44 protein-coding genes and 2 pseudogenes (1 of these 46 only partly in view) are annotated in these 45,710 nt (G+C 53.3%); 26 read left to right on the top strand and 20 right to left on the bottom strand.

The features are described from left to right. Positions 1-768: 768 nt before the first annotated feature. Positions 769-1,767 carry a hypothetical protein gene (locus HP566_RS20800; RefSeq protein WP_249979210.1) on the top strand — a complete coding sequence of 333 codons (999 nt, stop codon included), beginning with the start codon at positions 769-771 and terminating at the stop codon, positions 1,765-1,767. Between the two features lie 131 nt (positions 1,768-1,898). Continuing rightward, positions 1,899-2,171, top strand: a pseudogene (locus tag HP566_RS20795) (hypothetical protein); the annotation flags it as partial. Between the two features lie 15 nt (positions 2,172-2,186). On the opposite strand, the gene cml reads toward HP566_RS20795, so the two are convergent. Further along, entirely contained in the window at positions 2,187-3,380 is a 1,194-nt protein-coding gene (gene cml / locus HP566_RS20790) for a CmlA/FloR family chloramphenicol efflux MFS transporter (RefSeq protein WP_249979212.1), read from the bottom strand. Between the two features lie 414 nt (positions 3,381-3,794). Next, positions 3,795-4,385: a superoxide dismutase gene (locus tag HP566_RS20785; RefSeq protein ID WP_249979209.1), complete on the bottom strand. Its 591-nt coding sequence runs from the start codon at positions 4,383-4,385 to the stop codon at positions 3,795-3,797. Positions 4,386-4,610: 225 nt separating this feature from the next. On the opposite strand from HP566_RS20785, the gene HP566_RS20780 reads away from it, so the two are divergent. Continuing rightward, a complete protein-coding gene (locus tag HP566_RS20780) occupies positions 4,611-5,138 on the top strand; it encodes a hypothetical protein (protein WP_249979208.1) in 528 nt (175 codons plus the stop codon). A 123-nt stretch (positions 5,139-5,261) separates the two neighbouring features. Here the strand turns inward: HP566_RS20780 and HP566_RS20775 are convergent, their stop codons facing one another. Beyond that, positions 5,262-5,558 (bottom strand): DUF1330 domain-containing protein, encoded by a 297-nt coding sequence (locus tag HP566_RS20775; RefSeq protein WP_249979207.1) that lies wholly within the window; start codon positions 5,556-5,558, stop codon positions 5,262-5,264. A 384-nt stretch (positions 5,559-5,942) separates the two neighbouring features. Between HP566_RS20775 and HP566_RS20770 the strand changes: the two genes are divergently transcribed. Together HP566_RS20770 and HP566_RS20765 are read left to right on the top strand one after the other, a co-directional pair. Continuing rightward, on the top strand, positions 5,943-6,119 hold the full coding sequence (locus tag HP566_RS20770; RefSeq protein ID WP_249979206.1) for a hypothetical protein: 177 nt from the start codon (positions 5,943-5,945) through the stop codon (positions 6,117-6,119). Between the two features lie 204 nt (positions 6,120-6,323). Then, positions 6,324-6,764, top strand: coding sequence for an Rrf2 family transcriptional regulator (locus tag HP566_RS20765; protein ID WP_249979205.1), 441 nt, complete (start codon positions 6,324-6,326; stop codon positions 6,762-6,764). 28 nt (positions 6,765-6,792) lie between these two features. On the opposite strand, the gene HP566_RS20760 is transcribed toward HP566_RS20765, so the two are convergent. Both HP566_RS20760 and HP566_RS20755 read right to left on the bottom strand, forming a co-directional pair. After that, the gene (locus HP566_RS20760) at positions 6,793-7,494 is read right to left on the bottom strand and encodes a class I SAM-dependent methyltransferase (RefSeq protein WP_249979204.1); all 702 of its coding nucleotides are present in this window, start codon (positions 7,492-7,494) and stop codon (positions 6,793-6,795) included. Between the two features lie 108 nt (positions 7,495-7,602). Further along, a complete protein-coding gene (locus HP566_RS20755; protein ID WP_249979203.1) occupies positions 7,603-8,496 on the bottom strand; it encodes a LysR family transcriptional regulator in 894 nt (297 codons plus the stop codon). A 105-nt stretch (positions 8,497-8,601) separates the two neighbouring features. Here HP566_RS20755 and HP566_RS20750 point away from each other — a divergent pair, with 105 nt between their 5' ends. Then, on the top strand, positions 8,602-9,702 hold the full coding sequence (locus HP566_RS20750; protein WP_249979202.1) for an aldo/keto reductase: 1,101 nt from the start codon (positions 8,602-8,604) through the stop codon (positions 9,700-9,702). Between the two features lie 105 nt (positions 9,703-9,807). On the opposite strand, the gene HP566_RS20745 is transcribed toward HP566_RS20750, so the two are convergent. Then, the gene (locus HP566_RS20745) at positions 9,808-10,749 is read right to left on the bottom strand and encodes an alpha/beta fold hydrolase (RefSeq protein WP_249979201.1); all 942 of its coding nucleotides are present in this window, start codon (positions 10,747-10,749) and stop codon (positions 9,808-9,810) included. 37 nt (positions 10,750-10,786) lie between these two features. Then, positions 10,787-11,215: an organic hydroperoxide resistance protein gene (locus tag HP566_RS20740; RefSeq protein WP_249979200.1), complete on the bottom strand. Its 429-nt coding sequence runs from the start codon at positions 11,213-11,215 to the stop codon at positions 10,787-10,789. 122 nt (positions 11,216-11,337) lie between these two features. Between HP566_RS20740 and HP566_RS20735 the strand changes: the two genes are divergently transcribed. The 3 genes and pseudogenes from HP566_RS20735 to HP566_RS20725 all read left to right on the top strand — a co-directional run bounded on the left by HP566_RS20735 (position 11,338) and on the right by HP566_RS20725 (position 12,719). Then, a complete protein-coding gene (locus HP566_RS20735; protein WP_249979199.1) occupies positions 11,338-12,165 on the top strand; it encodes an AraC family transcriptional regulator in 828 nt (275 codons plus the stop codon). Positions 12,166-12,212: 47 nt separating this feature from the next. After that, positions 12,213-12,428, top strand: a pseudogene (locus tag HP566_RS20730) (Rid family hydrolase); the annotation flags it as partial. 33 nt (positions 12,429-12,461) lie between these two features. After that, complete coding sequence (locus tag HP566_RS20725) at positions 12,462-12,719, top strand: hypothetical protein (protein ID WP_249979197.1); 258 nt, start codon at positions 12,462-12,464, stop codon at positions 12,717-12,719. 503 nt (positions 12,720-13,222) lie between these two features. On the opposite strand, the gene HP566_RS20720 is transcribed toward HP566_RS20725, so the two are convergent. Next, positions 13,223-14,257: an aldo/keto reductase gene (locus tag HP566_RS20720; RefSeq protein ID WP_249979196.1), complete on the bottom strand. Its 1,035-nt coding sequence runs from the start codon at positions 14,255-14,257 to the stop codon at positions 13,223-13,225. A 162-nt stretch (positions 14,258-14,419) separates the two neighbouring features. On the opposite strand from HP566_RS20720, the gene HP566_RS20715 reads away from it, so the two are divergent. After that, positions 14,420-15,376, top strand: a complete 957-nt coding sequence (locus HP566_RS20715) for an AraC family transcriptional regulator (RefSeq protein ID WP_249979195.1) — start codon at positions 14,420-14,422, stop codon at positions 15,374-15,376. A gap of 116 nt (positions 15,377-15,492) precedes the next feature. On the opposite strand, the gene HP566_RS20710 is transcribed toward HP566_RS20715, so the two are convergent. The 4 genes from HP566_RS20710 to HP566_RS20695 are packed head-to-tail and all read right to left on the bottom strand — an operon-like array spanning position 15,493 to position 19,989. Continuing rightward, positions 15,493-16,515 carry an XdhC family protein gene (locus tag HP566_RS20710; RefSeq protein WP_249979194.1) on the bottom strand — a complete coding sequence of 341 codons (1,023 nt, stop codon included), beginning with the start codon at positions 16,513-16,515 and terminating at the stop codon, positions 15,493-15,495. Between the two features lie 22 nt (positions 16,516-16,537). After that, on the bottom strand, positions 16,538-18,703 hold the full coding sequence (locus HP566_RS20705) for a xanthine dehydrogenase family protein molybdopterin-binding subunit (protein WP_249979193.1): 2,166 nt from the start codon (positions 18,701-18,703) through the stop codon (positions 16,538-16,540). 45 nt (positions 18,704-18,748) lie between these two features. Continuing rightward, positions 18,749-19,198 (bottom strand): (2Fe-2S)-binding protein, encoded by a 450-nt coding sequence (locus tag HP566_RS20700; RefSeq protein WP_249979192.1) that lies wholly within the window; start codon positions 19,196-19,198, stop codon positions 18,749-18,751. Positions 19,199-19,230: 32 nt separating this feature from the next. Next, complete coding sequence (locus HP566_RS20695) at positions 19,231-19,989, bottom strand: SDR family oxidoreductase (protein WP_249979191.1); 759 nt, start codon at positions 19,987-19,989, stop codon at positions 19,231-19,233. Positions 19,990-20,200: 211 nt separating this feature from the next. On the opposite strand from HP566_RS20695, the gene HP566_RS20690 reads away from it, so the two are divergent. Continuing rightward, positions 20,201-21,133 (top strand): AraC family transcriptional regulator, encoded by a 933-nt coding sequence (locus HP566_RS20690; protein WP_249979190.1) that lies wholly within the window; start codon positions 20,201-20,203, stop codon positions 21,131-21,133. Positions 21,134-21,146: 13 nt separating this feature from the next. Here HP566_RS20690 and HP566_RS20685 read toward each other — a convergent pair whose 3' ends face one another. Beyond that, positions 21,147-21,539, bottom strand: a complete 393-nt coding sequence (locus HP566_RS20685; protein WP_249979189.1) for a RidA family protein — start codon at positions 21,537-21,539, stop codon at positions 21,147-21,149. Positions 21,540-21,681: 142 nt separating this feature from the next. Here HP566_RS20685 and HP566_RS20680 point away from each other — a divergent pair, with 142 nt between their 5' ends. Beyond that, positions 21,682-22,632, top strand: a complete 951-nt coding sequence (locus HP566_RS20680) for a LysR family transcriptional regulator (protein WP_249979188.1) — start codon at positions 21,682-21,684, stop codon at positions 22,630-22,632. Here the strand turns inward: HP566_RS20680 and HP566_RS20675 are convergent. Both HP566_RS20675 and HP566_RS20670 read right to left on the bottom strand, forming a co-directional pair. Next, positions 22,609-23,349: a hypothetical protein gene (locus tag HP566_RS20675; protein ID WP_249979187.1), complete on the bottom strand. Its 741-nt coding sequence runs from the start codon at positions 23,347-23,349 to the stop codon at positions 22,609-22,611. The genes HP566_RS20680 and HP566_RS20675 overlap by 24 nt on opposite strands. An 11-nt stretch (positions 23,350-23,360) precedes the next feature. Further along, on the bottom strand, positions 23,361-24,830 hold the full coding sequence (locus HP566_RS20670) for a metal-dependent hydrolase family protein (RefSeq protein ID WP_249979186.1): 1,470 nt from the start codon (positions 24,828-24,830) through the stop codon (positions 23,361-23,363). A 390-nt stretch (positions 24,831-25,220) separates the two neighbouring features. Between HP566_RS20670 and HP566_RS20665 the strand changes: the two genes are divergently transcribed. The 6 genes from HP566_RS20665 (at position 25,221) to HP566_RS20640 (ending at position 31,091) form a co-directional block, all read left to right on the top strand. Continuing rightward, positions 25,221-26,195: a DUF2157 domain-containing protein gene (locus tag HP566_RS20665; RefSeq protein WP_249979185.1), complete on the top strand. Its 975-nt coding sequence runs from the start codon at positions 25,221-25,223 to the stop codon at positions 26,193-26,195. Continuing rightward, positions 26,195-27,265, top strand: a complete 1,071-nt coding sequence (locus HP566_RS20660) for a DUF4401 domain-containing protein (RefSeq protein WP_249979184.1) — start codon at positions 26,195-26,197, stop codon at positions 27,263-27,265. Before HP566_RS20665 ends, HP566_RS20660 begins: the two co-directional genes overlap by 1 nt. Further along, positions 27,262-27,798, top strand: coding sequence for a GDYXXLXY domain-containing protein (locus HP566_RS20655; protein WP_249979183.1), 537 nt, complete (start codon positions 27,262-27,264; stop codon positions 27,796-27,798). The genes HP566_RS20660 and HP566_RS20655 overlap by 4 nt, the downstream gene beginning before the upstream one ends. Positions 27,799-28,133: 335 nt before the next feature. After that, positions 28,134-29,894 carry a mechanosensitive ion channel family protein gene (locus tag HP566_RS20650; RefSeq protein ID WP_249979182.1) on the top strand — a complete coding sequence of 587 codons (1,761 nt, stop codon included), beginning with the start codon at positions 28,134-28,136 and terminating at the stop codon, positions 29,892-29,894. 79 nt (positions 29,895-29,973) lie between these two features. Beyond that, positions 29,974-30,345, top strand: a complete 372-nt coding sequence (locus HP566_RS20645) for an MbcA/ParS/Xre antitoxin family protein (protein ID WP_249979181.1) — start codon at positions 29,974-29,976, stop codon at positions 30,343-30,345. Continuing rightward, entirely contained in the window at positions 30,342-31,091 is a 750-nt protein-coding gene (locus HP566_RS20640; RefSeq protein WP_249979180.1) for an RES family NAD+ phosphorylase, read from the top strand. Before HP566_RS20645 ends, HP566_RS20640 begins: the two co-directional genes overlap by 4 nt. A 268-nt stretch (positions 31,092-31,359) precedes the next feature. On the opposite strand, the gene HP566_RS20635 is transcribed toward HP566_RS20640, so the two are convergent. After that, positions 31,360-34,524 carry an acyl-[ACP]--phospholipid O-acyltransferase gene (locus HP566_RS20635; protein WP_249979179.1) on the bottom strand — a complete coding sequence of 1,055 codons (3,165 nt, stop codon included), beginning with the start codon at positions 34,522-34,524 and terminating at the stop codon, positions 31,360-31,362. Positions 34,525-34,671: 147 nt separating this feature from the next. Between HP566_RS20635 and HP566_RS20630 the strand changes: the two genes are divergently transcribed. Then, positions 34,672-35,433, top strand: a complete 762-nt coding sequence (locus HP566_RS20630) for a helix-turn-helix transcriptional regulator (RefSeq protein ID WP_249979178.1) — start codon at positions 34,672-34,674, stop codon at positions 35,431-35,433. Here HP566_RS20630 and HP566_RS20625 read toward each other — a convergent pair. Then, a complete protein-coding gene (locus tag HP566_RS20625; protein WP_249979177.1) occupies positions 35,426-36,361 on the bottom strand; it encodes a LysR substrate-binding domain-containing protein in 936 nt (311 codons plus the stop codon). The genes HP566_RS20630 and HP566_RS20625 overlap by 8 nt on opposite strands. A 97-nt stretch (positions 36,362-36,458) precedes the next feature. Here HP566_RS20625 and HP566_RS20620 point away from each other — a divergent pair, with 97 nt between their 5' ends. Further along, positions 36,459-37,364: a DMT family transporter gene (locus HP566_RS20620; RefSeq protein ID WP_249979176.1), complete on the top strand. Its 906-nt coding sequence runs from the start codon at positions 36,459-36,461 to the stop codon at positions 37,362-37,364. Positions 37,365-37,703: 339 nt separating this feature from the next. Here the strand turns inward: HP566_RS20620 and HP566_RS20615 are convergent, their stop codons facing one another. Both HP566_RS20615 and HP566_RS20610 read right to left on the bottom strand, forming a co-directional pair. Beyond that, entirely contained in the window at positions 37,704-38,003 is a 300-nt protein-coding gene (locus HP566_RS20615) for a 2Fe-2S iron-sulfur cluster-binding protein (protein WP_249979175.1), read from the bottom strand. A 201-nt stretch (positions 38,004-38,204) separates the two neighbouring features. Beyond that, a complete protein-coding gene (locus HP566_RS20610) occupies positions 38,205-39,677 on the bottom strand; it encodes a hypothetical protein (protein ID WP_249979174.1) in 1,473 nt (490 codons plus the stop codon). An 872-nt stretch (positions 39,678-40,549) separates the two neighbouring features. Here HP566_RS20610 and HP566_RS20605 point away from each other — a divergent pair. From HP566_RS20605 to HP566_RS20580, 6 genes are all read left to right on the top strand, one after another. Beyond that, positions 40,550-41,320 carry a creatininase family protein gene (locus HP566_RS20605; RefSeq protein ID WP_249979173.1) on the top strand — a complete coding sequence of 257 codons (771 nt, stop codon included), beginning with the start codon at positions 40,550-40,552 and terminating at the stop codon, positions 41,318-41,320. A 76-nt stretch (positions 41,321-41,396) separates the two neighbouring features. Continuing rightward, positions 41,397-41,702 carry a hypothetical protein gene (locus HP566_RS20600; RefSeq protein ID WP_249979172.1) on the top strand — a complete coding sequence of 102 codons (306 nt, stop codon included), beginning with the start codon at positions 41,397-41,399 and terminating at the stop codon, positions 41,700-41,702. 137 nt (positions 41,703-41,839) lie between these two features. Further along, entirely contained in the window at positions 41,840-42,502 is a 663-nt protein-coding gene (locus tag HP566_RS20595) for a GntR family transcriptional regulator (RefSeq protein ID WP_249979171.1), read from the top strand. Positions 42,503-42,724: 222 nt separating this feature from the next. Continuing rightward, positions 42,725-43,078 (top strand): Na-translocating system protein MpsC family protein, encoded by a 354-nt coding sequence (locus HP566_RS20590; protein WP_249979170.1) that lies wholly within the window; start codon positions 42,725-42,727, stop codon positions 43,076-43,078. A 177-nt stretch (positions 43,079-43,255) separates the two neighbouring features. Beyond that, positions 43,256-44,278 carry a Nif3-like dinuclear metal center hexameric protein gene (locus HP566_RS20585; RefSeq protein ID WP_249979169.1) on the top strand — a complete coding sequence of 341 codons (1,023 nt, stop codon included), beginning with the start codon at positions 43,256-43,258 and terminating at the stop codon, positions 44,276-44,278. Positions 44,279-44,309: 31 nt separating this feature from the next. Further along, positions 44,310-45,416, top strand: coding sequence for a hypothetical protein (locus HP566_RS20580; RefSeq protein ID WP_249979168.1), 1,107 nt, complete (start codon positions 44,310-44,312; stop codon positions 45,414-45,416). Between the two features lie 160 nt (positions 45,417-45,576). Here HP566_RS20580 and nadX read toward each other — a convergent pair whose 3' ends face one another. Then, positions 45,577-45,710: the end of an aspartate dehydrogenase gene (nadX, locus tag HP566_RS20575; RefSeq protein WP_249979167.1), read on the bottom strand. Its footprint extends 691 nt past the window's final position; only the last 134 of its 825 coding nucleotides appear in the window; its start codon lies beyond the right edge, outside the window; its stop codon occupies positions 45,577-45,579.

Genomic DNA, 45,710 nt, shown 5'->3' with positions numbered 1-45,710 from the left:
TCCCGCTTCGGCTTCGCCCAGGAAACCAATGATCTGTTCTTCGCTGAAACGCTTCTTCATGTCCAACCTCCTTACCCATAGGATCGGACTCTAAAGTGTAGCGCTACTCAATCTGGGGGTGACGTCGGGGGCATTGCTGCTGTTTTGATGGGATTCCAAACTTGGATTCTCAAGGAAGCTGGTGATGACGTCCTACCAGCCTCTGCAATTTATGTCGCCATTTTCAATGCGGCGATAGGTCTTGGTGCAGTGCTTGGTGCTATCGTGTTGTCGACATCTGGACTTAATGAGATTTATCTATTCGCTGCTGTTGCGACAGCGCTGGGTACTACCACTATCGCATTAATGTCTGGCCCTGCGGTTGCAACCGCTCAAGTAGAATAGGTCAATCCTAACTTAGCAAAGCGGCGGGCTAGTGTTATTGGCCTGCTGAATTCGCCACCTACTTAGTCTTCCACAGTCAACTCCAATAGAGCGCGATGAGGCTACTGCTGTTGGGGGAGAGCATATTCTGGCCCAGCTCAAGAGCGAATTCTACACCCAGCGTCGAAGAGCCGAATAAATGCATAAAGCGTCATTATGTTTAAATAAATAGAATTAGATTACAAAGAACAGTGGTGGCAAAGTATTATTGTGAAGGGTGTGTTCGAGGTTTTCAGAGTTTGAATGCTCTTTTAAACCAGCTTCAACGACTGCTAGCCAATATCAATCTTGCTGTCCAGCATTTCACACCCACCGCTAATATTACCGTAATTCCAAGGGAAAGATATGTTTCACATCTTGAAAGAACTTTACTGGTTCCGCTCGATGAGCGAGCCGCGCCTGGACCGGCACCGCTACTGGCTAGCTGCCTATCTGCTATTAAGCCTCCAGGTAGGTGGTGCGTTTCTTGTGAGCCAAGACCGTTTCTTATGGGACATGACACCAAGATTCTATTCTGACGCTTTTTTTTGGATTAACTATTTCACGCCGCACATCTCAATGGATCTCGTATTGATCGTGCTGCATATCATCGTGGGTATTAATGCCTTCGGCCGCGTTTTAGGTAGCCTTGCCGGGATCGGCACCTACTCATTAGGGGCTTTGGCCTCAATGATCAATTGGGCGGCATCGAATGGTTTCGAGGAGCACTTCGGTTACCCTCTGTTATCGATAGTGGTGCTGGCAATAATAGGCATTGTGGCACTGCTCATGGGGTTCACATTACGCTCTCTTCGCGATGTTGAACCGTCACATGCGCTCTTGCGTCAGCGGCCGGATATGCCTGTGGAAAAACAGCTGGACTGCCTGACCTTCTTGCGCCGCTATCTATTAGCCCACTTGGTGATCGGCGTGATAGGCATCGCTATTAGCGGCATCATGGTTTGGCGTCTCGACAACCTATCAGTGATGGGTTACTACTGGGCACTCGATTCAACGTTGAAGATTGGTGGCTTTTTCCTGCTGCTACTGACAGTGCTGGGAGGCGTCTGGATTCTCAAACTAATCGCCAAGCGATTGAACAGTTTTACCGATGCTACGACGGCCATTTTATGCGGGGGGCTAGGCCTGACACTCGTCCTCGGAGGCGGTACGGTCTGGCTGGCAATAAACGAGTTTTATGATAATGGGTGGCTGTTTCTACTGGCCAAAACAATCGGTCTCAGCCTGTGGCCTATCAGCATTGGCGCTCAGATTTATTTGATAATCAAGCCCTCGAAACAGCTCTCCCCGGCAGAGGAGGCAATGGCGGAGCCATCAGCCCAGGCACCCGCAACTTCAACATAGATCGATACCTGACGCCCCGACCAAGCCACCATGCCCAGCTTAACAAATGTGCCGAGCATGGTCGCTGATCATCAAAGGGCCAGCAGGGTTGCTTGTGGAATAACCTCAGCAGCCTGTCCGCCAAGCATGTCATGATGAACGAGCGTCAGATCAAGGTACTGAACCGCTTATTGGATACGGCAGGGGAGGAATTTGAGCAGGGTATCAATGCTCGTAAGTACCAATCGTTGGCTAAAGTGAGTAAAGCCACCGCAACGTGGGATTTGGCAGAGCTGCTGGAAAAAGGCTGCCTCTACAAGCTACCCGGTGGTGGGCGCAGTACTCGGTATTCGGTGTTACTTGGGCGAACAGAGGAGGCACCTTATAGTGGCGATCTTTGCCATTTAAGGCTTGATCGCCACTGAAAAAGAACGAACTAACTACCTCTGTCGCTTATACCGCGTTAAGCCGATAAGCGCAGCCAACGTAATCGCTGCCATGCCGCCTGTATAGGCGATAAGTGGCCATGCAGTACTACCATTTAGCGCTATCACTGCACCCGTGCCTATCACACCGACGATCACACTCTGAACGCAGAAGTGCAGGGCGACGGCAGTACCGGCCATCTCGCTGAATTCATGAAGCGCACCATTGGCTGTCACCGATGTTGTGAACACGATACCGACCGCAACCAGCCACATGGGTAACACGAAAGACCAAAAGCTGGGAGTTAGGAAGATCTGGCCCAATCCAAGCAAGTTCGCACTGAAAAGTAGTATTAGCATGCCACGAGCCACGCAGCCGGGGATTCCCCAGCGAGCTACGAAGCGCTTGGCGAAGCGTGTTGTACCGATCATTGCGAGTGCTACTGTCGAGAAGGCATAGCTGAAACCCAGTTCAGAGAAGCCTGCCCCTTCGATGAGTACCCGTGGGGCGGTAGAAAAGAACACAAAGAACGAGCCCATTGCGGTGCCGAAAGCCAGCGTATAGGTCCAAAAGTAAGGACTCTGGAGTACGATGCTAAAACTTGCGCCACTAGATTGTGTTCTGGTTCTCCTGGTCTCATGCCATTTCGGTAATACGAGGGGAAGTGCTATGAGTGCTGAGATACAGAGAGCAAGAAATATGGCTTCCCAGCCGAAATAACGCGCAATTAAGGCTCCTGCAATGGGGCCTAGCGCGGGAACGAAAGCCAACATCGCGTTCATTAGGCTATAGATCACCGTACTCTCGGGAGTATCCGCATAAACGTCGCGCACCGTTGCGAAAACGGCCACCAGCATCGCGGCCGCCCCAGCAGCTTGTACTAGTCGTAGTAAAACGAAAAGCCAAGCTGACGTGGTAGCCGCGAGTGCCAATGAAGTTGCAGCGAATACGAATACCCCGCTAATCAGAATTGGGCGCCGACCAAAGCGGTCTGAAAGCGGACCGAAGATAATCTGACCTACACCTAGCATAATCATGTAGAGGGTAAGCGTTAACTGCACTACCTCGGGTGTTGTTCCGAGAATTTTCGGCATAGCAGGCACTATCGGCAGATAAATATCCATACCGAGCGACGCTAGAATATTAAAGGGAGCCAGCAGCACCAACGCTACCGGCAGGCTGTAAGTCCACAGCCGAGGATTTTTAATAGGCACGATAAAACCTCCGCGCAAATAAGATGATTTGGCGGCGGCCTACCTTTAAGGAAGTGGTTTAAGCAGGCTGCCGCAACAACGAGAAAGCAAAGTTGCTGCGGCTTAGTGGTCTGACTTTTTTGATTCCATGAATGTGTTCTTCAGTAGCTGGCCTAACGGCGTTGATAGCTTAACCGGAAGAAGAAGCGCAAGGCTACTCGGGCTTTTTCGTGTTATCAAGCGTCATAAACTGCTCTGCCAATCATAATCACTTTGGAAAATAGCCCTTGAGCCGAATAGAACATGTGCCGAGCAACCCCATTCTAGGAATCCTGCCCCATAGAGAAGTATGCATATCTGGCTGATCTAGGCATATCTGTGAAGGTCACGGGTATCTTCGACCCCGTGACCGTCTGTCCTGACCTTACGCTATCCGTGATCCAGTCGACGTGCCGCCGCATCGAAATCCGCTAGGGCCCAGAAGCTTTCGAGGAAGTCTGGCTTCGCATTACGGTGGTCGATGTAATAAGCGTGTTCCCACATGTCCACGGTCAGCAACGGTGTCTGGCCGTTGAGTAGCGGATTCTCGGCGTTGGGTGTATTGACGATCTTGAGTTTGTCACCGTCGACGACTAGCCAGGTCCATCCTGCGCCGAAGACCTTCTGTGCGGCATCCGAGAACTGCTGCTTGAACGCCTCAAGTGAACCAAAATGCCGGTCCAGCTCTCGAGTCAGCTCGCCGGTGGGGGCGGAGCCGCCGGGCGTCAGGCAGTGCCAGAAGAAAGTGTGGTTCCAGATTTGTGCGGCTTGGTTGAAGAGAAACCCCTCACGCTCGCGGGTGATGAGCTCGGGGAGGTCGACGTTGCCGAGCGATGCATCGGTGGTGTTCATGATCGCGTCGTTAGCTTTGGTCACATAGGTGCTGTGGTGCTTGCCGTAATGGTAATCGAGTGTTTCGCGCGACATATACGGTGCCAGGGCGCTGCGGTCGTAGGGCAGCTCGGGAAGTGAAAAAGCCATGTGAGTCTCCTTGGTTCGTATTAGCGGTGGTAGCTCAGCTTAGCCAACTGAGGGTGAGGGGCCGCTTTCGTCATTGCTGTCGGGGTCTTTTACCAAAGGGTGAATTACCCTTTGCTTAAAAGTTTAGCCAATGCTAAGTTTTTAAGTCAAAGGGATCTTTTGGTTGGCACTAGTGCACCAATTCCGAAAGCTCCTATCTAATCTTCAAATCTAGTGGGGCTTATGATGAGTAAGACAATTCAAAACGCGGAGCCAGGAGGTGGTATCGACAGCCAGTGGGCGTGGTTTACGCAAGCAGGTAACGATTCGCTTGAGCGCGGCCAGCTACATGATGCACAGCGCTACTACGAGAGGGCGCTAACTGAAGCCAGCACCATGTTTGATAAGGTTCAGTCTGAACAAGCTGCTTGTCACTATGCACCAATGACCTACAACATCGCTGCGTTTAACCTTGCCACTCTATATAGTGACATCGGTAACAGGCAGATGATGCACCGCTACGCACGCTCTGCATTGGAGCGCCTGATTGAGGTCGCTGAACAGCGTAACGTGCCGCAGGAACTGCGCTTGCAGTGCGTACGACATTTGGGGCGTGCGGTCATAGCACTTGAACAGCTCTGCCCGGAGGCGCGGACCCATCCTGATTATCGCATTTTGGTTGCGAGTGCTGACTTATTACAGCGCAAGTTCGATATGCCAGCTGGACTATCCAGCATGCCGTCAGCGGCCGCTAGTGCCGCTAACGTGCATTGAGCAGGAAGGGTTGCGTAGAGAGTCAGACGATCTTGGTGTAACAAGCACGTATGATGATCTGTGCATCCACTTGGTTGGGCCTGCCCTCTTATGCAGATAGTCAAGCATACGCAGAGGTGGCGCCTAAAGCTGCTCGATTCCATCGACGATAAACACCCGATAATCAGCACCCAGAAAACGGTGCTTGCGGGCCTCCTGATAGGCGGGGCTTTGGTACCAGGCGCGGGCAGCCACCATATCGGGGAAACGCAGAATCACAGCCCCTTCCATAGAGCTGCCTTCGAGCACTTCAAAATCTCCATAAAAAGCGAGTGGTTGCGGGTCGTGGCCTGCACGGGCGGCTTTCGCCTTCTCGCTGTAGCGCTCCATTTCCTGGGTATCGTGGGTGTGTTCGCGGGTCAGTACGATATAAGCGGGCATTACATTCTCCTTACGTAGCGATTAGGCAAGCTTTCAGCGTTGGGTATAGATGCTGGCATCAGCAATCTCGCATCTTGACGCGCTTTGGCTGAAATCGCACGCCCCAATAATGCCTCTGAGAAATTACCTGGCCTCGTATAGGGTCAGGCACTCTAATTATGCAACGCTTTATTACGCCTTCTACCACTTTCTGGGGAGGGGGGGATATATGCTAAATAAGGCTTTAAAAGTGGATTAGGCAAGAAAAGGAGAGTTCTATGCATTCGCTACCGGTCTGTTTGAACTTATCATACATACATGAATGGATGGTAAGGCGAGCAAGTTAGCTTCTTACCATATTCAGCCGCAAGAGCTAATTAACGATCTGTTCACAAGGAGTGAATCATGAAAATGTTAAATATCGCCTTAATGATGACATTAATGCTTATTTCGGGTGTAGCCCTCGCTGAAAGAGGCTCTGATAAGGATAATGAGATTGCTTATCCTGAATCGACCTCTACAAGCACAAGTAGTGAGACGCGGAGTTTTTCACCTAGCGATCTTATTGACAGAAACCCTTAAACGAAACTGACTGGTTGTGATATAGCCAGTCATGAAGGGCGGCCTAACATGCTTAGGTTGCCCTTCATGCTGTTAGTCAGTTGCTCATCAAGTATACCGTATGGCTTCTGAACTGGCTTGCTGCATTTACACAGAGCGGAGTAGGGAGTCAGGCGTGGTACAGTGGCTCCATAATGCTGTTTTGAAACCATTGCTGTGGAATGAATGACCGTGAGAACCGATAGCCGCCTTTCCCGTATGTTGCATGTGTTACTACATATGGCGCGTGAGCCTGAATTGATTACCTCGGAACAGATTGGGCTGATGCTAGGTACCAATGCAGCTGTGGTGCGCCGAACCATGGCGGGGTTACGTAAAGCCGGTTATGTAACCTCTGAGAAGGGGCATAACGGTGGCTGGCGTATCGCGTGTGACTTGCAAAGCGTGACGTTGCTGGATATCCACAATGCGGTGGGAGGGCCGCGCATTTTTGCTATTGGAATGGACCGCGAGAACCCAGATTGCGCGGTTGAACAGGTGGTGAACAAAGCACTTTTTGAGGCTATGCGTGAAGCCGAAGCACTGCTGGTTGCACGCCTGGGGGCGGTGACGTTAGCGGAACTGGCTGAGCAGTTCGATGATATCACGAAAAGTAAAGGCTGCTGACTACGTCAGCCGACTTACATACTTCTGCTTAAGCCTGTGCACGAGTGGCATACCAAGCGTGAATCAGCCCAGCCTGATAAATGAGCACTGGCGTATTAAACCCACCCGATGCGATGATTTCACTGACGCGTTCGGGTGGTGTTACCGCAACATCGCGACCATACATGGTCCGAAACCGCTCTACCATATCAGATGGTACTTCTCCTGTACTTAACATCCTCGTCCATATATCCAACTGGTTGTGATAGGCAAGAGACTCCATGTCTGAGGCCAGGTCGGCGCTAGCCAGATACCCGCCCGGTTGTAGCCGCTGGGCGATGGAGCGGAAAAACGCCGAGCGATCTTTCGGCTCCAGTATGAACTGGGAGACCATAAGCGAGGTCGCTGCATCAAAAGGTGCCGAGGGTGCCAAGGAATCGAGGTAGCCATGATGGAACTCGCAGCGGGATGCGATCCCATGCCCTTCAGCTTGGCGGCGGCACACATCCAGCATGGCGGCGGATGGCTCCACAATAGTGAAGTGGTGCCCGGCAAAGCGCTGGGAAAGGTAGATGATCTCTGCGCCGGTTCCCGCTCCGATGCAGAGTACGCGTGCATCATCGGAAAGCGCGGAGAACACCGCGCCAATAAGCAGGTGCAGCCCGTCTCTGACCGGTGCCAGTTTGTTCCACTGCTGATCGTAAGTGGCGGCTTGTTGATCAAAAAGAGCTTCAAGTGCTTCGCGTTTCATATGTCCCCCAGATATTCATGTAACTATAAATGATACATTATAGCTCATGAGCTTTCATGGAGGAATAGGTGGCTTATGCTAATAGAGGAATGGCAGGTGCTATGACATCTATGGCGTGAATCTCAACGCATCGATTAATGCTCTGAGTGCAACAGGCATTTGTCGACGGCTCGGGTGATAGAGGTAATAGCCAGGAAAGGAGGGGCACCACTCATCCAGTACCTGTATGAGACGTCCAGAAGCAATATCTTCGGCTACATCATGCTCCATTAAATACCCGAGTACCGCGCCCTCTCTTACGGCGGCGACTGCCAGGGGGAGTTCGTTGACTACAAGCGAGCCGTTTGTGCGTATCCTGATCTCCCTCCCGTTGTGTTCAAACTCCCATGGCAACAAGCCTCCAGAGGTCGTTAGCCGAAAACCGATGCAGTTATGCTGCGCTAGATCGGCGGGTGTTTGAGGCTTGGGGAAACGCTCAAAGTAGGCGGGCGCCCCCACAACAACTGTACGCATTGCGGGGCCAACGGGGACCGCGATCATATCTTTATCGACTGACTCGCGGAAACGTATGCCTGCATCAAAGCCTGCTGCCACGATATCGGTCAGCCCATTATCGATATTAATTTCGACCCTGACGTTCGGGTTATCCATCAGGAATGCTGGAAGGACTGGCTCCAGCACCATCTGTGCCGCGTGGGCGAAGGTGGTAATTTGTACCGTTCCCGAGGGAGCCTCTCGCCATTCGGCCAGGTCGGCTAACCCATTCTGAATTTCAGATAGTGCAGGGGTCAGAGACCTTAGCAAGTGCTCACCTGCCTCTGTGGGCGCCACACTACGCGTGGTACGTGCCAGTAAGCGGACACCAAGCCGTTCCTCTAAGCCACACATGGCATGGCTAAGGGCTGACGGTGACATAGAGAGTAAGCCTGCGGCACGCGTAAAGCTACGCTCGCGCGCCACTGTCGCAAAGGCTAGGAGATCGTTGAGTTCGCGTCGTTGCATTAATGCATTTTATTCACAAGTTCATGCCGTTTTCCAGGGCTAATCGCGATAAACCGATGCGCTTATAGTGGCTTAGAAGATTAAAACCGCGACAGGAGAGTGAGCATGAATTTGACCGATTACCGCACATTAGGACATTCAGGGCTTGTGGTGAGCCCTTTAGCATTGGGCACTATGACGTTTGGTGCTGAACGCTGGGGTACTGGCGTAAAAGCCTCTAAAACGGTGTTTAATGCCTACATCGAGGCTGGCGGTAACTTCGTCGATACCGCGGATATTTATGCATCCGGCAGAAGTGAAGAGATGCTGGGTCGCTTTATGGCGGAGAACGGCTTACGCGAAAAGCTGGTGGTGGCGACGAAAGCTGGTTTTTCTCGTGAGCAGGGTGCGCCACATTCAGGGGGTAATGGGGCGAAAAATATTCGTCTGGGCCTGGAAGGGTCACTTAAGCGCTTGGGTACCGATTACATTGACATGTATTGGGTGCATGTATGGGACCAACTCACACCCGCCGAAGAGATGCTGCAAACCCTGGCTGATGCCAAACGTAGTGGCAAGATTCTCTACTATGGATTTTCGAATACGCCAGGTTGGTATGTCGCCAAAATTGCCGCACTAGCCCAAGTGCATGGCCTTCCTATGCCGGTTGGGCTTCAGTACCAGTACTCGCTGATTGATCGCGGTGTCGAATTCGATATCTTACCTGCCGGTAAAGAGTTTGGATTGGGGCTTGTGCCCTGGAGTCCACTGGGTGGTGGGCTGCTAAGTGGAAAGTATGGGCGTGATATGCTTGCCGAAGCGGGCCGTGCAGGGGGCTTGCCTGACAAGGCATCAACAGGTGATACAACGCAAGCTCAAAGTAGCGGTAGGCTCAGTGGCGATAACCCCTTTGGTAGCATGCTATTCACTGAACACAACTTTAGTGTGGTGGATGTAGTACGCGAGATTGCACAAGAGTTGGGATGTTCCATGGCTCAGGTGGCACTGTCATGGGCTGGCAATCAGCCAGGGGTTTCCTCGGTTCTAATCGGCGCTAGCCGCGTGGAGCAGTTGTCTCAAAATATTGATTCGCTGGATGTTGTACTAACCGCTGAACAGCATGAGCGTCTTAACAATGTAAGTGAGTTGGCGCCAATTAATCCTTACTTCATTTTTAAGCTACCACCAGAATATATTTTTGGTGTGAGTTCGGTTAAGGCAGGTTAGCGATGCTGTAACCCTCAGGTTGTCTTGATAGCCATCGTCCGCAGCACACGCATAGTGGATACGCAAGCTGCCCCATTGCGGGGCAGCGTGGCAAGTGGTTCGCGATTAGTGCTGAAGGAAGTTGAGCAGATCCTGGTTGAGGCGATCTTTATGTGTGTCAGCCAAACCGTGTGGAGCTCCCTCGTACACAATCAACTCTGCGTCTTTTACCAATGCCGCAGACGATTGCCCCGAGATTTCTAAGGGAACGATCTGGTCATCATCACCATGGATAACCAGGGTAGGGATATCGAATGCTGCCAGGTCCTCACGGAAGTCAGTGGCTGAGAACGCTGCAATGGAGTCATAGGTGTTTTTATGGCCGCCCTGCATTCCTTGTGCCCAGAAGGATTGAATCAGCCCTTGGTTGGGTTCCATACCCGGACGATTAAAGCCAAAGAATGGCCCTGATGCGATATCCAGATACAGTTGGGAGCGGTTGTCCAAAGAAGCCTCGCGGAGACCATCGAATACTTCAATGGGTAGCCCACTTGGATTGTCGGGTGTTTGCAGCATTAGCGGTGGCACGGCGGACACCAGGATGGCTTTGGCAACACGCTCTGTTCCGTGACGGCCAATGTAGCGGGCAACTTCGCCACCGCCTGTTGAGAAGCCGACGAGCGTCACATCGTGCAGGTCAAGAGTGTTGATCACGGTGGCAAGGTCGTCAGCATAGTGATCCATATCATTGCCGTTCCAGGGTTGGCTGGAACGTCCGTGACCGCGGCGGTCGTGAGCGATCACGCGATATCCCTGCGCGGCCAGGAAATTCATTTGCGATTCCCAGCTATCTGAACTCAGCGGCCAACCATGGCTAAAAGTGACTGCAGGCCCGTCTTTTGGCCCCCAGTCTTTGTAATAGAGTTCTACCCCATCTGGTGTAGTAATCAGGCTTGGGGTTTGTGCGGTGGCGATTGCTTGATCAGGTTGTGCAGCATATGCGTTGGCGCCAACTTGCAGGCCAATGGCTAACAGTGAAGCGGTCAAAGTGCGATTTAGTTTTTGCATGGTGATGTTTCCTGGCTGCATGGTTAAATGCTGGTGCTTATCCAGCTATCTTGAGAGTGACGTCAATGTTATTACGCGTTGCGTTGGAATAAGGGCAGACGATATGAGCCTGATCTACCAGCGTTTGTAAGACGTCGTGAGGCACACCTGGAGAGGTAATGGTTAGTTCGGCCTGGATACCAAAACCGGTAGGTATCTGACCGATACCGACTTTGCCGGTGACAGAAGTGTTTTCTGGAAGAGTCACTTTTTGCTTGTTAGCAACGAACTTCAGAGCACCCAGAAAGCAGGCTGAATAGCCAGCAGCGAATAGCTGTTCAGGATTGGTGCCGTCTCCGCCCGCGCCGCCAAGTTCGCGTGGCGTGGACAGCTTAACGCTCAGCACGTTATCGGAAGAGGTGGCTTGGCCTTCACGTCCACCAGTGGCGGAGGCAGTGGCAGTGTAAAGAATCTTTTCGATAGTCATGGCTATGTTTCTCCAGTGTAGTGGCTGTTCCGAAACGAGCGTCGTCCCGTGATATGCATTCTGTGCTCTAAAGTGGGATGATTGGTGATGAATAGTCTCGATAAATTAACTTGGAGTCTCATATGGTCGACAGGTTAGTGGCTCTGATGGAGCACTTCTCGGTGACGGCTCAGGTATTTCACACGGGGGCTTTGTGTGGCACCAATACGTTGGAAGCCGAGGAAGGATTGGGGCAGTTGCACTTGGTGCGGCAAGGGGAAGTAAAGGTGATACATCGCGATGGATCTTTACGCATTGCGCGGCCTAGCTTGTTGCTTTATCCAAGGCCAATGACACACCGGTTTGTGACTGACCCCGAACGCGGCGCCGATATGGCCTGTGCCAACCTGCGTTTTGAGGGAGAGCAGCAGAACCCGATCGCTGCAGGCTTACCGAACTTCGTGTGCCTGCCGTTGGATACCATTACGGGTGCATTGCCGGTTCTCGAGTTGCTGTTTGAAGAAGCCTTTACACAGCGCTGCGGCCGGGTCGCTTTGGTTAACCGTCTGTTTGAGGTGGTAATGATCCAGATACTGCGCCAGTTGATGGAAAACAATGATGTAAAGGGGGGCATGCTGGCTGGCCTCTCACATCCACGCTTGCGCCAAGCCCTTGTTGCCATGCACGAAGAGCCGGCTGAAATATGGACGTTGGAGAAGCTGGCCGATGTGGCTGGCATGTCGCGCAGTGTGTTTGCGTCCAGCTTTCGCGAAGTTGTGGGTAATACGCCTGGGCAATACTTGCAAGGATGGCGTATCAGGCTGGCACAGCAGGCGTTAAAGCGTGGCCGACCGCTCAAGATTATCGCCGGTGAGGTGGGCTATGGAAGCGAGGTGGCCTTATCGCGTGCGTTTAAAGCTTACACTGGGATGCCACCAAGACAGTGGCTAGAGGATCAAGGAAAACGTTAGCACCTGCTATCAAGCGCTTACCTGGGAGCTAGGTTCGCAATGTAGAACGCACGCTGCAAACCGCGGGCGCTGGCTGGGAACATGTCATCCATGTGAACTCTTACCACGTAGGTGGTTTTCCCGCGGAAGTGAACGAGACGATGACCCGCCTGTATCGACACTACATGCCTCACCACGCGCCGATCTGGACGCAAGTAGGGGTAGAGGCGCTTGGCTTGCCTACTATGCGGGTGGAAATTCGTGTCACCGCTATTATTGCCTAGCGGGTAGAGAGCGGATGTCCGCATTGAAAGTCAATGTGGGCATCCCAAACCATCACGGCCAATCTGGTGCAATCTGGGTTGATTGGTACCGATATGAACCCCTCATGTGGCGATTTTGCTGATATGAAGCGTAGCCTGACGGCACTGGGCTTGTTATGGGAAACCGGAAGAAATAGCGGCGACCGTGCCCTTCCCTGCAAGCCCTGCCGTGAGCGTTATAACAGGAACCTCCATCACTGTGAGTGGGGGGTACAACGTCTGGTCAGTGGCCAAGGATGGTCGGGAATGTAAGATGCTGAGTCGTTGTGACGGTTGCTGTTCTAGCGTTAAGGTGGTGTGCGGCAGCCGTTGCACAGTTTGCCAATAAGGAGAGTTCCTAGTTGAGCGAGGGAACGCTCATGTCTGCGATCTCGGCGAGGGTTTTGATGGTTAGTGGTTCATCAAAATGCCTACGTATCCAGTCAATGGCTCGTCTCACCTGCACAAGGTGGCCTTCGCACTGTATGAGTTGCCTAAGCAGAGCGCCATGCGGGCTTTGCAATAAGCAATATAGCAGTTCCCATTTTCTTGGTGTCGCTAAAGCGGAGGTATCTGCAGGAGTGCCAGCGGCAATGCGGAATGTAGCACCCTTACGTGAGACCATTCCATTGAAGTTAATGGGGACGGTTTCCCCAAGGGTGCCGCATGAGCCTCTTAGGTCCTTCGTTATCTGTTTTTTAGTATCGAGCACAGATACGACCTATTAGGGACTCAAAAATAATTTTATTAAACACAGCCTTGTGGGCAGAACAGTATCAAATGGCCGTCCGCTCCGTGAGCGCACGACGACGCAGAGTGGTCTGCGCGATTGCTGGCGGTATGTAGGCCGCCCTCTCCAGCGGTGCCACATCAATCCCCGGCGGAACAATTTGGTCGATCCGGTCGAGAAGCTCGTCGCTCAACTGAACTTCCGCGCCTACGAGCAGATGGTCGAGTTGCTCGGGGGTGCGGGGCCCGATAATGGCGGATGTGATTGCCGGATGCGACACTACAAAGGCCAATGCCAAGTGTACCAACGACAAGCCTGCATTCTCAGCCAGAGGGATGAGCTGTTCGACTGCGTCTAGACTAACCTCGTCGGTCATTGCCTTCGGAAAATATTTCACGCGCAGCGAGTCCGGCAACTCTCGACTCTTGCGGTACTTGCCGGTCAACATCCCTTTGGCTAGCGGGCTCCATGTCATCACCCCCATGCCATAACGTTGGCATGTGGGCAGCACTTCCCGCTCGATTGAGCGGTTGAGAATAGAGTAGGGCGGCTGCTCTGTACGAAAGCGTGCCAGCCCTCGTTGATTAGCGACCCACTGCGCTTCCACGATGTCAGAAGCGGGAACGGTTGAGGCACCGATGTTGCGAACCTTACCTTCGCGCATCAAGTCGGTGAGAACAGACAGTGTTTCCTCAATGTCAGTCTCTGGATCCAACCGATGAATCTGATAGAGGTCGATATAGTCGGTCTGAAGGCGACGTAGCGAGTCCTCAATCGCACGGGTCAGCCAACGCCGTGATCCACCACGTTTGTTGGGATCATCACCCATCGGTAGAGACGCCTTGGTGGCAAGCACGACATCGTCCCGTCGCCCCTTGAGTGCCTTACCGACGATCTCTTCAGATTCGCCCTGACTATAAGCATCGGCTGTATCAATGAAGTTGATACCGAAATCCAGTGCTTTGTGGATCATGCCGGCACATTCATCGTGATTCGCATTGGCGATTGCACCGAACATCATTGTGCCCAGGCAGTAGGGACTGACCTTGATGCCAGTACGGCCAAGATTACGGTATTGCATGGTGGCTCTCCTTGTATTTTGGTAGCGATATCCGGTGAGACACTTCGACAAAAATTGCGGATGAGGTCACCTCGGAAAAAGACTTTGCACGTGAGAGTATGGCTAACCAAATCCGGATGATCTACAGTGTAACGTCCGTATTTTGTTTGCAGGTGTCCTGAATTGCTTGATCCGTTCGCCCAAGTAGTTACGCTGCTTCAACCCGCTGCACCATTCTCAAAACGGGGCAGCGGGGCAGGTCGTTGGAGTGTCCACCGTTCAAAAGTTGGGGGGCCCTTCTACTGCGCTATTCTTGAGGGAGGATGCCGTCTCGAAGCAGAAGGGCATGACGAGATTGTCCTCATGGAGGGAGACTTTGTGTTGATCCCCACGGCGCAGAACTTCGCAATGTCGAGCCTTCTGCCAGCGGGCGTCAAGGACATCGTTTCGACTCCCATCGTGCTGCCCAATGGCGAATACCGACTTGGCAGTGCAGACGGCCCTCCCAACGTCCGCCTGCTGCTGGGTTACTGTGTTTTTCGCTCCCCGGATGCGGCTCTGCTGGCGTCGCTGCTCCCGAAGCTTGTACACGTTCGGGGAGTGAGTCGGCTGGCCACACTGATGCAACTCGTCAGCGATGAAACACGTGCGCAACGACCCGCGCGCGATGTTGTGCTGGAGCGCCTGCTAGAAGTCCTGCTCATCGAAGCCCTTCGATCTGGTGGAAAGGCGGATGCAGCACCCGGGCTGCTGCGTGGCCTGACAGATGAGCGGCTTGCGGTCGCGATCCGCCGGATTCATGAAAGTCCCGATCAGTCTTGGACGGTTACACAACTAGCAAGTGAGGCGACGCTCTCCCGCTCCGTGTTTTACGAACGGTTTGGTCACGCTATGGGAATAGCGCCAATGGAGTATTTACTCGCTTGGCGCATGGCGTTAGCCAAGGATTTATTGCGTAGAGAAAAAGCCAGCATAGCTGAGATAGCTAGTCGAGTAGGCTACAGTTCGGCGAGTACGTTTAGTGTTGCTTTTACTCGCCATGTGGGGCTACCGCCAGCCCGTTATGCACGAGACACTTTGCTCGACAGGATATCACCGGTCGGCTCCGGTAGTTCTGTGGAGCCCGAATCTATCGTCTGAACAAAAGCTCTTGGATAAGCAGTCGCGTACGGTCGGCCAGTGGGTCGAAGGTAGATTTAATGCATATGGCCGGTGACAGAGTTACAGCTTCATTGATTGATATGACCGCGCAGCGATTAGGCGTTAGCAAGTGCCGAAGTTTGAAGAGCTGTTGAAATGAAAGGAGATCGCACTTCATGCTGATAGGCTTCCACGATCTCGGCGAGTATCGACACGGCTAGCATGGATGCCTCACGCATTGATGGGACCAAGCCGACGGGGCCGTGGATTCGTCCGATCTGGCTTTCGGCAATGCCGGCGGCACGAAGCCTCTCACAACGCCGGGCATGAGTCGTCTTGCTGCCAACGGCACCGATATAAAAGGCTGGGCCTTGGAGGACTTGGGCAAGCAACCTTTCCTCCCAATCGATATCGTGGAAAGCGAGAAGAAATGCCGTCCATGGATCGTCGCCCAGATCCGGAAGTGTCGATGGGACCGTCAGCGTCGTGATGCTATCGATTCCCAGACGCTGAGCGTCTTGAATTTCGACGCTGTCGCGGAGCTGCAGCTCGGTCTGGATACCACTCGCCGCCGCGAGCCGGGCAAGCGCCAGGCTGTCGGCCCCGCGCCCCGCGATGCGCAGGCGGAGCCTGGGCGTGTATTGGAAGGACAATGCGCCTGCCACCACCGGGCGCCCCAGCCGGAGATCGCCAGTTTCCGAGAGGTTGAGCGTCGCTGTCTTGCGCGAGGCGAGCCGATCATGGCACGCACGCAGGACATCGGCCTTTGCATCTGGCAGTACACAAACCTCAATCGCACCACCGCAGGGAAGTGGCAGATCCATGAAAGGCGAGCCACTGCCGTATCTCAAGCGTTCGATCCGCCCCATGCGCAGCGCTTGCCGGGCATGATGCGCGACATCCGCATCGATACATCCGCCCGAGATATAGCCGCAACGTCCGCCATCTGCGGACACGGCCATCAGGGCGCCCGGCCGGCGCACGGCACCGCCTTCCGTCGCCGTCACGACGACGAGCGCGACCTCCCCCACCCTGCGCCAGGCAAGCCATTGTCCAAGGACATCTTGTGCATGTTCCAGATACATCGTGGACCTCGGCAGGTCTATATTCATTGCGCTAGCGCTCATTGAGGGCTTCATGGACGTCCTGTCTGAACGGTATCTAGATGTGATCGGAGAACGGCAAACTACGAACCCGCTGTCGTGTGGCGGCGAACAGCGCATTGGCCAGCGCGGGCGCGAGAGGGGGAACGCCAGGTTCACCGGCTCCCCCCAGGGGAGAGCCAATCTCGACAATGCCAACCGTGACCTCTGGCGCCTCTCCGATGCGCAGAAGGGGATAGTCATAAAAGTTCGACTGTTCGGCACGGCCGTCGCGGAGCGTGACCTTCTGCCTCAGCGCTACACCAAGCGCATCGATGACCGATCCCTGAATCTGTGTTTCCACCTGGCCCGGGTTGATCGCGCGCCCGCAGTCGATGGCCGCATGGACCCGTTCGACATGGATCTCCTCACCACCACCGGCCCGCGCCTCGACCACCTGTGCGACAAAGGAGCCGTAGCTTTCGACCACCGCCAGGCCGCGAGCGATTCCTTCCGGAGCCGGCTCGTCCCACCGTGACATCTCGGCCACCCGGTCGAGCACGGCGAGCATCCTTTCCTGCCCCTCACAATGACTTCTGCGAAACTCCAGCGGATCGCGCTCCGCCGCCGCGGCGCATTCGTCCATGAAGCTTTCGAAGAAAAAGCCGTTGAAGGAGTGGGCAATCGCACGCCAGGGGCAAAGCGGTATCGGCAGATCAACCACGGCGTGTTCCACGACGAAGTTCGGAATGTTGTAGTACATATCCGACAGCCCGTTGAGCGAGAAGGGATCGAAGTTTGCCAGGTTGCCCGTTGCCTGCGCCCGCTGCTCGGGATCCATGCCGTATTCGCGGCCCATCTGCGGCCCGGCGATGCGGATACGCATGCCGGTGATGTCGCCGGCTTCGTCCAGGACCGCCCGGAAGCGGCACCTCATCGTCTGGCGGTACTGGCCCTGCTGAATGTCGTTCTCGCGCGTCCAGAGCACCTTGACCGGCCGCCCGCCGACGGCGCGGCTGGCGAGCGCCGCTTGAAGAGCGATCTCGCCATGCGTCTTGCGACCGAAGCCGCCGCCCAGATGGGTGGTGTTGATGAAGAGCCGTTCAGCTGGCAACTGCAAAGCGCTCTCCAGCGTCATGCGGATGACGTCCTGGCCCTGTGTACCGATCCACAGTTCCGTGCGCTCCGCGCTGGATTCAGCCACACAGTTGATCGGCTCCATGCACGCATGAGCGAGCAGCGGTGCCGAGTACTCGGCCTCGACGACCTGACCGTCGCTAGACAAGGTTGCCTCTGCGTCACCGCGCAAGGTGGAAATCGGCACATCGGACCAGTCCAGCGCCTCGCGAAGCATGCCCTCTATCTCGTCCGTGGAAAGGTTGTCCGCCGGTGTCCGGGTGAAGGTGATGTCGAGTGCATCAGCAGCCTGCCTGGCCTGCCACCAGGACTCCGCCACCACAACCGCACCGCGCGGCACGCGAGCCACCGCGACCACACCCGGCATGCCGGCGACACTGCTCTCGTCGAACGACTCGACGTCGGCGGAAAAGACCGGGGCGAGCCGGGCGGCGCCGTATAGCATGCCTTCGCGCTCGACATCCACCCCGTACACGGCCCTGCCGGTCACTTTCGCCGGTATATCGAGGCGCGACACCGTGCGCCCGGTCAGCGTTCGCTCACCGTCGGGGCGCAGGGTCGGTTCCTCCGGCACAGGCAACGCCATGGCATCCTCCACCAGTTCACCGAAGGGAATCCTCCGGCCACTGCCGGTATGAACGATGAAGCCATTCTCGGCATGCAAGGCTCCAGGCGCGACTCCGAGGCGCTCGGCCGCTGCTTGCGTCAGCATCTCCCGCGCCTGGGCGGCGGCGCGGCGCAGCGGATCGTGCCAGAAGCGAATGCCGAGCGAGCCCACGGAGCGCATCTGGCCGAGGAAAGGAACCCTGTAGTCAGGCGTCGGCTGCTTCGGCATTTCGACGACGATGCCCGACCAGTCGGCGCCCAACTCCTCGGCGAGTATCTGGGCCTGTCCGGTGTGGGTTCCCTGGCCCATCTCGCTGGTGGGCAGCACGAAGGTCACCTGGCCGCTCGTGTCGATGCGAATGAAGGCTTGCGAAAGACCTACCGCCTCGCTCTGCCGTACCCAGGCCGGCAGCCGAAGGGGAATGACGAGGGCGCCGCCGGCCGCGACTGCGGCGCCAGCCAGAAAGGATCGACGGGTGAGGGGAAAATCTTGTAGTTTCATTTTTCTACCTGCGCCTTGGGTAAGTGTGGATTGAGGCGAATCGCGTCAGACTTCGGCGGCACGGTGAATGGCCGCCCGGATGCGTACATAGGTACCGCAGCGGCACAGATTGCCACTCATCGCCTCATCGATCTCCGCATCGGAGGGACTCGGGTTACGTCCCAGGAGCGCCACTGCGCTCATGATCTGTCCACTCTGGCAATAACCGCACTGTGGCACGTCCAATTCAACCCAGGCGCGCTGGACGGGATGCGAGCCATCCTCGGACAATCCCTCGATGGTCGTGACGGCCCTGCCCTCGGCACCGGCTAACGGAAAGACGCAGGAACGCACCGGCTCGCCATCGACATGGACCGTGCATGCACCGCACTGCGCGGCGCCGCAACCGAACTTGGTGCCGGTGAGCTTCAACTGCTCCCGGAGCACCCAGAGCAGCGGTGTATCTTGTGCAGCGTCGATGTCTACCGAGCGCCCGTTGATCGTGAATGCCGTCATGAGGCCTCCTTTTCGCTATGGGATGGGGGTGCTCAATATTTGCTGAGTATCTCGACCGCTTGATCGAAGCGTCCGTCACGCTCTGCCCAGCGCAGGAAGTTCACGTTCTCCACCAGGATTTCCTTAGGCGTTGGTCGTTCGAGAAACAGCATCATGACTTCCTCGATAAAGTCATCGAGAGGCATATAGCCTTCGCGGGTCGACTGGCCTGGAGTGAGCTCGGTCTGCACCGCGGGGGGAGCAAGCTCAATGAGCTCGACCTTGCCCTTGAGCTGTTCGCGCAGGGAGATCGTATAGGAATGGATGGCCGCCTTGGTGGCGCTGTAGGTTGGCGTGCCACTCATCGGGACAAACGCCAAACCGGACGATACGTTCACGATCGCCGCGTCCGGCTGGCGTACCAGATGGTCGGTCAACGCATTCGTCAGCCGGATAGGCCCAAGCAGATTGGTGATGACCGTCTGCTCGGCATCGCGTAGGTCGCGGGTCCTGGACAGGTCCTCGCGTCGCATGATGCCGGCGTTGTTGAACAACACGTTGAGGCCGGGATGCTCGGCGACGACACGGTCGGCAAAGGCAGCGATGGCCTCCGGGTCCTCGATATCGACGACCATCGCGTGCATGTCGCGCCGACCGGCGATGGTTTCCTCGAGCGTCTCCTTGCGCCGCCCAGCGACGATCACGCTGTTACCAAGTTGATTGAAGCGCAGGGCGAGCTCCCGGCCAATCCCGGAGCCGCCTCCGGTAATAAGGATGGTATTTCCAGATATTTTCATTTCTACGTCCTCCATCTATCCTGCCATGAATACGGATGACAATATCCGCGCTAGCCCAGACCCCATTCGTCGCCAAAGTTAGCGGTTGCGTTGGTATTTATACTTTTAACAATTCGGTGCTGGTGGGGCTTGCCAACGCCTGCGAAAAACTTGCCTAATCCTGTCAGGGTGGAGAAGCTTCCTCTATGTCATGCTAACTTTGAGTTGAAATGCTGGAGGAAAGTATATGAACTCACTTAAACAGGCTGTCCAGACATACGCCCGATACCACGCCAATGGTGATGGCTTGGCACTAACGCCGGTGCCAGGCTTGAAAATGATGTGTGTTGAGGCTCCTGCTGGCGACTTGCATTCGGTCTATAAGCCATTGGTTTGCCTTGTATTGCAGGGGGCAAAGCGCATTCTTGTGGGGAACCAGCAGATGGTATTGTCAGCTGGGAAATCAGCAATTGTCAGCGCTGATATGCCCGTCATCGGGCGAATCGTCCAGGCGAGTCCGAGCGAGCCCTATCTAGCGGTTGCCATCGAACTGGACATGATGATTCTGCGTGAGCTTGCCGCCCACATGGGCAATGCAAGTACTCAGCGCTTATCCGAAACGCATACGCTATTTGCCGAAGACACTGAAACTGAGTTGGTTGACTGCGCGTCGCGGCTAATGAAACTTCTGGATCGCCCCGAGTCTGCGCCGCTTCTTCGCCCTGGCATCGTGCAAGAGTTGCATTATTGGCTTCTATCAGGCCCTCATGGTACTGCCTTGCAGGCGTTGGCGGACCCAGGTAGTTACGCGAGTCGTCTTGCCGCTGCTATTGCGATTCTTAGAGCTGAATACCGGTCGCGCGTGCCAGTGGAGCAACTTGCGGCAGAGGCAGGAATGAGTCTCTCTTCATTTCATAAGCACTTCAAGCACATGACCTCGCTAACGCCGGGTCAATACCAGCAGCGACTTCGCCTGATCGAAGCGCGTCGTCTGATGCTCAATGAAGGCTTCTCTGCTAGTAATGCTGCCTTTGAAGTGGGGTATGAGAGCGTATCGCAGTTCACCCGTGAATACGGTCGACTATTCCAGGCACCTCCGAAACGTGACGCTCTGCGCTTACAAAAACCCATTGAGGTTGTAAGGCAAGATGCCGTTGCCTTACAACGAACAGGTGCTTGAGAGGTGTTCCTGATTACTCGGGTAGCTTTGCAATAACTTTGATTTCAAAGTCAAAACCCGCCAACCATGTCACTCCAACCGCCGTCCAGTTTGGGTAAGGCTGTTCCGGAAACGCGCGCGCCTTGGCTTCCATCACGATGGCGAATTGGGCTTCAGGGTCGGTATGAAAACTCGTAACATCGACGATATCTTCAAAGTTTGCTCCTGCTGCTTTCAAGACACTTTTCAGGTTGTCGAAGGCGAGTTGTACCTGAGCGGCGAAGTCCGGCTCAGGCGAACCATCTTCACGGCTGCCGACCTGGCCCGATACGAATAGAAAGTCGCCCGAGCGGACGGCGGCGGAATAGGCATTGTGTTCATAAAGCGCCTGGCGGCCAGAGGGAAAAACAACGTCACGTTTAGCCATGTGTACCTCCATCAATAGATCATCATCGATCATTTTGTTAATGATGAAGTCACTTTACGTTTACCTTCGTAGTGGATAAACGGCGCATTCTGATCAACATTGTTTGTATATTTCAAACAATCACGAGGTGTTTGGCACCGCTATGGATCGTTTTAACGCAATGCAGGCATTCGCGCGGGTCGTGGAGACGGGCAGCTTTACCAAGGCAGCCGAGACTCTTCATATGAGTAAGACCAGCGTGACGCAGCTCGTGCAGCACCTGGAGGCACGGCTACGGGTAAAGTTACTCAACCGAACCACTCGCAAAGTTAACGTCACTGCTGACGGGGCAGCTTACTATGAACGCGTTATCAAACTTCTGGCCGATATGGATGATGCCGAAACCAGCTTGTCCCATGCCACGGTTTTGCCCCGTGGCCGACTGAGAGTCGATGTACCTGGCCCACTTGCTCGAATGATCCTGATACCGGCTTTGCCCGCGTTCCACGCTCAATACCCTGATATTCAACTCGATATGGGGGTGAGTGATCGCATGGTGGATCTGATTGACGAAGGAGTGGATTGCGTAGTGCGTGGTGGAGAACTCACCGATTTATCTTTGGTGGCACGCCGTGTGGGCGATTTACGACTTGGTGTTTATGCCGCACCGGGCTATTTGGAACGAACGGGCCTTCCCTCGCACCCCCAGGAACTGTCAGCGCCCCCGCATTACATTGTCGGTTTCAGACGGGCACGTGCAGGCTTGGCCTCTTCCCACGCCATGTACCGCAACGGAGAGAGTGTCGAAGTGCAAGGGCGCTATGTGGTTTCGGTGGACGACGGTAATGCCTGTCTTGCGGCGGGCCTGGCGGGTCTCGGAGTACTGTGGCTCCCTGACTACATGACCAGGGAACACGTGCTGCGCGGTGAGCTGATCCGCTTGTTTAATGACTGGCACCTCGACCCGATGCCGATGTACATAGCATTCCCACCGAATCGACATGTAAGCGCCAAGTTACGTGTGTTCATTGATTGGGTGGTGGATTTGATGGCACAGGGTGCGCCTGTCGTTGGGCCACGGGATCAGGCGTTAAAAACGCCAGGTAGCGCCTAGCAATGGGCCGCTCATCGTAACGTCAATGCGTGTGCCCGACTCATCTCGATCCACTGCCAGGTGACGATAGCCAGCTGAAAGGTGCAGTGTATCGCTGATCTGGTAATTGGCAGTAGCGACTGCCTGCCAAGTGTTGTCAGAACCGATGCCGAAGCCGCCAATATCGGCATGTACCAGCGTTGACCAACGGGGTGTCCAGGTTGAACGTAGCCGAGCGGCTAAGATCGGGTCGACCCAGCGTTCGGTTTCGCTGGCACTGACGCCCAGCGCGGACACATTCACTTCTGCTTCAAGCCGCCAAGCGCGTGCGCCCGCCAACAGATCCAGGTGTTGGCTAGGTGTACTGACCACTTGATAACCTGCTGCTGCGGTGACTGAGCGCTGGCGCAGTTTGCCTTCAGCAGCAATGCCGGGAGGCAGGGCACCCTCGTGGCTAAGTGAGGCCCAGGTAATATCCCCAAACAGCACCAAACGGTCGCGACGTGCACTGCCAGCCATGAAAAAGGCACCATCCAGATCATCCAGTACTTCGCTAAAAGAGCGCGAGGTGCTAATGGTGGGTGCATTCTCCAGAGGACGCATGTCGCCTGATAACCCCGCCATCCAGATATAAGGGGTTAACTGAAAGCGCCAGGGACTCTCCTGGGCATTCGCATTCGCTGCCTGACCTGCCAGGATAACGCTCAGGGCGATAGTAACGGGGCGGTACTTCAACATCGTGCGCGTCCTTATCGAGTGTCTTTGTAGATACGCCCGCCCTTCATAATCAGGCGCAGGTTGCGTTCAGGGTCATGGAGGAAATCAAGGTTCTGGCTTGGGTCTCCGTCGACCAACAGCAGGTCGGCGTGGGCGCCGGGTTCAATTTTCCCCAGTGTGCCAGGGTAAGGGTTACGTGGACCTGCAAGAGAGAGGAGTTCGCCATTACGGCCAGTGGCCATGGCAAGTACCGTCAACGGATCGTAGAAGCGTGTCAGTTTGGACAACTGGCGAAGCTGGTTCGGTGTGTTTTGAGGGTTGAAAAGGATATCGGTGCCCCAGGCGGTGTTAATATCAAAGCGCTGGGCCAACTCATAAGCCCGCACCGTACCTTCGGCTACTTGCCGCTGGGCTTCACGACGCTCAGCATCTGGGTAAACGTTGGCGTCTTCATCCTGAAGAAAAGGTTGAAGGCTCCACCATGCGCCTTCTCCTGCCATCATTCTGACGGACTCTTCATCCGCTAGCTGGCCGTGCTCAATGGATTTAACGCCAGCCCTCAGTGCTCGTTGGATACCCCTTGGTGTATACACATGCACCATCACATAGGTACCCCAGTCTTCCGCCGCTTCAACGGCAGCTCGTAGTTCCCGCTCAGAGAATTGGGTGCTATCCAAGGGGTCGTAGGAGGAGGCAACGCCGCCGCCTGCCATCAATTTTACTTGTGATGCCCCCATCATCAACTGCTCCCGGGTGCGCCTTAGCACTTCTGCCTCGCCATCGGCGATAGCGGAGACACCCTGGCGCTCCAACTCACTTAGTGGTGTATTGCTGCCTCTGGGGATTTCATGGCGCATGCGAAAATCACCATGCCCGGAGGTTTGTGAAATCATCGCGCCCGCCGGAAAAATACGTGGCCCAGCCACAATTCCCTCGTCGATGGCGCGCTTCAACGCGAAGGAAGGCCCACCTACATCGCGTACTGAGGTAACGCCACGTAGCAGTGTGCGTTCTGCCTCCTGTGCCGCTACCAAGTGCACATAGCCGATATCGGCTGTCATGGCGGCGGTTTGGGTAATGGCTGCCAGCGTGGTGTGCCAGTGAGCATCAATCAATCCTGGCATCACGGTGCGACCGCCACAGTCGATGATTTCGGCACCTTCCGGCTCCGCATCGCTGGTGCCAATTGACTGAATCCGATCCTCGTCAATACGTATTGTTACACCTTCGCGCAGAGGCGCGCCGCTGCCATCGAAGAGCGTCAGGTTAGTCAGCAGCAGTGGGCCGTCTTGCCGCCTGGGTTGGGTGCTGATGGCGGCAGGGGCGTGAAGACCGGCGAAGAGCGCCATCACTGCGGCAGCACCCCCCATTAATTGGCGTCGGGTAATACCTGCCATCATGCGTTCATGGAAGTGTTGTAATAGCGGCGAGCCGCAGCAGCAAACGCCATGGGAGTGATGAGGGTAGGGGGCAAGCGGTAGTAAACCAGCAGTGGGTGGCATAAGCGACACCTTACGTCGTCGGTGGATAAGCATTCAGGCCGATGTCGCGTAGCCTTCTATCAAAAGTATACTGAGATAGTGTGCCACGCAAGTGACAGTCACTTTGCTGGTCGGTGGCTTAATCTGCTTGTCATCCGTTCCGCCAGAAACTCTATAAACAGCCGAGTGCAACAGGATAAGGCACTTGATAAAGCCGTATTCAACGCCAAATCTGAAAACGGCTACATTTCATATACTGCATAAGCGTTGTAAAAGTGCTGGTAGTGAAAAGGCGCAGGTTCGACGCCTGGTGCAAAGGAGAGTTCTCTCCATTAATAGTTAAAATACGCAACGTGCTATGGCGATTACCCAACTAAACATTGGGCATAACGCCTTAAAAAAGGAACCCCAATGACCAGGTTACGCAGAGAACTGGTGTCGTTAATTGAGCAGGGCGCTATACCGCCTGACCAGGTGGCTCAGGCGGTGAGTGCATCTGGCCTGTATCCCTCACCTCGGAGCTGGGGTGTGTTTTTCGACCGGCTGTTGCTATGGCTGGGAGCTTTGGCGCTAGCTTGCGCAGTGCTGTTTTTTATTGCCTACAACTGGGTTGAAATGGGGCGTTGGTTGCGTTTTGGATTGGTTCAGGTCGCGTTGGTGTCAGCGGTCGCAATCGGCATTTGGGGAAAGGCCAGCCCTTTGCTCGCCAGGGTGGCGCTAACGTCAGCGTCCCTGCTAGTCGGGGTGCTGCTGGCGCTATTTGGACAGGTGTATCAAACCGGTGCCGACCCTTGGCAGTTGTTCTCTGTTTGGGCGATATTCATTTTACCTTGGGTATGGGTAGCGCGTTTTGATGTGCTGTGGTTAGCATGGCTGGCCCTGTTAAACCTTACATTGTGGCTCTATTTTCGCACCTGGGGCGGTGTCTTGGGAGTGATGTTTACCAGCGGGCCAGCCGTGTTGTGGGGGTTGTTTTTGCTAAATACCACTGCACTGGTGGTGTGGGAGTTGGGAGTATGGCACCAGCGCTGGGGAGGGCGTTGGGCCGTTCGGTTGCTGGTTCTGGGGAGTGGCATCCCTATCACGCTGATTATGCTGATATTGGTCTCGGCATCACACTTTGCGTTTGCACCGGTCGTGATGGTGTATCCACTGTGGCTGGCAGCGCTCTATGGCGTTTACCGCTACTGGCGGCCAGACCTTTTTATGCTGGCGGGGGGCTGCGTCTCACTGATTACCGTGATAACGCTACTGCTGGCCAGATTTCTGCTATGGGAAGGCGATTGGCAAGCGGGTAATTTGCTGCTACTGGCGATTGCGGTGTTAGCACTGGGGGCTGGGGCCGTTGTGTGGTTGAAGCGGCTACACGAGGAGGGGGTTCAATAATGGACGATAGGATTCCCTTGCGTAGCCGATTAACACAAGCTGGTATTGATGTTGGTGACAGCCTGTACCCCAAGGTAGCTGAAGCACCCTGGTTTGTACGCGCGCTGCAGGCCTTTTCCGGCTGGTTGGCAGCACTGTTTCTATTGGGGTTTATCGCCCTGGGCGCGGTGTTTGTTATCGAAAGTACGACTGCATCCCTGGGCTTGGGTATGGTGATGCTGGGGTGTGCTTTTGCGCTACTGCGTGCGGCCAGGGGGGAACTACTCGAACACTTGGCATTGGCGATTAGTCTGGCAGGGCAGATGTTGGTGGCCTGGGCCTTAATAGAGGTCTGGGAAGATTCCGCTTACCTGTGGTGGGCATTGCTGGTTTTACAGTGCGTGTTGGCGCTCGTGATGCCAAGTCTGGTACATCGTGGCTTCTCTGCCTTCGCCGCCAGTGTGGCGCTTTATATGGCACTGGTGACGAGTGCCATGGGGCCGGTCGCCAGCGGTACGGTGTTGTTGGTGCTGACGGCGCTTTGGCTGAATGAGTTTCGTTGGCCTCGCCGTATAAATGAGGCCCAGGCGTGGGGAGTTGGTTTGGTATTGGGCCTGCTGTTTGTGCAGGGGTTGGCGCATCTTGGTTATCCCTTACCGTTTTTCTACGACATGGTAGGCGGCCCTTGGGTGAAGCTGGGAGCATGGCTGGGGGCAGGTTTGGTCGCATTGGCACTGTGGTGGCTCCTTCAAACGCTGCGTATTAGCCAGCGTTTACCCAGCGTGAGTGGGTTGGCCTATATGGAGGTAGTTCTGTTGATGGCGATATCCCTTTATGTCCCCAGCGTGGGGCAAGGTGTGGTATTGGTGTTGATAGGGTTTGCTATTGGACATCGCATGTTAACGGGGCTCGGCGTGTTTTCGCTGATACTGGCGATTGGCAGTTACTACTACTGGTTAGAGGTCACCTTATTAATCAAAGCATTAACGCTACTGGGGTTGGGAGGGCTGTTGCTAGTGTTGCGTTGGGGTGCGCGTCAGTGGCTGGAGCCCGATGTTGCCCACCTCAGCGATGGGGAACCAGGGCCATGAGGTGCAACACACGATGGAGCCGGATAGTGGTGATGGCGGCCACGTTGCTGATTCTGGTGTTAGTGAACTGGGCGATCTGGCAAAAAGAGCATCACCTTGCTAAAGGAGAGGTGATCTATCTCGAACTGGCCCCGGTCGACCCACGCTCACTGATGCAGGGTGACTATATGGCGCTTAACTTCGCGCTTGGCAACCGTATACAGCAGGCACTGGGGCCGAGGGCATTTGCAGAAGGGGGGCCGGAGGCGAGGGATGGCAGTGTGATTGTTCGGCTTGATGGTCAGCGGATCGCTTATTTCCAGCGGCTGGACGATGGCCAAGCCACTTTGGCAGATGACGAAAGGCGCCTGCGTTATCGCCTGCGCCATGGCAGTGTTCAGTTTGCGACCAATGCCTTCTTCTTTCAGGAAGGTCACGCTGAACGCTATGAGTCGGCCCGCTATGGTGAGTTTCGTTTAAATGATCGCGGCGATCTGTTACTGGTGGCCCTGTACGATGAAGCGCTTCACCGCTTGGGTGAGATGGTGAGGTGACTAGGGTTCTTCTTCCATCGCCGCATATCGCTTGGTAAGAAAATCGAGCAACGCCCTCACTGAGGGTAGTAAGCCACGCCGGGAAGGGTAAACCGCGTGGACGAGCTCCCTTCTGGGCTCCCACTCTGGAAGTACCTGCACTAGCGAGTAAGACACAGCGTTGCATCAGTAGAACTATCTGGTCGGAAAGAGAGCCCCATTTAACGTGTATTTCGCTGCTTGATGGATTCGGGGTGGTAGTCTGTACTTTGTTTCTCCACTGACATGGATGTGTCAGCGTTAAATGCTGGGGGCTGGCGAAACTGGATAGCCCCATCTCAATGGAAAAGGCTGATATGAACGTAAATGGCTCATGGCCCGTGTGGATAGTGTTGGTAATGACCTTCGCGTTTTCCAGTTTCTGTGCGGCGCAAGCTCAGGGAGAGGAGAGCGGGGATGCGCGGTGGTTCTCTGTCGATGCGTTAAACGCAGGGCTTGGCGAAGCTCCCGACGATACCAGCCTAGCGACTCCCCGGGAAACCATCAGAAGCTTTTTGGCGCTAACCGAAGATGAGGAGTTCGATGCGGCAGCGCACATGCTCAACCTTTCCGATTTGTCTACGGACGAGCAGGCAGAGCGGGGTGGTCAACTGGCCATGCAGCTGGCGGAGGTCTTTAAGCGGGGTGAGTGGCTCAATGTATCGAATCTCTCCGGGCGCCAGGATGCCGCCATTGAGGATAGTTCCGGCCAAAATCCATTAGCTGGGGAGCCGCGAAGGGATATTGAAATTACCTCTCTCCAGGCCGATGGAGAAGCGTACGATATCCGGTTGGGCCGGTATCGTCAGGGGGAGCAGGACCCCGTTTGGTTAATTATGCCTGACAGCGTGGCAGCGATTCCCGTGTTGTACGCAGTGTATGGCCCTTCCTTATTGGAAGAGTATATTCCCAAACGCTTTAAAACCTCATTTGGGATGCTGATGATTTGGGAGTGGCTTGCCATTCCTGTTTTCCTGCTGGTTATTGGTGCTGTGGGGTGGGGCGTTTATGTCCTGGTAGGCCTGATGGCCAACTGGTTGCCCGGTGGCATGAAAAGTATTTTTGCCGGTCGTATTAAAGTCCCCATGGCGCTTATTGTCATGTCCCTTATCACCCAGATGCTACTTGATTATGTGGTCTCTTTTTCCGCAGTGGCCACTACTACGTTCCGGGTATTGTTGATTGCGATTCTTGCCTGGGGAGTGGGCACTATTGCACTACGCTTTGTCGATACCATCATGCTCCGGATGACCCGCCGTCTGGTGGGAGAAATTGATGATACCAAGCCCAGGGATAAACGCCGGCTGCTTACCTCGCTTTATGCGCTGCGCAGGTTGATCATCCTGTTTACCGTGACGGCGGTCTCGGTGTATGTACTAGGGCAGATCCAGCTATTTGAAACGCTGGGTTTATCGCTTCTTGCCTCCGCCAGCGTTATTGCGGTGCTGGTGGGGATTGCAGGCCAGTCGGTGTTGGGCAATATCCTCTCCTCTTTTCAGCTCTCCTTCGCCAAACCGGTTCGCATTGGTGACCTGGTAATGTTCGAAGGGCAGTGGTGTTATGTAGAGGGTATTTTCTACACCTTCATCCGGCTAAGGGTTTGGGATGAACGGCGCCTTATTGTGCCAGTCACCTATTTTGTTTCCAGACCGTTTGAAAACCTGTCGGTAAAAAGCACCAAATTGTATAGAAGCCTGGAACTGACGCTTCACCTGAGTGCCAATATCGCGTTGTTAAGGGAGAAGTTTCTTGAGTTTGCCAAAGAGGAAGAGAACGTTGTCGAGCACCACAAGCTACTGTGCTATGTGACCGCACAAACGGGAACAGCTCAGACGGTAACCTGCTACTTGATGACGTCAGATCCCATGGCCGGCTGGACATCAGAGATGAATATTCGTGAACGGCTAATGACCTATATTCGGGATAATCACCCCGAGTGGTGGCCGCGCGAAGTGGTGGTGATCAGTCATCAGGATATCGCCCTTGGGAAAAGCCAGGCTAAGCGCTCTGTATCAAGTGCTGAACAGGAGGCTGGAAATAGTGCTGGAGACAGTGAGGAAGCGTCTGCAAGTGAGTAGTGGGATATTGGTCAGTAAAATGCGGATTGGCAACATTTTTTGCTATAATTGATGGAAAACCATCAGTTAGAGGTGTGCCATGTCTGCTCTTACTCAAACTAAGGCGACTCCTGACGTCGTGTTAGCTAAGGCGGTACTACGTGCTGCAGAGCAACTGGGGTTATCGCAATCGACATTGGCAGAGGTGCTAGGTGTACACCGCACCACCATTACTCAGCTTAAGAAAAACCTAAAGCTTGATCCTACCTCCAAACAGGGTGAGCTGGCGCTACTATTAATTCGCTTAGCTCGTGCGTTGTTCGCCCTTACGGGAGGGAATAAAGCGTGGATGCAGCACTTTATGCGCACACCCAACCGTATGACGGGAGGTGTGCCTGCTGAGCAGGTAACACGGCTGGAAGGATTGTTTGCGGTACTTAGGTTCGTTGATGGTATGCGAGGTAAGGTGTGAGTATTTGGGAAAGCTGCGGTGGGGCAGGCAATATAGCGCCTATTTCAGGCACGCTATATCGGTTGGTAGAAAGCCAGGAGCAGGTAGCGACACTTGACTATGTCGATACCCTGGAAGAGCAGGAAATACTGGAAGCACTGCTTGAAGCGGCTAAGCCCCCCTTACCTGTGCAGGAGCAAGACCTTCACTACCTGCTAAAAACACCTTTTCGGTATCCTCCCCTTAAATGGGGTTCACGGTTTGGTCGTGTCCATGAGCCTAGTATTTTCTATGGTGGTCAAAAGATAGCGACGACCCTCGCTGAATCCGCCTACTACCGGTTAGTGTTTTGGTACTCCATGGACGGCACTGCTGTGGCGGAGTCCCTTCGTTCAGAACATACGCTCTTTTCTGTGGACTATGCTGCTAAACAGGGTGTAAGGCTAAACGCAGGTGCCTTTATTGATCATATAGAAGCGTTAAGGCACCCGGTGGATTATACCCATTGCCAGTCATTAGGCAGTGTCATGCGTGTGGCAGGCGTTGAAGCATTTGAATACGCCTCTGCGAGAGATCAACAGGGCGGTACCTGTGTTGGCTTGTTCACGCCCGCTGCGCTCACACAGCATCAGCCCGGAGAGATGAGTGCATGGTTTTGTATCACCACGGCTTCTCAGGTCTCCTTTAAACGTAAAGACGCATCCGGAGTGATGATCTACCCGTTGGATGATTTTCTCTATAACGGTGTTCTGCCATTTCCTGCGTAATGATCTACCTTATGGCCCTGTGGATAACAAGAAAATAGCGAAAAAGGGGACGCTTGATGGCGTTACATATTGTGCAACGATGATTTCCTGACTGGGGAGTGACTTATGGCCCACCAGGAGATGGGCCATTTCCTGCCATCATGTTGCTTCATGGTTCAGAAGGTGCCAGGGCGGGGTGGAGCCATCGGGATGCAACTCTATTCGCCGCGCCAGGATTTTTGGTGTTCTCTTATGGCTACTCAACAGGGGGCAATGCATGGAAAGCTGGTCATATTTTTGCAAACCGGGTGTTGAGGTCAATCAGTGTTAAAAAGCCATCCTCATCAATAAACCCCTTATCGCCGGTTATGTACCAGTTGGTGCCGTCTATCTCACGAAGGACCTGCCCGGTACGCTTGGAATCATTGAGATAGCCTTGCATTACCTGGGGGCCACTGATCAAAATCATACCTGTTTCACCGGTGGGTAACTCCTCAAAACTATCCGGGTCCACGATCTTAACGCTGGTGCCCGGTAGCGGCATACCTACCGTGCCTGCCTGGCTGTCGCGCTGGACCTGCTGGTAGTGAACATCCAGAGCATCAGGCAGGTTTACTGAAACAACAGGCGACGTTTCTGTAGCGCCATACCCCTCATAAATGGGTTTATGGAATTTAAGGGTAAAATCAGTACGAACGCTGTCGTCCAACTTCTCTGCACCCGCCGCCACCACCCTTAAGCTCGCCAGCATCTGAGGGTGTACTTTGGGGCTGCGTACAAATAGCTGCAAAAAACTGGAGGTGCCGAACATAATGGTCGCCTTATGCTTGGCAACGGCGCCCGCGATACCAGGCGCATCGGTTGAGTCGGCATGGCACACCAGCGGCAAGCCTTCAATCAGCGGGAGAAACTGCGTTACGGTAAGGCCGAAGGCATGGAACAGCGGTAATGAGCCCATGATCACATCATCGTGTTGGGTGTTCAGCACATCGGATATTTGTTTGATGTTCGCCATCAGGTTGCGGTGGCTTAGCATCACGCCTTTGGGCAAACCTTCACTACTACTGGCAAACAGGATGGCTGCGGTAGCATCCGCATCGCGTGCTCGGCTGAAACAGCGCTGTAGCCACCAGGTAGGCAACAGGCTTACGGCGAGCCAGGTGGCCAAACGTTCGGCACGCCTGATTGAGGCTGGTAGGTCCTCCAGGTAAATAACCTGTTGCTGGCTTAGTAACAGGTCAACATCCAGTCCGCGCTGGTTTAGTTTTTCGACAAAACGGCGTGAGGTGAAGACCGTACCAATATTTGCCTGGGTTATAGCAAAGGTCAGTGCCTCCTGGTTGGCGGTGTAGTTCAGGTTAACGATAGTCTTGCCCGCCAGTAACGTTGCCATGTTGGTAATTACCCCAACCGTACTGGTGGGAAGTAGCAGGCCTACATGCTGACCAGGACAGAGCTTACCAATACGCTTGGCCATCAGAATACTGGCGGTGAGCGCCTGGCCAGCATTGAGCGGTCGGCTTAGGGTATCCATGAGAGCTTTGGCACGTAGGTTGCGTTTAACGCTACGAATCCATGCATCAGGCAAGCTGGGTAACTCCTCAATCGCATGCTGCCAGGAACGGGTGGCCTGTTCAAAAATACGCCGTTTGAGCACATCGGCGGGCGTATCTTTCGGCAAGGACTTACCGAAAGCCACAACAACAGAGCGGTGCAGGGGCGCATTGCGCAGCTCTTTGAGCTTGCTGGAAGAGCGCGAAAACTGACTGCCCCATAATCCGCGCAGATAAAACGGTACAATTCGGACATCAGGATTGGCCATTTTACAGGCACGCTCATAGCCTCGGCGAAACTCCCCTAGCTGGCCATTACGGCTAATTGCCCCTTCAGGAAACAGACAGACCACTTCACCTGCATTGAGTTGTTCCGCAACGGTAGCCAATGCATGATCAGCACCAGCGCCACGCTCAATGGGGATACAGCCTAATGCATTGAGAAACCAACGTAGATACCAGCGTTGGTAAATACTTTTTAGCATTACAAAACGCACTGGGCGCGGGCTGGCGATCTGCACCATTGCCCAGTCAACCCAGCTTATATGGTTGCCCAGTAGAAGCACGCCCCCTTGAGCGGGCAGGTTTTCCAAGCCATGAACATCGACACGATAGCGACGGGTAAGAAGAAAGCTAAGCAGAAAGCGCACAAGGCTTTGGGGCAGCTTAACGATCGTATAGCCTCCCCCCACCATGGCAACCGAAGCCACTAACAGCAGCAGGTAAAGGCTATCCACGCCAGCCAGGGCAAATAGCGCCGTGAGCACCAAAAAGCCCAGCATTGAGATGTTTTGTATCCAGTTATTGGCAGCCAGCACGGTACCCAGTTCGTTGTCAGCAGCGTTAAACTGGATCAACGCATTCAGCGGCACAATAAACAGCCCACCCATCGTGCCGATAAAAATAAAGTTCAAAGCTTGGCTTGTTGGGGTGGTAAAGAGCGGCAGGCACCATAGGCCAACGGCGACACCGACAGCCGCTAGCGGGATTAACCCTGTTTCAATACGGTTACGCGATAACTTGCTTGCCAGTAGGGAGCCGAGCGCAATACCGATACCGCTGGCGGCAAGAATGCCCTGAAGTACCAAAGTGTTATCGATGTTAAGCGCATCTTTCGCATAGGCGGGAAACGCTGCTAGTAGTACTTGGCCTACCGACCAGAAGGTAGCTAGCCCTATAATTGAAAGCCTCAGCACGGGCTGGCGCGCGATAATACGCACGTTATCTTTTAGGGCTGCGCCCTTAATATAACGTTGCCAGGTGAGCGGCGTGTTGGGGGCATGGGCGGTATCGAGCGGCAACTGATAAAGAGCCAGTACCTGAATAACGCTATTGAGTACCAGCAGCCAGCCCAGTGGCGCAACTTGGCGCAGCAGTTGATCTGGCGTTTGATCCGCAAAGGGAGTCCAGGCTTCAAAAAAAGCGGTAAAAGCGACTGTGCCCGCCAAAATAGCGCCAATTGTAATGGCCTGAATAAGCCCATTGGCTTCGGCAAGCCGTGGCTTGCCGAAGAGCCCCTTTACCACGCCATACTTGGCGGGAGAGTAAAAAGCCGACTGAATAGCCAGCAGCAGTGTCATACCAAACGCCAGCCAGAACCACCCCTGATAGTAGGCGACGGTGATGCCCAGGGAGACCACAACAGCCGCCCAGGCAGAGACCCGTAAAACACGCACTTTTGGGTAGCTGTCCGCTACATGGCCCGCCGGGCTAAACAGCACAATAAAGGGGAGCAGGATGAGCCCGTTCACCAACGCTGTCAGTGCGACCTGTGTAGTGCCATCATAGCTTTTGAAAATTGTATTCTGGATGACGATTTTATGTCCCAGGTCCATAAAGGCATTAAGAAAAATCGCAATCAGGTAGGGCCAGGCGCCCCTCATTTTCAGCACGCTTTGCATATTAGGTAGCCTTATCAATCCCCAGACATGGTAGCCACTCTCTGCAATAGGCTCTTTTATTGCAACTCTATTGTGCTGAGTTGTGTTATAGGCGCTTTTTGGTATCGTTATTTGCTACTTTTTGCTCGATGAGTACAGGAGGCTTATGTGTCCCAAGCCGATTCGTTAATCGATACACTAAAGCGTCAACTGCGAGTCCAGGGTAAAACCTACGCGGATGTTGCCCAGTGGCTGAGGTTGAGTGAAGCTTCCGTGAAACGCCTATTCGCCGACAAGCACTTTACCTTGGCACGGTTGGAGTGCATCTGTGATCAGCTCAATATTGAATTCGCTGAGCTTGTGCAGGCCATGCAGTCGCAGGAGCAACGCTTACAGGAGCTAACCCAGGCCCAGGAGCAGATCATCATTGATGATAGGGAGCTGTTTTTGGTTGCTGTTTGCGTTATCAATGGTTATAGCTTCGACGAAATTCACCACCAGTACCAGTTGAGTGAGGCAGAATGCACTCGCCAATTGCTCAAACTGGAGCGGCTCAAACTGATTGAGCTGCTGCCAGGTAACCGCATCCGGCGGCGCGTGGCGGCCAATTTCCGCTGGCGCCCAGGTGGTCCGATCCAGCGTTTCTTTCAGCAGTATATCGCTAACGATTTTTTCCACTCACGCTTTGATAGTGACAGTGAAAAGCTGATTGTACTGAATGGCTTACTATCCCATGCGGGTAATGAAGAGTGGCAGCAGACGATGCAGCGGCTGGCCAAAGAGTTTCATGCCTTATGTGAGCGGGAAAGCGGGTTACCTATCCACAAGCGCTTTGGCACCACGTCAGTGCTGGCAGTGCGCCAGTGGCAATACGAGCTGTTTCAAGATTATATGCGAGGGCTCAAAAGCAGGACTAATGGAATTAAATAGAGGTGCCACTAAAGAGAGCTGCTTCATGCTCTAGCCACTCTATAAAACGGTTAGCCGCAGGTGGTATTACCCCCTCATTAGGCAGAATTAGGTCGTAAGAAAATGGCAAGGTGAGAGGAAACCGACTACCAAAAGGGCGCACCAAAACACCGCTCTCCAGTCGGTCAGCGATGAGAGGGTAGCTGGCCAGCACAACACCTTGCCCGGCAATGGCCTGATCAAGTGCCAAACTGTAGAGCGAGTATTGGCGTTGGCTGGGCATCTTTTTCATCATTACTCCTGTGCTTTTAAACCAGTCGCTCCAGCCGGGAAAGGAACGGCTTGAATGAGGACTCCAATTTACGGTGAGTAGTGTTTGTGCCAGCAAATCTCTAGGTAACGTTACATTTTCTTTGGTGAGTAGTGAGGGGGAGCAAACGGGAAACAGGGTGTCGTCGAATAGGCGCACACTGTTAGCGTCAGGCCAAGGCCCCTCGCCGTAGCGTAGCGATAGCCGTGCCCGATTTGTTTGCCAATACGGTGGTGTCAAACGTGCTTCAGCATCTAAAGATATTTCTATTTGCTGCTCATTGGCTTCAAAGCTTGTGAGGCGAGGTAGTAGCCAAAGCTGTAGGAATGAAGGCGGTGCGCTGATCAGCAAACGAAAGGTGTCTTCTGAGCGTTCAGTCGCTTGCTGGACGCCGCTGGCGATACGTAGAAGGCCAGCTTGCACATCGTCAGCCAGTAACCGACCAGCATCGGTAACACATACCCCATTGGCATGACGATCAAAGAGTATCACCCCTAAGTGCTCTTCCAACTGTTTGACTTGTCGGCTAACCGCTCCAGGCGTCACGCTTAGACGATAAGCGGCGGCTTTGAAGCTGTTCTCTCTCGCCGCTTCGGCAAACGCCCGGAGTGCATTAAGCGGTAGCCTTTCAATTCTCATAGAGTGATTTTTCCTGAGTCTAGGGCTGATAAGTAATCATTTGTACGAGAGTTTTCATCCTGCTGCAATGGGCCTCTCAACGTCATAGGGGCTCACAATGAATCATCAAAGCAGTACAACGGCAGGCTATGAGCGTAAATCTGTCGATACAACTGCTGCATCATTAATGCTCATATTTTGTCTGGTACTAGGTTTTCAGCAAGTGGCTATTAAGGGAGTAGCTGAGGATATCTCACCTCTGGCTCAGGTCGCTTTACGTTCATTTGTCGCTGGTGGATTAGCTATACCATTGGTGTATATGCGAGGAATTCGCTGGCAAGATGTTCATCTGAACTGGCGGCCAGGGGCTCTGGTGGGTTTGGGTTTTACTTGCGAATTTGCGTTGGTGGCATGGGGGCTGACTTATACGCATGCCTCACATATGTCGGTGTTTCTCTATACCGCCCCCATCTTCGCAGCTCTTGGGCTGCATCTATGGGTGCCCGGTGAGCAGCTCTCAACTCGTCAATGGTGGGGAGTTGGGTTGGCATTTATGGGTATGGTGATTGCCATGGCGCCAAACGGTTCGCATGGCATCGATATTATCATCGGTGATGTATTAGGCTTGCTCGCGGGTCTCTCATGGGCGGCCACGACTATAGTGATCCGCAAAACCTCCCTTTCGGAGGCTCCACCGGAACTCACTTTGAGCTACCAGCTGATTTTAACTGCACTTTTACTAGTACCGATGGCGGCCATATCAGGCCAGTTAATAAGCGCTCAATTTACCCCCATGGCTGTTGCTAGCCTCGGCTTTCAGGCGTTAATTATTTCGTTTGGTGCCCTGCTGCTTTGGTTCACATTACTGCGGCGCTATCGTGCTTCTCAGCTAGGAGTGTTCTCTTTTTTGGCACCACTTTTCGGTGTTCTTTTTGGTACCCTATTTCTCAGCGAGCCACTGAGCGTGGGTTTTCTAATAGGCGGTAGCGTCATTTTAGTAGGAATAGTATTGGTGACGCGTTAATCGAATGGTTTGCCCATGGCATTCACTCTCCGACTTACTTCTGAATAACAGGACTTACGAGCCTAATTATTGTATGAGTACTGCGCTTTTTCGAGCATTGGCATGTCCACCAGGACGTCAGTGTTGGCAGTACGCTAGTGACAATACGAACTGTTTCAAGATTATATACGGCGACTCAGGGTAAGAGGAGAGAACGATAAGTCGTATAGTGAAGCGATCATCAAGGATGGTGATCGCCTACGGCTAAATAAAGGGGGAAGAAGCAACGGCGGTGTACGGTTGGTTAGTCCTGACTACTCTTGCTAAGAAAGTTCTTGTACTGGGTTGGGGGCGTTCTATTTAGGATGATATGTTTTGCGATAGCTCAAGATCCTCTTTGACCCATAGTTGGCAGGCCAGCCGATAGCCTTGCTCTAGTTTTGTCCCCAGCATTTTTTTCTCTTTCCAATTAGGCGCTGGTAATGTTTCTCCTCCTTTAATAATCAGACACATGCATTTGGAACATTTGCCCATTCCGCAACCATAGCTTAGGTGTGGGTAAGGAAATTGTCGTATTCCTGCACGCACTACCAAGTTGGTCTCTGGCTGTATCTCTCCCTGGTGTGTTTCACCATTTTTATGGATCGTAATCAGTGGCATTGAAGTCACCTGAAAGTTATAAGATAAAAGTTAATGGCTCCATGGTATACCATGAGCCATTAGTGTGATTGTGTCAACTTGTCGCTATTAAAGTGATGCTGCGAGCTTGGGCCGCTCCTTGGAACAGAAACGGATGGACAGCGACCCACAAGGAGCATGTGACTGGCCAGGCAGCGACGGCCTGGACTCCCGCATATGGCTCTACATCAATAGGATGGCTAGGCAGGTCGCTGCGACTACGCCGGTTAGGACGGGCACCACGTTACGGCGTACCAGTTCGGCGGGGCTGACGCCTGCGATTCCCGCGTCTGCGGCAACTCCAAAAGCCCAGGCGGCGAGTGTTCCACCACCAGCGAAAATGGCGGTTACCTGGCCAAGTGCTGCCAGCACGGCAATATTGACGCCTGCGCCGGTACCCAGTGCTCCAGAGAGTGAGCCTACCAAAGGTAAGCCAGAAAAGCCGGATCCATCCATACCGGTCAGTAAGCCGATAAATGCCATGCCGAAGGCCAGAAGGAAGACATTACCTTCAATGAAATAGCCTATGTTATGACCAATGTCGAACAGGTAGCCTGGTGCAGTACTACCGATGACGACTTCAGAATGTGCTGGATGACCCAGCAGAAAAAAACCAGCAATGGGGATAATGGGAGCAAATATTTTGATCGCAAAGAAGAAGCCTTCTCGTGTGAAGTGGCTGATCCCATCGAGTGCTTTGTGGCCCTGCGAGGCGAAAGAAGACAGAACCAGCAATACGGTAGCCGTACCACCCAACAGGGCGGTGGCGTTTCCGCCACGAATCGCCTGGTCTGGTAGAAGCAGGGCACGGTAAATCATCAGTCCTGCGATACCGAGCAGTATGGTAGGGACAGCGATAGCAAACAACTTTGCGTAAGGGTTAGGTGTAGGCTCTTCTGAGAGGGTGGCCGGATGGGTGGCGGCAGCACCAGCAGATTTGGGAACAAACACCTGGTCGCCAGTGGAGGCTTGAATACGGCCGCAACTCATATCACGTTTGAGCTTTAGGAAGCCAATGGTGACTGCGATGATGCCGACGGTAAATGAGAATAGAAGGGTATATGGGATCAGCTCGGTGGTTTCGATACCAGCTGCACCCGCCGTTAGACGGCTGGCACCTTGAATGATTGGGTCAGCAGACAGTGCCATGCCATGTCCGAACAGATTGACAGCCATTGCGGCACCAATAGCAGGCAGACCGACCTGCATGGCGACAGGAATGAGTACGGTCCCCACCAGGGCAACGGCAGGCGTCGGCCAGAAAAAAGCGGCAGCGATGTACATTGTAATGCCAAGTACGAAGAAGGCGCTCCATGGGCTAATCATTAGCTTTTTCATAGGAGCAATCATCATTCGGTCCGCACCCATGCTTTGTAATGATTTCAGCATGGCCACCATGAGGGCGATAACCAGCATGATGTCAAAGAGTTCATTGCCGGCATTTAGCAGTGCCCTAAAAACGACCTGAATCGCAAAAATGGTTTGGTTCAGCAGGCCTTCTTGAGGAGCATCCGCCAGGAGGCCCAGAATGAGAATGCCCAGAATGGATGGAATAATAACGCCTTTCCTAAAGCCGATTGAGATGAATATTGCCAGGATGACAAGTAGGAATATCCAGTGCGATGCAGTGAGTTGTACCAGTTCTATTTGATCCATGGTGCACCTTGTCTAGTCATGAGGTCTTGATTGTCAGAAGTGGTTTATTGGTGCTGGAGCGTGTTTGGAAGGGCAGTGCATGTGATATCCCCCAGGAACACATTTATCTGTCTTTATTGTCATCGTCGTTGCATGACCAACCCCCTTGAGCATCGCTGAGCGTGAGTGGAGGCCTGCCGGTCACGAGGATGTCGCTTGCGTAGGCTGCTACAGTGGCAGGAAGCTTGAATTGGCTGACAGGTGTTTAATCGGGCAGGTAATAAGCGAGACAGGCGTGGCGGCATTGCGGTTGCGCGCGGGCGATATGGATACGAGCAAATGGCATCGCCACGGGAGGAACATACGTGATTGGTGACTTTGTGGTGTACCAAAGACGATGTTTTTACTCTATTTTTTCCCTCTTTGAACATCTCAACAGAGGTGAAGCTGTAGGGGTAGGCTTCATGGTTCATTGCGATTTAACACCCGCTCTTAATCATTTTCATCAGTAAGAACACTGATATATCAGTGTGTTATATGAGCGGCGGATAGTCGTTTTTATTATTTAAAATCGATTGTTTGACTAGGATATGCCCAGCCGAGAGGATTCGTCAATATAGGTATACCAAATTCCATAAATCGAAATGGATGAGGCGCAACTGCCTCGTTTTGATAACTTGTGGGTGTAGACAGGGTTTGAGTGGCGTCGTGCATGCCCACATTCAGAGCTTTACATAATCAGTAGATGTGAGCTAGTGTTGGATTGTTGGTATACCAAAAGCCATTTTGGTTGATCGACTATGTGGTTGATAAGCTTGGTTGCTGCCCTCAAAGGGCTAGCCGGAAAAGGGCTTACATGACCTTGGTGCTTACTGTTATGAGGAGTGTGTTCGATGACCAGGGTAGCCCCTTGCTATCTGCTAACCGAAATGACCTGGCCTGAGGTTCAGCAGGCGCTCGAAACAGTCAAAATGGCCATTGTCCCAGTGGGGGCACACGAGCAGCATGGCCCTCACATGAATGAGAGTTGTGACGCTGTTCTGGCAACGGAGATGGCGAAACGGCTTGCGGGGCGGCTTTATCCCCGAGTGTTGGTGACGCCGACCGTCAATATGGGGGTTTCACCGCATCACCTGAACTTTCCCGGCACCATCAGCCTTCGGCCGGAAACGTTGATGGCGGTATTGTACGATATGGTGACGTCGTTAAAGCATCACGGCATTGAGAAGGTTTTGTTTCTTAATGGCCATGGCGGCAACCAGTCCACACTGGGACTCGCGTGTGCCACTCTTTACCAGGAATTGGAAGTGGAGTGCTACTACGCAAAAACCACAGCAGCGGCAAAGAAGTCCATGCAGGCTTACATTCACTCGACACTTTATGGACATAGTTGTGAGCGAGAAGTCTCGGAAGCTTTGTATCTGGCCCCAACGCTCGTTCGACGGGATAAGCTGGTGAAGGGGGATATCGTCGAGGGTGGTCGCTGGCAAGGCCTGCGTCCGGGCAACCCCGTTCAGGGGTTTTATCGCTATGAAGAGATGACTCGTAATGGCTGCATAGGTGATGCCACCCAAGCCAGTTTCTCGATTGGGGAAGCTATCGTGGAAGAGGCGTTAGATGGATTGGTTAAGTCTGTGAATGATTTGCTTGGTGCAGCGGAATAGTAAGTTTTTATTGTCAAGGGATAAATGTGTGTGGCGTAAAACGTAGAGGGTACCTAACCATAGAGGAGAGTTGGCAATGTATATAATTATGACCAGTAAATTCGATGAGTATGATGCGTTACCTGACCAGGGGATACGGCCAGTCGAGTCGTATGAATATTACTTCTATGAACGTAAGAAGGCGTATTTCACCATTGCTAAGGTAGAAGAGAACGCGCTGGAAGAGCGGGTGAGTATCGTTGAGGTGGGGGACAAAGGTACTACCAATCGTGTGAGGCTTAAATTCTTCGAGCGCTTTGATACGCTTGAAGAAGCTCGTAAGGAACTGAATCAACTCGTTACGTTTGGGACGATTGATACGCGTCTGGAGAAGTGTGCCTGACAGCAGTTGGATGCTCTGAAGAATGTGCAGGCTGGTTTCTTTGACTACATTTGGTTCCTGGTGCACCAAATGTAGTCAGCATGGTATGATGATAACCAAATTTATCCCGCCTATGGTCATCGCCAAGGAAGCTTCCCATGCCTGGACTCTGGAGCCAACAGGACTTGTCCCCGATTCGTGATAAGGTCTATACCTATTTGAAAGATGCGATTTTGCGTGGTGAGTACAAGCCAGGAGATCGTTTGATAGAGCGGGTGCTTGCTGAGAAACTTAATATTAGTCGCACACCTATCCGCGAAGCGCTTTTTCGCTTGGAAACCCAGCGTTTTGTACGAACGGTTCCGCGTAAAGGAGTGGTGGTTAATGAAATTCCCCAGTCCGAGATACTGGAGGTTTTCATGATCCTTTCTTCGCTTGAATCGTTGGCAGCCAGGTTGGCTGCCCAGAAAATCAATGGCGATATTGTAGCTGAAATAGATCAGTTGATGGTTGAGATGGAAACTGCTCAGCTTAATGGTGATGTTGAGGATGCCGTTGAGCTGAACGTCAAATACAATGATCTCATCGGACGGGCGGCAGGAAACCCTAAGTTGCATGAGATGCTGGTCGATTTAAAGGATTATGTGCGTGCCTTTTCCAATCTGAGTAGTGGTTTGCCTGGGCGTACAAAAGAGGCGCTACGGGAGCACCGCGATATCCTCGGCGCTATCCGCAATGGTGAAGAGGACTTGGCGGTTAGCTTTACTCAGATACACCTTGAAAAGTCACGCAAGGCTTATATGAGTCGTTCGCAGGTGTAATTTAATTGGCATACTTGACACCCGGTAATAGGTTGGCTAGTTTGTCGATAAATACTGTGGTATACCAGATGCCTAAAAATTCTAGCTGCCTGGGTGCTCACGAAACTTAGTGACGGGAAAAGAACTTGTCATTGTAATAATTGTGATTGCAATGGCGGTTACGAAAATGGATAGGTTGGTGCAGGGATCGTACGGTTTAACTTCTTACGAGACGATTCCGTCATGACAACGCTGGGCGATCTAAAGCAGGACATCATCAAAGAGTACAATGATACTAACTACCGTATCTTTGGGATTGGTGTCGTGCGGCAGAAAGTGGATATTCAGGGGGAGCGGATTCTCATTATGGCTGTGCACCGTCGGGTCCCCTCCCTGGGTTATTTAAGTCAATTGAATAGCAACGTTAGTGAATTGGCAGATCACTATCTAATCAAGGGGTTTAAGCAGGAGTTTAAGCAGCGGCTGGTTGAGAAGTATGCTTTCGAGGTGGTGTCCATTCTAAAGGATTACGATCCGGATGCTGAGCTTTCCGCCACGCTGATAATAATGAAAAAGGATGTGCGTGATTACCTCTAGCTTAGCGAGAAATATCTCGTTATTGAGATGGAGCATAATACGCAAATCTTTGGAGCACGTTGACTGGTGATATGAACTCACCCTGAAAGGGGGGAGTGCTCAATGACCGTCAGTGCAGCCTTGGGCTTTCGCCTAGGGTTGTGCTGGCGGTTTTTTTTGTCCCAGAGGAAGAAACCAATGACAACCGTCTCTGACATCGTCAACGCACTAAGCGCCATTACTGGTGGTAGAACTGTCTCATCCATGGATGAGGTAAAACGTGGGGATCACCCCTTTGTGATCATGAAGTCATCGGGTATTTACGGTAAGGAGGTATTGGAAATACCTGGATTGATTTATGGCAATCCGGGCAGGGAGGTAAAGAAACTAGCTGTCTGTATGACGATGACTGAAGTGGTCATTGAACTGGCGGGGGCCACGCAAGTGGACGCTATTGTTGCGCATCATCCTATCGCGGATGCTGCCAGTTGTGGTGGCGTCACCCTGAAAAACTATCTGGATCTTTATGACATCGCTGGTTTGGAGTGCCATGAGGCATTTCATGGCCTGCATCCTGGAATTCCGTATTTGCATGGCCATAAGATACAAAAAGGTAGCATCTCTTATGGTGGTGTACATGGCAATATTATGTATATCGGCAACACATTGCCTGGTATCGAAACATTGGGAGATATTCTGGATCGCCTTGATAGCTTCATGGCGCTGGACCAGGATCGAGCGCTACTGGATGCTGAGCGACAGTTAAGAGGTATTTTCTCTATCTGTGAAACCAGTGTCGAAACGCATGGCTTTATTCATCTTGGTACACGTGAGAGCCAAGTGGAACAGATATTACATTTTTTCCCGCATACCGGCTTCTCTTCAGATGATATGCGGCGAGCCATCGCAGAAAACCCATATGTTGATACTGTGTTGGCATCAATCAGTCGAGTTTATGAGGGTCACCCGCTGGTTGAAACGGCTAGAGAGTTGGGTCTCAATTTCATGGTTGGCAATTGCCATGTCATGGAGATACTGGAAAACGGGTTGCCATTGGCACATGCCCTTGATGAGTTGCTCGAAGGTGTTGAGGTTGTGCTGTTTCGGGACCGAGTCACTTCTACGCCCGTAAGACAGGTCGGTTCCCCAACAATGCAGATATATGCACAGGAAATGGCTGCTAGTCACCTGTTGGGCAAACATGCACTGAGCGATGTTTAAAGCATACTCAACCCTCTTCCAGGAGTTACTCATGAAAACATCACTTTCCGACCCCCAAGCCGGGGAAAAAACACTGTCTATTGCCAAGCGTGCTTGGAGACGTATTGAGATAGTGGGGCTAGTACTACTTGGTATCTGCCTTTTATTTTTGCTGTTTTCCCCTACCAGTTTGGCTGGTCTTTTTAATGCTATTATCGACTCGGTACGCCCAGTCGTGGTGGATGTCTTCCTGACAGGGGTGGTGGGTACCGCCATTATCGTCAGTGTTATTATTGGTCGGCTGTTGGAGCGATTGGGGTTCACTGATGCGCTAATGCGTATCTTTGTGCCTGCAATGAAGCTATTTAAGGTTAACCCGGCGGTTATTATTCCTAGTATTTATAATATCTTTGGCGATATTAACGCAGCAGGAAAAATCTCCGGGCCGATCCTCAAACGGGCAGGTGCAACAAAAGACGAGCAGAAACTGGCTGTCGCCACGATGGTACAGTCCCAGCAATCCTTCTCTACTTTCATGCTTGGGTTGATGGCGTTGGCTTTTGCAGGAGTTAACGTCTTCATTGTGGTGCTGTTGGCTGTGTTCCTGCCTTTGCTAATTGGCCCTTTTTTACTCTCGAAGTTGGTCTATCGCGATGTACGCCATGTGGATATTGGTCAGTTGCCAGCCTTTACCCCAGACCGGGAATTTATCCCGACCCTGTTTAGGGCTGCTCGGGAGGGGGTGGAGTTGTTATTGCTGATTTTAATTCCAGCGGTGGCGCTCGTTTTTGCGGTGATTGGTGTGCTGGATTACATAGGCGTTTGGGCGCCGGTTGAGTCGGGCTTGGGATGGGTCATGCTCCATCTTAATATTCATCCTGAAACCGGCGTATTATCGGTTCTGGTAAGCCCAACACTGGCGATGGGGCAGTTGCAGTCCATTGCTAGTGAAATAGATCCGTCGCTGGTGGTTGGCTCTTTTGTGTTGGCTTCATCAGGTCTGCCGTTATCCGCTATCTTTGGGCAAGTGCCCGTTGTCTGGTCGGAAAGTTCGGACTTAACCGAGCGTGAAGCGATGGGGGCCGCCGTGCTTGGAATTCTCATGCGCGTTATAACCGCTTTCCTGATTGCCTTCTTCGTGACCCCATTTGTAGTGTAGTTATTGTGCAGATGACTTTCTGCTGATAGCTTTTGAAAATAGTTATAACGTAGTTAAAAAGCGCCCTCTCTTTTTTAAAGAGAGGGCGCTTTTCGTACCATGTTGCTTCTTTGTTTATACCCGCTGTGATGTATATGCCGATAGTAGAGCTAAGGGAAGGTTAGCTGAATATCATCGGAGAGGTTAATTGGCGCAGAGAGCTGAGAATGCTCATTGCGACGATATACCCTGTTTTGGGGTTGCCGGGCGAAGGGGTATTTTGCACTTCAATACGCACTTCTCCGGATACCCCTT

Source organism: Vreelandella olivaria, assembly GCF_023507745.1.
Taxonomy (GTDB): Bacteria; Pseudomonadota; Gammaproteobacteria; order Pseudomonadales; family Halomonadaceae; genus Vreelandella; species Vreelandella olivaria_A.
This window is presented reverse-complemented; position numbering and strand designations above follow the sequence as displayed.

Bases quoted from the DNA above. Each gene is read 5' to 3' on its own strand.
- HP566_RS20705 (WP_249979193.1), bottom strand. From the start codon at position 18,703: ATGAAACTACAAGATTTTCCCCTCACCCGTCGATCCTTTCTGGCTGGC.
- HP566_RS20590 (WP_249979170.1), top strand. From the start codon at position 42,725: ATGACAACGCTGGGCGATCTAAAGCAGGACATCATCAAAGAGTACAAT.
- HP566_RS20785 (WP_249979209.1), bottom strand. From the start codon at position 4,385: ATGGCTTTTTCACTTCCCGAGCTGCCCTACGACCGCAGCGCCCTGGCA.
- HP566_RS20780 (WP_249979208.1), top strand. From the start codon at position 4,611: ATGAGTAAGACAATTCAAAACGCGGAGCCAGGAGGTGGTATCGACAGC.
- HP566_RS20770 (WP_249979206.1), top strand. From the start codon at position 5,943: ATGAAAATGTTAAATATCGCCTTAATGATGACATTAATGCTTATTTCG.
- HP566_RS20625 (WP_249979177.1), bottom strand. From the start codon at position 36,361: ATGAGAATTGAAAGGCTACCGCTTAATGCACTCCGGGCGTTTGCCGAA.
- HP566_RS20800 (WP_249979210.1), top strand. From the start codon at position 769: ATGTTTCACATCTTGAAAGAACTTTACTGGTTCCGCTCGATGAGCGAG.
- HP566_RS20765 (WP_249979205.1), top strand. From the start codon at position 6,324: ATGACCGTGAGAACCGATAGCCGCCTTTCCCGTATGTTGCATGTGTTA.
- HP566_RS20750 (WP_249979202.1), top strand. From the start codon at position 8,602: ATGAATTTGACCGATTACCGCACATTAGGACATTCAGGGCTTGTGGTG.
- HP566_RS20620 (WP_249979176.1), top strand. From the start codon at position 36,459: ATGAATCATCAAAGCAGTACAACGGCAGGCTATGAGCGTAAATCTGTC.
- HP566_RS20700 (WP_249979192.1), bottom strand. From the start codon at position 19,198: ATGACGGCATTCACGATCAACGGGCGCTCGGTAGACATCGACGCTGCA.
- HP566_RS20645 (WP_249979181.1), top strand. From the start codon at position 29,974: ATGTCTGCTCTTACTCAAACTAAGGCGACTCCTGACGTCGTGTTAGCT.
- HP566_RS20690 (WP_249979190.1), top strand. From the start codon at position 20,201: ATGAACTCACTTAAACAGGCTGTCCAGACATACGCCCGATACCACGCC.
- HP566_RS20745 (WP_249979201.1), bottom strand. From the start codon at position 10,749: ATGCAAAAACTAAATCGCACTTTGACCGCTTCACTGTTAGCCATTGGC.
- HP566_RS20685 (WP_249979189.1), bottom strand. From the start codon at position 21,539: ATGGCTAAACGTGACGTTGTTTTTCCCTCTGGCCGCCAGGCGCTTTAT.
- HP566_RS20585 (WP_249979169.1), top strand. From the start codon at position 43,256: ATGACAACCGTCTCTGACATCGTCAACGCACTAAGCGCCATTACTGGT.
- HP566_RS20595 (WP_249979171.1), top strand. From the start codon at position 41,840: ATGCCTGGACTCTGGAGCCAACAGGACTTGTCCCCGATTCGTGATAAG.
- HP566_RS20610 (WP_249979174.1), bottom strand. From the start codon at position 39,677: ATGGATCAAATAGAACTGGTACAACTCACTGCATCGCACTGGATATTC.
- HP566_RS20720 (WP_249979196.1), bottom strand. From the start codon at position 14,257: ATGCAATACCGTAATCTTGGCCGTACTGGCATCAAGGTCAGTCCCTAC.
- HP566_RS20580 (WP_249979168.1), top strand. From the start codon at position 44,310: ATGAAAACATCACTTTCCGACCCCCAAGCCGGGGAAAAAACACTGTCT.
- HP566_RS20755 (WP_249979203.1), bottom strand. From the start codon at position 8,496: ATGCAACGACGCGAACTCAACGATCTCCTAGCCTTTGCGACAGTGGCG.
- HP566_RS20605 (WP_249979173.1), top strand. From the start codon at position 40,550: ATGACCAGGGTAGCCCCTTGCTATCTGCTAACCGAAATGACCTGGCCT.
- HP566_RS20760 (WP_249979204.1), bottom strand. From the start codon at position 7,494: ATGAAACGCGAAGCACTTGAAGCTCTTTTTGATCAACAAGCCGCCACT.
- HP566_RS20675 (WP_249979187.1), bottom strand. From the start codon at position 23,349: ATGTTGAAGTACCGCCCCGTTACTATCGCCCTGAGCGTTATCCTGGCA.
- HP566_RS20670 (WP_249979186.1), bottom strand. From the start codon at position 24,830: ATGCCACCCACTGCTGGTTTACTACCGCTTGCCCCCTACCCTCATCAC.
- HP566_RS20655 (WP_249979183.1), top strand. From the start codon at position 27,262: ATGAGGTGCAACACACGATGGAGCCGGATAGTGGTGATGGCGGCCACG.
- HP566_RS20615 (WP_249979175.1), bottom strand. From the start codon at position 38,003: ATGCCACTGATTACGATCCATAAAAATGGTGAAACACACCAGGGAGAG.
- HP566_RS20665 (WP_249979185.1), top strand. From the start codon at position 25,221: ATGACCAGGTTACGCAGAGAACTGGTGTCGTTAATTGAGCAGGGCGCT.
- HP566_RS20660 (WP_249979184.1), top strand. From the start codon at position 26,195: ATGGACGATAGGATTCCCTTGCGTAGCCGATTAACACAAGCTGGTATT.
- HP566_RS20740 (WP_249979200.1), bottom strand. From the start codon at position 11,215: ATGACTATCGAAAAGATTCTTTACACTGCCACTGCCTCCGCCACTGGT.
- HP566_RS20695 (WP_249979191.1), bottom strand. From the start codon at position 19,989: ATGGAGGACGTAGAAATGAAAATATCTGGAAATACCATCCTTATTACC.
- HP566_RS20600 (WP_249979172.1), top strand. From the start codon at position 41,397: ATGTATATAATTATGACCAGTAAATTCGATGAGTATGATGCGTTACCT.
- HP566_RS20650 (WP_249979182.1), top strand. From the start codon at position 28,134: ATGAACGTAAATGGCTCATGGCCCGTGTGGATAGTGTTGGTAATGACC.
- HP566_RS20725 (WP_249979197.1), top strand. From the start codon at position 12,462: ATGTGGGCATCCCAAACCATCACGGCCAATCTGGTGCAATCTGGGTTG.
- HP566_RS20710 (WP_249979194.1), bottom strand. From the start codon at position 16,515: ATGAAGCCCTCAATGAGCGCTAGCGCAATGAATATAGACCTGCCGAGG.
- HP566_RS20735 (WP_249979199.1), top strand. From the start codon at position 11,338: ATGGTCGACAGGTTAGTGGCTCTGATGGAGCACTTCTCGGTGACGGCT.
- HP566_RS20775 (WP_249979207.1), bottom strand. From the start codon at position 5,558: ATGCCCGCTTATATCGTACTGACCCGCGAACACACCCACGATACCCAG.
- HP566_RS20635 (WP_249979179.1), bottom strand. From the start codon at position 34,524: ATGCAAAGCGTGCTGAAAATGAGGGGCGCCTGGCCCTACCTGATTGCG.
- HP566_RS20680 (WP_249979188.1), top strand. From the start codon at position 21,682: ATGGATCGTTTTAACGCAATGCAGGCATTCGCGCGGGTCGTGGAGACG.